The 57671-nt window shown below is 55.8% G+C and carries 55 protein-coding genes (1 of these 55 only partly in view); 13 read left to right on the top strand and 42 right to left on the bottom strand.

The genetic code is table 11. The features are described 5' to 3' along the window. Nucleotides 1-141: 141 nt before the first annotated feature. Both AUP42_RS09360 and AUP42_RS09350 read right to left on the bottom strand, forming a co-directional pair. Nucleotides 142-2526 carry a transketolase gene (locus AUP42_RS09360; RefSeq protein WP_062951207.1) on the bottom strand — a complete coding sequence of 795 codons (2385 nt, stop codon included), beginning with the start codon at nt 2524-2526 and terminating at the stop codon, nt 142-144. Between the two features lie 652 nt (nt 2527-3178). Continuing rightward, nucleotides 3179-4396 carry a methionine gamma-lyase gene (locus AUP42_RS09350; protein WP_062951202.1) on the bottom strand — a complete coding sequence of 406 codons (1218 nt, stop codon included), beginning with the start codon at nt 4394-4396 and terminating at the stop codon, nt 3179-3181. 224 nt (nt 4397-4620) lie between these two features. Here AUP42_RS09350 and AUP42_RS09345 point away from each other — a divergent pair, with 224 nt between their 5' ends. The 4 genes from AUP42_RS09345 to AUP42_RS09330 all read left to right on the top strand — a co-directional run bounded on the left by AUP42_RS09345 (nt 4621) and on the right by AUP42_RS09330 (nt 8792). Further along, nucleotides 4621-6231 (top strand): sigma-54-dependent transcriptional regulator, encoded by a 1611-nt coding sequence (locus tag AUP42_RS09345; protein WP_062951200.1) that lies wholly within the window; start codon nt 4621-4623, stop codon nt 6229-6231. Nucleotides 6232-6312: 81 nt separating this feature from the next. Beyond that, entirely contained in the window at nt 6313-7098 is a 786-nt protein-coding gene (locus tag AUP42_RS09340; RefSeq protein WP_062951199.1) for a 3-hydroxybutyrate dehydrogenase, read from the top strand. A gap of 96 nt (nt 7099-7194) precedes the next feature. Continuing rightward, on the top strand, nt 7195-7482 hold the full coding sequence (locus tag AUP42_RS09335; protein ID WP_062951198.1) for a helix-turn-helix domain-containing protein: 288 nt from the start codon (nt 7195-7197) through the stop codon (nt 7480-7482). Then, complete coding sequence (locus AUP42_RS09330; RefSeq protein WP_062951193.1) at nt 7482-8792, top strand: type II toxin-antitoxin system HipA family toxin; 1311 nt, start codon at nt 7482-7484, stop codon at nt 8790-8792. Before AUP42_RS09335 ends, AUP42_RS09330 begins: the two co-directional genes overlap by 1 nt. Before the next feature lie 62 nt (nt 8793-8854). Here AUP42_RS09330 and AUP42_RS09325 read toward each other — a convergent pair whose 3' ends face one another. Continuing rightward, nucleotides 8855-9730 carry a LysR substrate-binding domain-containing protein gene (locus AUP42_RS09325; RefSeq protein ID WP_062951191.1) on the bottom strand — a complete coding sequence of 292 codons (876 nt, stop codon included), beginning with the start codon at nt 9728-9730 and terminating at the stop codon, nt 8855-8857. A gap of 101 nt (nt 9731-9831) precedes the next feature. Here AUP42_RS09325 and AUP42_RS09320 point away from each other — a divergent pair, with 101 nt between their 5' ends. Continuing rightward, on the top strand, nt 9832-10956 hold the full coding sequence (locus tag AUP42_RS09320) for an S-(hydroxymethyl)glutathione dehydrogenase/class III alcohol dehydrogenase (protein WP_062951189.1): 1125 nt from the start codon (nt 9832-9834) through the stop codon (nt 10954-10956). 73 nt (nt 10957-11029) lie between these two features. Further along, a complete protein-coding gene (fghA, locus tag AUP42_RS09315) occupies nt 11030-11887 on the top strand; it encodes an S-formylglutathione hydrolase (protein WP_062951188.1) in 858 nt (285 codons plus the stop codon). A gap of 105 nt (nt 11888-11992) precedes the next feature. Here the strand turns inward: fghA and AUP42_RS09310 are convergent, their stop codons facing one another. The 18 genes from AUP42_RS09310 to AUP42_RS09225 form a co-directional block, all read right to left on the bottom strand. Then, nucleotides 11993-12595, bottom strand: a complete 603-nt coding sequence (locus tag AUP42_RS09310; RefSeq protein ID WP_062951184.1) for an energy-coupling factor transporter transmembrane component T family protein — start codon at nt 12593-12595, stop codon at nt 11993-11995. After that, nucleotides 12592-13266: an energy-coupling factor ABC transporter ATP-binding protein gene (locus AUP42_RS09305; RefSeq protein WP_062951182.1), complete on the bottom strand. Its 675-nt coding sequence runs from the start codon at nt 13264-13266 to the stop codon at nt 12592-12594. The genes AUP42_RS09310 and AUP42_RS09305 overlap by 4 nt, the downstream gene beginning before the upstream one ends. A gap of 74 nt (nt 13267-13340) precedes the next feature. Continuing rightward, complete coding sequence (locus AUP42_RS09300) at nt 13341-13889, bottom strand: biotin transporter BioY (RefSeq protein WP_062951180.1); 549 nt, start codon at nt 13887-13889, stop codon at nt 13341-13343. A gap of 143 nt (nt 13890-14032) precedes the next feature. Next, a complete protein-coding gene (locus AUP42_RS09295) occupies nt 14033-14392 on the bottom strand; it encodes an ArsR/SmtB family transcription factor (protein ID WP_062951179.1) in 360 nt (119 codons plus the stop codon). Continuing rightward, entirely contained in the window at nt 14379-14825 is a 447-nt protein-coding gene (locus AUP42_RS09290; protein WP_062951178.1) for an SRPBCC family protein, read from the bottom strand. Before AUP42_RS09290 ends, AUP42_RS09295 begins: the two co-directional genes overlap by 14 nt. A 1028-nt stretch (nt 14826-15853) precedes the next feature. Further along, the gene (gene ureG, locus AUP42_RS09285) at nt 15854-16474 is read right to left on the bottom strand and encodes an urease accessory protein UreG (RefSeq protein WP_007088868.1); all 621 of its coding nucleotides are present in this window, start codon (nt 16472-16474) and stop codon (nt 15854-15856) included. Then, nucleotides 16471-17196, bottom strand: a complete 726-nt coding sequence (locus AUP42_RS09280; protein WP_062951176.1) for an urease accessory protein UreF — start codon at nt 17194-17196, stop codon at nt 16471-16473. Before AUP42_RS09280 ends, ureG begins: the two co-directional genes overlap by 4 nt. Further along, nucleotides 17186-17806 (bottom strand): urease accessory protein UreE, encoded by a 621-nt coding sequence (locus AUP42_RS09275; protein ID WP_062951174.1) that lies wholly within the window; start codon nt 17804-17806, stop codon nt 17186-17188. Before AUP42_RS09275 ends, AUP42_RS09280 begins: the two co-directional genes overlap by 11 nt. A gap of 11 nt (nt 17807-17817) precedes the next feature. Then, a complete protein-coding gene (gene ureC / locus AUP42_RS09270) occupies nt 17818-19527 on the bottom strand; it encodes an urease subunit alpha (protein WP_062951171.1) in 1710 nt (569 codons plus the stop codon). A gap of 2 nt (nt 19528-19529) precedes the next feature. Further along, on the bottom strand, nt 19530-19841 hold the full coding sequence (locus AUP42_RS09265) for an urease subunit beta (protein WP_007088864.1): 312 nt from the start codon (nt 19839-19841) through the stop codon (nt 19530-19532). Between the two features lie 16 nt (nt 19842-19857). Beyond that, nucleotides 19858-20160, bottom strand: coding sequence for an urease subunit gamma (locus AUP42_RS09260; RefSeq protein WP_007088863.1), 303 nt, complete (start codon nt 20158-20160; stop codon nt 19858-19860). A 9-nt stretch (nt 20161-20169) separates the two neighbouring features. Beyond that, the gene (locus AUP42_RS09255) at nt 20170-21045 is read right to left on the bottom strand and encodes an urease accessory protein UreD (protein ID WP_231858212.1); all 876 of its coding nucleotides are present in this window, start codon (nt 21043-21045) and stop codon (nt 20170-20172) included. Nucleotides 21046-21267: 222 nt separating this feature from the next. Next, on the bottom strand, nt 21268-21963 hold the full coding sequence (gene urtE / locus AUP42_RS09250; RefSeq protein ID WP_062951169.1) for an urea ABC transporter ATP-binding subunit UrtE: 696 nt from the start codon (nt 21961-21963) through the stop codon (nt 21268-21270). Between the two features lie 2 nt (nt 21964-21965). Further along, nucleotides 21966-22757 carry an urea ABC transporter ATP-binding protein UrtD gene (gene urtD, locus AUP42_RS09245; RefSeq protein ID WP_114122990.1) on the bottom strand — a complete coding sequence of 264 codons (792 nt, stop codon included), beginning with the start codon at nt 22755-22757 and terminating at the stop codon, nt 21966-21968. Next, a complete protein-coding gene (gene urtC / locus AUP42_RS09240; RefSeq protein WP_062951167.1) occupies nt 22754-23941 on the bottom strand; it encodes an urea ABC transporter permease subunit UrtC in 1188 nt (395 codons plus the stop codon). The genes urtD and urtC overlap by 4 nt, the downstream gene beginning before the upstream one ends. Nucleotides 23942-23944: 3 nt before the next feature. After that, nucleotides 23945-25639 (bottom strand): urea ABC transporter permease subunit UrtB, encoded by a 1695-nt coding sequence (gene urtB / locus AUP42_RS09235; RefSeq protein ID WP_156484585.1) that lies wholly within the window; start codon nt 25637-25639, stop codon nt 23945-23947. A 116-nt stretch (nt 25640-25755) separates the two neighbouring features. Further along, nucleotides 25756-27030 (bottom strand): urea ABC transporter substrate-binding protein, encoded by a 1275-nt coding sequence (urtA, locus tag AUP42_RS09230; protein WP_062951166.1) that lies wholly within the window; start codon nt 27028-27030, stop codon nt 25756-25758. Nucleotides 27031-27385: 355 nt separating this feature from the next. Beyond that, a complete protein-coding gene (locus tag AUP42_RS09225) occupies nt 27386-28282 on the bottom strand; it encodes a LysR family transcriptional regulator (protein WP_231858223.1) in 897 nt (298 codons plus the stop codon). A gap of 152 nt (nt 28283-28434) precedes the next feature. On the opposite strand from AUP42_RS09225, the gene AUP42_RS09220 reads away from it, so the two are divergent. Continuing rightward, nucleotides 28435-29418, top strand: coding sequence for an MBL fold metallo-hydrolase (locus AUP42_RS09220; protein WP_062951165.1), 984 nt, complete (start codon nt 28435-28437; stop codon nt 29416-29418). A 95-nt stretch (nt 29419-29513) separates the two neighbouring features. Here the strand turns inward: AUP42_RS09220 and AUP42_RS09215 are convergent, their stop codons facing one another. Next, nucleotides 29514-30710, bottom strand: a complete 1197-nt coding sequence (locus AUP42_RS09215) for a urate hydroxylase PuuD (protein ID WP_062951164.1) — start codon at nt 30708-30710, stop codon at nt 29514-29516. Nucleotides 30711-30972: 262 nt separating this feature from the next. On the opposite strand from AUP42_RS09215, the gene AUP42_RS09210 reads away from it, so the two are divergent. Continuing rightward, nucleotides 30973-31887: a LysR family transcriptional regulator gene (locus AUP42_RS09210; RefSeq protein ID WP_062951163.1), complete on the top strand. Its 915-nt coding sequence runs from the start codon at nt 30973-30975 to the stop codon at nt 31885-31887. Between the two features lie 64 nt (nt 31888-31951). Here AUP42_RS09210 and AUP42_RS09205 read toward each other — a convergent pair whose 3' ends face one another. From AUP42_RS09205 to AUP42_RS09195, 3 genes are all read right to left on the bottom strand, one after another. After that, complete coding sequence (locus tag AUP42_RS09205) at nt 31952-32989, bottom strand: histone deacetylase family protein (protein WP_062951162.1); 1038 nt, start codon at nt 32987-32989, stop codon at nt 31952-31954. A 75-nt stretch (nt 32990-33064) separates the two neighbouring features. Beyond that, nucleotides 33065-34240 (bottom strand): methyl-accepting chemotaxis protein, encoded by a 1176-nt coding sequence (locus AUP42_RS09200; RefSeq protein ID WP_062951161.1) that lies wholly within the window; start codon nt 34238-34240, stop codon nt 33065-33067. Between the two features lie 26 nt (nt 34241-34266). Further along, nucleotides 34267-34800 carry a PAS domain-containing protein gene (locus AUP42_RS09195; RefSeq protein ID WP_062951160.1) on the bottom strand — a complete coding sequence of 178 codons (534 nt, stop codon included), beginning with the start codon at nt 34798-34800 and terminating at the stop codon, nt 34267-34269. Between the two features lie 268 nt (nt 34801-35068). Between AUP42_RS09195 and AUP42_RS09190 the strand changes: the two genes are divergently transcribed. After that, nucleotides 35069-35452: a hypothetical protein gene (locus tag AUP42_RS09190; RefSeq protein WP_062951159.1), complete on the top strand. Its 384-nt coding sequence runs from the start codon at nt 35069-35071 to the stop codon at nt 35450-35452. A gap of 71 nt (nt 35453-35523) precedes the next feature. Here the strand turns inward: AUP42_RS09190 and AUP42_RS09185 are convergent, their stop codons facing one another. The 9 genes from AUP42_RS09185 to uraH form a co-directional block, all read right to left on the bottom strand. Next, nucleotides 35524-36606 carry a BMP family ABC transporter substrate-binding protein gene (locus AUP42_RS09185; protein WP_258547379.1) on the bottom strand — a complete coding sequence of 361 codons (1083 nt, stop codon included), beginning with the start codon at nt 36604-36606 and terminating at the stop codon, nt 35524-35526. A gap of 202 nt (nt 36607-36808) precedes the next feature. Next, nucleotides 36809-37729 carry an ABC transporter permease gene (locus AUP42_RS09180; protein ID WP_062951158.1) on the bottom strand — a complete coding sequence of 307 codons (921 nt, stop codon included), beginning with the start codon at nt 37727-37729 and terminating at the stop codon, nt 36809-36811. Beyond that, nucleotides 37729-38808 (bottom strand): ABC transporter permease, encoded by a 1080-nt coding sequence (locus AUP42_RS09175; protein ID WP_114109455.1) that lies wholly within the window; start codon nt 38806-38808, stop codon nt 37729-37731. The genes AUP42_RS09180 and AUP42_RS09175 overlap by 1 nt, the downstream gene beginning before the upstream one ends. Continuing rightward, a complete protein-coding gene (locus AUP42_RS09170) occupies nt 38795-40378 on the bottom strand; it encodes an ABC transporter ATP-binding protein (protein WP_062951156.1) in 1584 nt (527 codons plus the stop codon). Before AUP42_RS09170 ends, AUP42_RS09175 begins: the two co-directional genes overlap by 14 nt. A 122-nt stretch (nt 40379-40500) precedes the next feature. Continuing rightward, nucleotides 40501-40953, bottom strand: a complete 453-nt coding sequence (locus tag AUP42_RS09165; protein WP_062951155.1) for a nucleoside deaminase — start codon at nt 40951-40953, stop codon at nt 40501-40503. Nucleotides 40954-41084: 131 nt separating this feature from the next. Then, entirely contained in the window at nt 41085-42119 is a 1035-nt protein-coding gene (gene xdhC / locus AUP42_RS09160; protein WP_062951153.1) for a xanthine dehydrogenase accessory protein XdhC, read from the bottom strand. A gap of 4 nt (nt 42120-42123) precedes the next feature. After that, nucleotides 42124-44532, bottom strand: coding sequence for a xanthine dehydrogenase molybdopterin binding subunit (gene xdhB, locus AUP42_RS09155; RefSeq protein WP_062951152.1), 2409 nt, complete (start codon nt 44530-44532; stop codon nt 42124-42126). Then, a complete protein-coding gene (gene xdhA, locus AUP42_RS09150) occupies nt 44525-46018 on the bottom strand; it encodes a xanthine dehydrogenase small subunit (protein ID WP_062951151.1) in 1494 nt (497 codons plus the stop codon). The genes xdhB and xdhA overlap by 8 nt, the downstream gene beginning before the upstream one ends. 7 nt (nt 46019-46025) lie before the next feature. Further along, nucleotides 46026-46379, bottom strand: coding sequence for a hydroxyisourate hydrolase (gene uraH, locus AUP42_RS09145; protein ID WP_062951150.1), 354 nt, complete (start codon nt 46377-46379; stop codon nt 46026-46028). Between the two features lie 421 nt (nt 46380-46800). Here uraH and puuE point away from each other — a divergent pair, with 421 nt between their 5' ends. From puuE to AUP42_RS09125, 4 genes are read left to right on the top strand one after another with little or no spacing between them, the layout of a single operon-like run. Continuing rightward, entirely contained in the window at nt 46801-47721 is a 921-nt protein-coding gene (gene puuE, locus AUP42_RS09140; RefSeq protein WP_062951149.1) for an allantoinase PuuE, read from the top strand. A 33-nt stretch (nt 47722-47754) separates the two neighbouring features. Then, nucleotides 47755-48282 (top strand): 2-oxo-4-hydroxy-4-carboxy-5-ureidoimidazoline decarboxylase, encoded by a 528-nt coding sequence (gene uraD, locus AUP42_RS09135; RefSeq protein ID WP_062951370.1) that lies wholly within the window; start codon nt 47755-47757, stop codon nt 48280-48282. A gap of 51 nt (nt 48283-48333) precedes the next feature. Then, on the top strand, nt 48334-49365 hold the full coding sequence (gene alc, locus AUP42_RS09130; protein ID WP_062951148.1) for an allantoicase: 1032 nt from the start codon (nt 48334-48336) through the stop codon (nt 49363-49365). 5 nt (nt 49366-49370) lie between these two features. Further along, a complete protein-coding gene (locus tag AUP42_RS09125; RefSeq protein ID WP_062951147.1) occupies nt 49371-49883 on the top strand; it encodes an ureidoglycolate lyase in 513 nt (170 codons plus the stop codon). A 39-nt stretch (nt 49884-49922) separates the two neighbouring features. Here AUP42_RS09125 and AUP42_RS09120 read toward each other — a convergent pair whose 3' ends face one another. The 8 genes from AUP42_RS09120 to AUP42_RS09085 all read right to left on the bottom strand — a co-directional run. Further along, nucleotides 49923-50600, bottom strand: coding sequence for an HAD family hydrolase (locus AUP42_RS09120; protein ID WP_062951146.1), 678 nt, complete (start codon nt 50598-50600; stop codon nt 49923-49925). Next, nucleotides 50597-51373, bottom strand: coding sequence for a tetratricopeptide repeat protein (locus AUP42_RS09115; RefSeq protein ID WP_231858211.1), 777 nt, complete (start codon nt 51371-51373; stop codon nt 50597-50599). The genes AUP42_RS09120 and AUP42_RS09115 overlap by 4 nt, the downstream gene beginning before the upstream one ends. 56 nt (nt 51374-51429) lie before the next feature. Next, complete coding sequence (locus AUP42_RS09110; RefSeq protein ID WP_062951145.1) at nt 51430-53136, bottom strand: DUF4153 domain-containing protein; 1707 nt, start codon at nt 53134-53136, stop codon at nt 51430-51432. Nucleotides 53137-53280: 144 nt separating this feature from the next. After that, nucleotides 53281-54063 carry a succinate dehydrogenase iron-sulfur subunit gene (locus AUP42_RS09105; protein ID WP_007088832.1) on the bottom strand — a complete coding sequence of 261 codons (783 nt, stop codon included), beginning with the start codon at nt 54061-54063 and terminating at the stop codon, nt 53281-53283. A gap of 25 nt (nt 54064-54088) precedes the next feature. After that, nucleotides 54089-55885 carry a succinate dehydrogenase flavoprotein subunit gene (gene sdhA, locus AUP42_RS09100; protein ID WP_062951142.1) on the bottom strand — a complete coding sequence of 599 codons (1797 nt, stop codon included), beginning with the start codon at nt 55883-55885 and terminating at the stop codon, nt 54089-54091. A 4-nt stretch (nt 55886-55889) separates the two neighbouring features. Then, complete coding sequence (sdhD, locus tag AUP42_RS09095) at nt 55890-56273, bottom strand: succinate dehydrogenase, hydrophobic membrane anchor protein (protein ID WP_062951140.1); 384 nt, start codon at nt 56271-56273, stop codon at nt 55890-55892. A gap of 27 nt (nt 56274-56300) precedes the next feature. Then, the gene (sdhC, locus tag AUP42_RS09090) at nt 56301-56681 is read right to left on the bottom strand and encodes a succinate dehydrogenase, cytochrome b556 subunit (protein ID WP_062951138.1); all 381 of its coding nucleotides are present in this window, start codon (nt 56679-56681) and stop codon (nt 56301-56303) included. Nucleotides 56682-56954: 273 nt separating this feature from the next. After that, nucleotides 56955-57671: the 3' portion of a MaoC family dehydratase gene (locus AUP42_RS09085; RefSeq protein WP_062951136.1), read on the bottom strand. Its footprint extends 336 nt past the window's final position; 717 of the gene's 1053 nt are visible here — the last part of the coding sequence; its start codon lies off the right edge, out of view; its stop codon occupies nt 56955-56957.

The raw sequence follows: 57671 nt of genomic DNA, 5'->3' as shown, positions 1-57671 counted from the left end.
ATGATCAATATTGTCACAGCATACAGCGCGCAGATGTGTGTGCGCCCCGGGGCCAGCGCAAGTGACCCCGATTACATTTCCGCCCGCAAAGCAAAACGGCCGGGAATTTCCCGGCCGTTAACGCAGATTTCCAGATGGATATCAATCCCAGCGTTTGGTCGCGCGGATGATCGCATCGGTATCGATCTGATAATATTTATAAAGATCAATGCTGTCGCCGCACTGGCCAAACGCATTGACGCCAAGCGGGGCGACGGCGTGACCGCGGACCGAACCAAGCCACGCCAATGCCGCCGGATGACCATCGATCACGGTAACAAGCCGCGCATCCGATGCCAGCGGTTTCAGAAGGTTTTCGATATGGGCCATGCGCCCGTCCGATTTGCCTTCAAGGCGCGCCCGTTCCAGATCCTGCCATTCGTTATAAAGCCGGTCGGTCGATGTCACCGCCAGAAGGCCAATCCCCGGATGATCGGCTTCAAGTTTTTCCCACGCGGCAATCGCTTCGGGGGCCATGGCCCCGCAATAGGCAATCGCCATTTTGCAATTTTCGCCCGGTTCACGCAGCCAGTAACCACCCGATACGATTTCCGATTTGGTCACATCGGAAAGATCACGTTCCGGCTGTGCCAGCGGCTTGGTCGACAGGCGCAGATAAACCGATCCGCCATCGGGATTTTGCAGATGATCAAATGACCATCCCATGATGGTCGCAAGTTCATCGCCAAAGCTTGGCTCGAAACTGGTCAGGCCCGGCTGCCCCATGCCGATCATCGGGGTTGAGATCGACTGATGCGCGCCCCCTTCGGGCGCCAGCGTAATGCCGCTTGGCGTGGCAACGACCATAAACCGCGCATCCTGATAACAGGCATAATTCAGCGCATCGAGGCCGCGCGCAATGAACGGATCATAAAGCGTTCCAATCGGGAACAGGCGTTGGCCAAACAGGCTGTGCGACAGGCCAAGGGCGGCCAGGTTCAAAAACAGGTTGTTTTCGGCAATGCCCAGTTCGACATGCTGGCCTTCGGGCGATCTGATCCATTTCTGGGCCGAGGGCACCTTGCGTTCGCGGAATTCGTCGGCAAGATTTTCGCGTGCAAACAGCCCGCGCTGGTTCACAAACCCGCCAAGGTTGGTCGATACCGTCACATCGGGCGATGTGGTGACGATCCGGTCCGCCAGATCGCTATCCTTCATTTTCGCAAGCTCGTTCAGGATTTTGCCAAAAACTTCCTGCGTGCTCGATGTATCAACCCGGGCATAGGGCATTTCGGGAATGTCGATGACGGTTGCCAGCTTCTTGCGCGATTTGCCGTCATTAAACGGTGCTGCATCGATATAGGCACGCACCTTGTCCTCGGCGACGTCAAGACCGGCGGCATAATCCCATTCCTGCCCGTCCTGAACATTGTTCTGTTTTTTGAACGCATCCATCTGGGCCACATTCATAAGGCCGGCATGGTTGTCCTTATGCCCCTGAAGCGGGGTGGCATAGCCCTTGACCGTATAGGCGATAAAGATTGTCGGCTTGTCATTGGGAACGGAATCAAACGCATTCAGGACCGCTTCCATGCAATGCCCGCCCAGATTGGTCATCAGGTCATGCAGGGCATCGTCATCATAATCGCCAAGCAAACTTGCCAGCGCATTGTCGCCCGGCATATCGCCAAGGATCTGTTTGCGCCATGCCGCACCCCCCTGGAAGGTCAGGGCGGAATAGACATCGTTTGGTGCCTCATTCAGCCATTTTTTAAGCGACTTGCCACCCGGCTTGGCAAAGGCATCATGCAGTTTGCGGCCATATTTGATGGTGATCACGTTCCAGCCAACGGCGCGGAAAAACCGGCCGATCACCCGGAACAGATGTGCATCGATCATGCCATCAAGGCTTTGACGGTTATAATCGATCACCCACCAGACATTGCGAATATCATGCTTCCAGGTATCAAGAAGCGCCTCATAGATATTGCCTTCATCCAGTTCCGCATCGCCAACAAGGGCGACCATACGACCGGGCTTCTCCCCACGCGGCAGCATATCCTTGTAACGCAGGTAATCCTGCGTAAGCGCCGCAAAGTTGGTGACCGCCGCCCCAAGCCCGACCGACCCGGTCGAAAAATCAACAACATCGCCATCCTTGGTCCGCGACGGATAGGATTGCGCCCCGCCAAATGCGCGGAAGTTTTCAAGCTTTTCCCTGGACTGACGACCAAACAGATAATTGATCGCATGGAAAACCGGCGAGGCGTGCGGCTTGACCGCGACCCGGTCCTGCGGGCGCAAGACGTTGAAATAAAGTGCTGTCATCAATGTGGTCATCGATGCACAGCTTGCCTGATGGCCACCGACCTTGATGCCATCACGCTTCGGGCGGATATGGTTGGCGTTATGGATGGTCCAGCTTGATAGCCAGCGCACCTTTTTTTCAATCTGGCCCAGCATCTCAAGATCCTTGGCCGCCACGCGCCCGGTCGAGGTTGCTTCGATCATTTCGCCAATTTCAGGTGTGCTGTTTTGTGCTGACATCTTTATCTCGCCTCTCGCTGGCGTTTCGGCCCGGTTGCACCGGTATTGCCGCACGCCTTATTTCGGTATGGGATTGCGTATTTTTGCTGCTGCGCGACGCCAATCAAGCGAAAGCAACAAAAATCGCAGGATTGACGAAACTTTCAAAAAACCCTCGTTCAGCCCACGCAAGTTTTTTGAAATTCGTCGAATGTGGCACACAGGCCCGGAATTGATTTTTGGCTGTCTTCAATCCCGATTCGGGATGCCTTAGAGCCTTTTCCGTTTAGATTGAACCGTTTTGCCGGAGGCATTCTTCTGTCCTGCAAGGAAAGGATCGCAGAGCGTAGCGGGGCTACGGTCAAGATCCTTGACGCTGCGGGGCAGAAGAATGTCCCGGCCCGAAGGGTTCGGGTTTGGCGACGTTTCGCTACGTTACACCGCTTGAACGATGCCCCGCATCGCCCTTGCGCGCTGTGCCTTGCAAAACCGTTCGCCAAACGCGAGCAAAATCGCTTCAATCTAAACGGAAAAGGCTCTAACCCTGCCAGGGCGGTTGCCGCATGGCGTGGAACGGCATCCACGCCATGCGCAACCTTATACGGACCGCAAATCGTTCGGGGGGGTGCGGTCCGCCTCCCTTGTTCGGGAAATGCCTGAAAATGCCGGGCTATTATTCGGCGGCAATCGCCATCTGATCGCCGTCCAGCGCCTGTTCAAGATCAGCCAGAATATCGTCGATGCTTTCAAGACCGGCGGACAGACGGATCAGACCATCGGTGATCTGATACTCCGCGCGTTCTTCGGGCGTATAGGTCGAATGGGTCATGGATGCCGGATGCTGGATCAGGGTTTCGGCATCGCCAAGGCTGACCGCACGCGTGATCATGTTAAGACCATTCATAAGCTTGCGGCCCTCTTCGATCCCGCCTTTAAGCTCGAACGCGATCATGCCGCCAAAGCGGGCCATCTGCTTTTTCGCCAGCTCATATTGCGCAAAGCTTTCAAGACCGGGATAGAAAACCTTTTCGACCTTCGGGTGGTTTTCAAGGAAGGCCGCGATTTTTTCCGCATTGTCGCAATGGCGTTCCATGCGAAGTTCAAGCGTCTTGAGCCCCCGCATCACCAGATTGGCATCCTGCGGCGACAGGACCGCACCGGTCATGTCTTTCAGACCGACAAGGCGGACCTGTTCAAGGTCTTCCGCACGGCCAATCACCGCACCCGCCATCAGATCACCATGACCGCCCAGATATTTGGTCGCCGAATGCACAACGATATCGGCTCCCAGTTCGATCGGGCGCTGCAGATACGGCGTGCAATAGGTGTTATCGACCACGACCTTGGCACCATGTTTATGGGCGATGTCGGAAATGGCTTCGATATCGACCAGGCGCATGTTCGGGTTGGCCGGGGTTTCGAAATAAACGATTTTGGTTTTGTCCGAAATCGCCTTTTCAAGCTCCTTCGGATCGGTCAGATCGACATGGGTATGCTTGATCCCGAATTTCTCAAGCCCGTGACGGAAATAGGCAAATGTGCAGCCATAAAGCGTGCGGTCCACAATGATCTCGTCACCCGGCGCAATGAATGTCCAGAAGACCGACGTAATCGCCCCCATGCCCGATGCGGTTGCAAGGGCGGCTTCGCCGCCCTCAAGCACCGCCAGACGACTTTCAAGAAGGGCCAGCGTCGGGTTGGCAATACGCGAATAGATAAAGCCCTGTTCTTCCCCGGCAAACATCCGCCCGCCCTGTTCGGCGGTTTCAAATGCGAAGGTGGAGCTCATGTAAACCGGCGGGTTCAGCGCGCCATTATGGCTTTGCGGATCATACCCATGATGGATGGCGCGGGTGGCAAAACCGGATTTGGTGTGACGCGGATCAGACATGGAAGGCTCCCGTTATCTAAAGTGTTCTGCCCTCATCTCCGCAAGGCCCGTGCCAGAATTGAAAACCCCTGTATTTCAATTACTTAGCGCCACAGCCCTTAGATCAACTGTAAACTTAAGTTTACAAACACCTTCACCAACCGCGACATTCCACCAAAATCACTGGAAAACAGCCCCTTACGACTGTATAGTTTTCGATACAGTGTAAACATTTCGGTACAGCCATGCGTTTTGAAATCACCGGGGAAAACAGGGTCGGCATCACGCGGGACGTCGTCAATGTGCTGGCGGATTTCAAACTCGATATCCGCGCCTTTGAGGTCACAACCCACCATATCTTTGCCGATATCCCGGCGATCCGGCCGGAACGTTTTCCGCTTCTGGCCCATCGTTTGATGCAGCTCCCCGGTATTGAAGACGTCAAACCGATTGACCGCCTGCCGACCGAACGACGGCGTGCGCAGCTTCACGCAACCCTTGCCGCCCTTGGCGATCCGGTGATCGCGGTGGATGCCAATGGCCTGATCGCGCAGGCCAATCCGGCCGCGCAAAATATCGCAGGCTCCCCCGATGCGCCGTTGCGCGACCGGCCCTTGGCCGATTTCCTGACCGATCCGGATATTGATGACCTGCGCCAAAGCCATTTCCGCCTGCCAGAACGCGAGGTCACGCTGGGCGGGCAGACCTATCTGTTGCAGGTCGAACCCATCGGCCATGTCGATGATGGCACCGATGCCGCCGATGATGAACCCTGGGGCGGGGTCATGGTGTTTCACCGTGCCGCACGCCTTGGCCGGGTGATGACCGCGCTTCAGGACCGCAGCCACACCGGATTTGACGACATCATCGGCCAAAGCAAGGTTCTGGCACGGGTCAAGGCACAGGCAAAACGCCTGGCATCAGTCGATGCCCCGCTTCTGATCCTCGGTGAAACCGGCACGGGGAAGGAACTATTTGCCCGCGCCTGCCACCGCGCAAGCAACCGCGCCGATCAGCCGTTTCTGGCCCTTAACTGTGCCGCCATGCCCGAAGGTCTGGCCGAAAGCGAACTGTTTGGCTATGCCGCCGGGGCCTTCACCAGTGCTAGGCGTGGCGGCAAGCCGGGGCTTCTGGAACTGGCCGATGGTGGCACATTGTTTCTGGATGAAATCGGCGAACTGACACCGTATTTACAGGCCAAGCTTCTGCGCGTGTTGCAGGATGGCCGGTTCCGGCGCGTCGGTGGCACGGATGAAATCACGGTTGATGTCCGCATCATCAGTGCGACCAACCGCGACCTTGAAGCCATGTCCCATGACGGCACATTCCGCGAAGACCTTTATTTCCGCCTTAACGTCCTTGGCATCACCCTGCCGCCCTTGCGCGACCGGCGCGAAGACATTGCCGAACTGGCGCTTTATTTCGTCACCCGCACCGCCCAGCAAACCGAACGCGCAACACCCCATATCGCAAGCGATGCCCTGTCCTGGCTTGCCAGCCACGACTGGCCGGGCAATGTGCGCGAACTGGAAAACACCCTATTTCGCGCCGTCGCCCTGCTGGATGGCGACATCCTGACCGCACGCGACCTGACCACCACCGCAAGCAACCCGCCCGCCACGGCCACGGATGAAACCGCAACACCCCGCGATCTGGCAACCACCACCACCGCAACCGACCCGATCAATGCGGCCATTGCGCAGGGCACACTTGCCGATGGGATGGACATGCTCGAACGTGAAATGCTGATGCGCCTTTACCCGGATTATCCAAGCTCGCGGAAGCTTGCCGAACGGCTTGGAATCTCGCACACTGCGATTGCCCGCAAGCTTCGCAAATATGGCATTTCCGGTTGATCTTGCCTCCCATGTTGCATTGCGGCATGATCCACCTAACTTAACAAGAGGAACAACTCCTCACCCACAGGGAGAAACATCATGCTGACAGGCAAATGCGCACTTGTTACCGGATCGACCAGCGGCATCGGTCTTGCCATGGCCAAGGCCCTTGCAGGGGCCGGGGCGGATGTCATGCTGAACGGCTTTGGCGACAAGGACGAAATCGAGGCCACCCGCAAATCGCTTGAAACCGAATTTGGCGTCACCGCGCATTACAATGGCGCGGACCTCTCCAAACCCGACCAGATCGAAGCGATGATGATGGACGCCGCCGACAAATTCGGCGGTGGTGCCGATATCCTGATCAACAATGCCGGCATTCAATACACTGCCCTGATCGAGGATTTCCCGCCGGAAAAATGGGACGCGATCATTGCGATCAACCTGACCTCGGCCTTTCACACAACGCGCTTTGCCCTGCCGAACATGAAAAAGAAAAACTGGGGCCGGATCATCAATACCGCCTCCGCGCACGGGCTTGTCGCATCGGTCCAGAAGGCCGCCTATGTCGCGGCCAAGCACGGCATCATGGGCCTGACCAAGGTAACGGCCCTTGAAACCGCCGAAAGCGGCATCACCGCCAATTCAATCTGCCCGGGCTGGGTGCGCACCGAACTGGTCGAACGCCAGATCGAAGCCAAGGCCAAGGAAGGCGGCATTTCCATCGAACAGGCCGCAACCAATCTGGTCTCGGACAAACACCCGTCCAAACAGTTCGTCACCCCCGAACAGATCGGCCAGACCGCGCTGTTCCTGTGCTCGGACGCCGCATCCCAAATGACCGGCACGCATATGTCGGTTGATGGTGGCTGGACCGCGCAGTAAAGTTTTCATGCAGCTATTTTGACACCGAACGGTAGCAAAGCAGCGCATTTTGCTTGAATGATACCGAATAGTTACATAATCTTGTCTCAGGTAAGAATGAAACTGTTCGGTGACATCATGATCATTCGAAACATCGACGATATTCGGGAGGCCGCGCGCAGATTACGCAAGCAGCGCGGCCTTACCCAAAGCCAGACCGCAGCCCTTATCGGCTACAGCCGAAAATGGCTATCGTCATTCGAGCGCGGCAGCAGCACCCCGCCAATTGACATGATCATTCGCCTGTTTGTTTTACTGGGCAGCCCTTTATCTCTGACCGATCTTCAGACCAGCGCAACACCAAACGATCTATCCGGCGTTATCGACATTGACGAGGGGCTTTAATGACGCAGGAAGCCTCTGTTCGGTTGCACGGCATCGAAATCGGCACACTTGGCACCGACGATAATGGTGACCTGCGCTTCCGCTATAGTCCCGATCACATTCACCGATCTGCCACCGATCAAACCGTAAATCACCAACTATCCCTTCGCCTGCCGGTGCCGACCCAAGCGGGTGAAAATCACTGGTTTGATGATGCTGAATGCGGGCCTTTCTTTGCCGGGCTGCTGCCAGACAACAAATTGACCCGTCGAAAACTCGCTCTTGTTTTAAGCAAAGATCACGACATCGCCGCAGATGACGAATTTGCAATGTTATTTGCCCTTGGCAAGGATTGTGCGGGGGCGGTATCCATCGCCCCAACTGGTACTGTTGAAACCCCCGAAGATACAACCCATCCGGAATATCGAATTCTAGACGAAGCAGAACTTGCCAGGCACATCCGCGATTTGCCTGCACGCCCCCTATTCGTTGATGCGCAGGGCGAAGTCCGCATTTCGCTGGCAGGCGTGCATGACAAGGCCGTTGTTATTCGAACCGGCGAAAAGATTGCCCTGCCGCATGGCAATACACCAAGTTCCCACATCCTCAAGACCGATATTCAGGGCCTTCCGGAATCGATCCGCGTCGAACATTATTGCCTTAAAATCGCCCGTGAAATCGGGCTTCCCTGCCCACGGTCACACATTTTGCAAGCAGAAGATCAGATTTTCATGCTTGTCGCACGATACGACCGGACATTGCGCGAAAGATCCGGCCAACGATATTTGACCCGCCTGCATCAGGAAGATTTCTGTCAGGCGCTTGGATATTTTCCGCATCAGAAATACGAGCGCGATGGTGGCCCAGACTGGAAAAAAATGTTTGCCGCGCTGGATTTCAGCCGCGATCCTGCCCGCGATAAACTGCTGCTGCTACGATATGCCATTTTCCAATATCTTGTCGGCAATCCTGATGCACATGCCAAAAATTACAGCCTGATCTGGCAGGCTGGCGGTGTGCGCCTCGCCCCGCTTTATGACCTCAATAACGCCGCAGCATTTCGTAATTTTTACAAAGAGCAACGCATTCTCCTCGCCATGTCCATCGGTGGCGAACGCAACCCGAAACTGCTTGGCCGTGAACATTGGGAATCTTTTGCATCCGATATCAATATCAGCTCAAAGCTGGTGATCGACGAACTTGCAACACTCTCCAAGCTAACCGAAAAAGCAGCAACCAAACTGCGCCAAGCCACGCGTGGAACAATTGCGGACACAAGCCTGCTTGATCTCGCCCTGGAAGACATTAAATCGCGCTGCCAGAACCATTGAGTGATACCGAACGGTATCATTCCCTCGATTTCAGGATAAATGATACCGTTCGGTAACAAAAATTACCCCAAATACCGCCCCAAATGCTCCACCAGCATCCTGATCTTGGGGCTAAGGTGCCGGTTGGTCGGGTAAAGCGCCCAGATACCTTCATCGGTCGGCTGGAATTTGGACAGGACCGGGATCAGATCACCGCTGGCGATCCACGGATCGACGTAATAATCCGGCAACTGGACAATGCCGATGCCCTTTAGCGCGGCATCAAGTAACGCCTGCCCGCTATTGGCATGGATGGAGCCATGAATGCGGATGGTGCGTTCCCGGCCGTCTTCCTCAAACCGCCAGTAATCCAGCGTCCCGACAAGGCAGTTATGCCGCGCAAGCTCCGAAAGCGAATGCGGCTCTCCACGTTTGGAAAGATAGGCTGGCGATGCACAGGCATATAGGCGTCGGGTTGAAAGCTGCTGGCTCATCAAACTGCCGGTCGTGCCATCCAGCCGCCCAAGCCGGATCGCCATGTCATAGCCTTCCAGCACCAGATCAAGTTTCTGGTTGGTAAAGCGGCACTGGACTTCAAGTTCCGGATATCGCGCGACGAAATCATTCACCAGCGGCGCAATCACGGTTTCGCCGTAGGTGGTGGGCGCGGTCAGTTTAAGCTTGCCACGCGGCACCTGTGTCAGGGTACCGATTGCCCGTTCCGCATCCTGCAAACCATCCAGCAATTGTCGGCAATGCTGGTAATAAACCTGCCCGGCTTCGGTAGCACTAACCTTGCGCGTGGTGCGGTAAAACAACTGCACGCCAAGCTTTTCTTCTAACGCGGTGATCTGGCGGCTGACCTGGGCCACGGAAATGCCAAGCTGCTTGGCGGCTGCCGTAAAGCTTTTGCGCTCCGTCACGGCAACGAATTCGCTGATCCCGTCCCACGCATTCATTATTGCATCACCGTAAAAGTCATTTACCGAAATACCGGATTATCAGATCAGGGGAAATAAATAAACTGTTGGCAGTAAATCATTCAAGCCGGAGGAGCGACATGAGCGCCCAAACCATCACCTGCAAAGCCGCCATTGCCTGGGAAGCGGGCAAGCCGCTATCGATTGAAGACGTTCAGGTCGCCCCGCCCAAGGCTGGCGAAGTCCGTGTGCGCATTGTTGCCACCGGCGTTTGCCACACCGATGCCTTTACCCTGTCGGGCGACGACCCCGAAGGCATTTTCCCCGCCATCCTTGGCCATGAAGGCGGCGGGATTGTTGAATCAATCGGCGAAGGTGTGACCAGCGTTGCGGTCGGCGATCACGTGATCCCGCTTTACACCCCGGAATGCGGCGAATGCAAATTCTGCAAATCGGGCAAAACCAACCTGTGCCAGAAAATCCGCGCCACCCAAGGCAAGGGCCTTATGCCCGACGGCACCACGCGCTTCTCGCAGAATGGCAAGCCGATCTATCACTATATGGGCTGCTCGACCTTCTCGGAATATACGGTTCTGCCGGAAATCTCGATTGCCAAGGTCAACAAAACCGCCCCGCTTGAAGAAGTCTGCCTGCTGGGTTGCGGTGTCACCACCGGCATGGGGGCCGCCACCAACGCCGCCAAGGTCAAACCGGGTGACAGCGTTGCGATTTTCGGTCTTGGCGGGATTGGCCTTTCGGCCATCATCGGCTGCAAAATGGCGGGTGCCAGCCGCATCATCGCCATTGATATCAACGAAAAGAAATTCGAACTCGCCAAACAGCTTGGCGCGACCGACACCATCAACCCGCAAAAATTCGACAAGCCAATCCAGGACGTCATCGTTGAGATGACCGATGGCGGCGTTGAATACAGCTTTGAATGCATCGGCAATGTCAATGTGATGCGTTCCGCCCTTGAATGCTGCCACAAGGGTTGGGGGGAGTCGGTGATTATCGGCGTCGCCGGTGCCGGTCAGGAAATCTCGACCCGTCCGTTCCAGCTTGTCACCGGTCGCGTCTGGCGCGGCACCGCCTTTGGCGGGGTCAAGGGCCGTTCGCAACTGCCCGATTATGTCGAACGCTACCTTAAGGGCGAATTCAAACTGTCCGATTTCATCACCCACACCATGAAGCTTGAAGACATCAACGAAGCTTTCGACCTGATGCATGAAGGCGAAAGCATCCGTTCGGTCATCCACTATTAAGACCATCTGGCTTCATACGAAAAACCCGCCCTGCCGGTAAAATTCCGGCAAGACGGGCGAACGGGAGAATAAAATGGGCATTGAAAATTCGTCCAGCAACAAGGTATTCGGCGGCTGGCACAAACAATATACCCATCGGTCCGATGTGCTGGGCTGCGATATGCGGTTTGCCATCTTCCTGCCGCGTCAGGCGGGCAAGGGCAACCGTGTGCCGGTGATGTACTGGCTCTCGGGACTGACCTGCACGGATGAAAACTTCATGCAGAAGGCCGGCGCGTTTCGCATCGCAAGCGAACTGGGCATTGCCATCGTCGCCCCCGACACCAGCCCGCGTGGCGACCATGTCCCCGATGACGAAGAAGAAGCCTATGACTTCGGCAAGGGCGCCGGTTTTTACGTCAACGCGACACAGGAACCCTGGGCGCGCAATTACCGCATGTATGATTACGTGACCAGGGAACTTCCGGCCCTTGTCCGCGATCATTTCCCGATTTCCGATGACGCGGTGATTTCCGGCCATTCGATGGGCGGGCATGGTGCGCTGATGATCGCGCTTAAAAACCCGGGCATGTTCAAATCGGTGACGGCCTTTTCCCCGATTTCAAACCCGATCAATTGCCCGTGGGGCCAGAAGGCGCTTGGCAATTATCTGGGTGATGACAAATCCGTCTGGAAGCAATGGGACAGCTCGGAACTGATGAAGGCCGCAACCGCCAAGGATATGCAAACACCGGCCCTTGTGGATCAGGGCGATGCCGATGGCTTCCTGACTGAGCAACTTAAACCCGATACGCTTTTTGCCGCCGCAAGCCATGCCGGTTATCCGCTGAACCTGCGCATGCAGGAAGGCTACGACCATAGCTATTACTTCATCGCGAGCTTTATCGAAGACCATCTGCGTTTCCACGCGTGGCATCTTGGTATCGCCTGAGATCAGGTAACCGCATCAGAACCCGCACCCAAGCGGTTTTCACCCGGCACGCGCCTCGTCCCTGTAGGCGTGCCGGGTCTTTTTTTCTGAAATGCGAAAACAGGCTTAATCCGGGTCAAAGCTGCGCGCATCAATGGCATCGGCGACATCGTCCGCCGTTTTAAGCGTGCGGATGATCAGCGGCACGACAAGCGCCAGCACCGATTTATCAAGCCCGCGTGCGCGTTGCGCATCGCGGATTTCATGACCGATTTGCGCAATCACCGGAATAAATCGCAACACCATCGAAAAGGCCAGACTGACCTTTTCCGGGTTCACCCCAAACCGCGCCAGCGGCCTCATCGCCCGTTCCAGCGCGGCCAGCATGTCGGATGTTCTGGTCGTCAGGGTGACAAGCCCGGCGAAGGTAACAATTGCGGCTAGCCGGAAAATCACCACAAGCCCCGCCTGCCAGTCATTGAGCCAAAGCTGCACGGCAAAGAACAGCGCCAGCAACCACAATATCGGCCTGATCTGCGCCCACAGGATGCCGGGGCCAAAACCCGACGCCGGATACAGAACAAAAACCGTCACCAGCACCACCGCCAGAACCGGCCAGTCAGGGATCAGAAAAACACCGGTCCCCAGCAGGATAAGGGCAAGCACCTTTAACCCCGCTGCCGCCCGGTGCAGGGCGGAATTGCCATCGATGTAAAGTCCGGCAATCACGCCATCATCTCCCGATAACGGGGGATGGCGATGGCCGGGACATCGTCACAGGCGATCCGGCCATTTTCAAACACCAGCACCCGGTCATAACCGGCAATCAGATCAAGGTCATGGGAAACGGTGATGACGGTCTGATCCAGTTCGGCAATCGCGCGTTCGACCCGGTTGCGATTGCGCAGGTCAAGCAGCGTGGTCGGCTCGTCAAAGATGATGTAACGCGGCGCCATCACCAGCACACCGGAAATCGCCAGAAGCTGCTTCTGCCCCCCGCTTAACAAATGGCTGGGATGGGTTTTGAAATCCGACAGGCCATATCGCGCCAGAACCTCGTCGATACGACGATCAATCTCGTCCTTGGGCAGTTTAAGCGCCTTCAGGCCAAAGGCGATGTCTTCTTCGACCACCGGATAGACGATCTGGTTATCCGGGTTCTGAAAGACAAAGCCGACATGGCGGCGCAATTTGCGCCCGTCCTTGGCGGCATCGAAATCATCGACCCGCACAGTCCCCGACGATGCCACCTGAAGACCGTTCAAAAGCCGGACAAACGTGCTTTTACCCGATCCATTGGCCCCGACAATCCCGATCCGCTTTTCGGAAAGTGACAGTGAAATATCGTCAAGCACCCGGCACTGATCAAATTCCACGGTGACATTTTCAAGCGTGATCATCGGCACCCGACGCAAAATTTCAGACAGGGAATAACAGCAAAAGGCGCGATCTTCGGATCGCGCCCCATCAAAACCTAGCGTGCCCTGGAAATCAAGGGATAGGCGCGCCGGACCGCCATGCAGGCCGCCGTCGCAATCGCAACCTTGATCACATCGCCAATCAGGAACGGTGCGGCACCAACGGTCGCCTGCCAGTAACTGATTTCAACAACGATGCTGACCCAAAGATTGCCAATCGCATACAGAACAACAATCCCGCCAATCGCGATCGACAATGCCGCGTTAACGACATTCAGCCTGTCCCAGAATTTTTCAATCAGCAGGCCGATCACAAAGGCTGAAATCACCCAGCCAACGATAAAGCCCCCCGTCGCCCCCAGAAGAACGCCAAAACCACCGCGACCACCCGACAGAAGCGGCAGGCCAAGCGCAACCAGCACAACAAACAGCAGGATCGAAAGCCCGCCACGACGCGCCCCCAAAATTGCCCCGGCCAGCATCGGCCCCAGCGATTGCGCGGTCACCGGCACCCCGGTAATCGGCAGGGTGATGGGTGGAAACAACCCAAGCACGGCAGTCACAGCGGCAAACAGCGCGATATAGACGATATCTTTTGTGTTCATGATTTTACGATCCTTACTTCCGTTCTCCCCGGCGAAGGGATAGCGCCAAAACCGCAGACCGCCAAGGAAAATGACGCGTCATTCCTACCGGAATGAGATAAGGATCGCCAAATAGGTTTTCGGTTTCAAAAACTTGTCGCGGATTAATCGCTGCTTTGTTCGGCAAATGATTTAAGCCGCATCAGGGCAGAATCCCAGCGCCCCGCAACATGGTCAAGCCACGCACGTGCAAGGGCCAACCGATCCGGGCAAAAAGCATATCGGCTTTCACGCCCGATCCGATGACTTTCGACCAGCCCCGCCATTTCAAGCACGCGCAAATGTTTCGTCACGGCCTGCCGGGTCATGTCCGCGTCATTGGAAAGCGATGCGATTGACCGTGCCTGCCCATCCGACAGCCGATCAAAGATCGCCAGCCGGGTCGGGTCGCCCAAAGCAGCAAAGATTTCGGCGAAACCCGGATCGCCAGCAGATCCCGGCATGTGATTTTCAGTTTTCGACATATTTCCTGATATTTTCCAACTGGAACGCCCAGCCATTTGTGTTGGCCTGCAAGGCAGCCGAAAGACGGTGTGCTGGCAGTTTGTCAAAGCCGGTTTCACGCACGGTCACCCGTGTCACCCCCGCTTTTTCTTCAAGCCAGAATTCGACGAGCGTTTCCGGCTCCCTGCTGTAATCCACCTCCGGCTCAATCGCATAGGGATGCCACGTATAGGCAAAATAGGCCGGTTCCTCCATCGCCTTGATGGTCGATTGCCATTTCACATGCGTGAAGCCCTCAATCGTGATCTGGCCATTTGAAACCTGCCCGACGACAAAGGCATCTTTGATATTCACACCAAACCATGTTCCGAATTGCCTGTGATCCGTCAAGGCCCTCCAGACACGCTGGCGCGGAGCGTTGATCTCGATTTTCTTTTCAATGCTATTGGTCATTAAGCAACCTCCCGGTTGCATTTAATCTGACATGCAACATCCCAATACGCAACCCATAAGTTGCGCATTTAATTTACCATCCTCATCGACAAACGGCCTTCGGACCCCCTGCCGACTTCGGTCACTTTCGGCAATGGCGGCCTTCTCGCAACCGATGAAGCCCGGACAAACTTCCGGCGTCTGCCAGCTTCACCAGCAGACGGCCTTCGGGCTCACGGCCCGCTCCGATCACTTCGGCCATGTCGACATTTCCGGCAACCGACGAAGCCCGGACACACCTCAGGCGTCTGCCATCCTCGCCAACAGACGGTCTCCGGGCTTACCCCTCGCTCCGGTCACTTTCGACAATGGCGGTCTTCCCGCAACCGATGGAGCCCAGACACATTTCGGGCGTTCGCCATCCTCGCCAACAGACGGCCTTCTGGCCCACTACCCGCTCCGGTCAATCCCGGCCATGCCGACATTTCCGGCAACCGATGAAGCCCGGACACACTTCGGGCGCACGGGCCCCACCGGTCCACCATCGTCGGGTCACAGATCACCGCTGCCCGCTGCTGCCATCGCTGCCGCTCCCGGCAAATTCAACGCTCCTTTTCCAAAAGCACGCACCTCTCCCGTCATGACAAATGACCGGGTTAGCCCCCTTAGTCCTCGGCCTTAGTCATCAGGCAGAATACCGCCGTAATGGCTCCGCCATCCGCCGACCCATATCCTGCGGAGCATCCCGCCGCCCTGCCTGTATCTTTCCCGCTGCATCCTGATCACCTCTTTCATCCGGCCCCAAACGCAAAAACCCGCGAGGCTCAAGGCCTCGCGGGTTTCGGTCCGGGTGCTTTTCTCCCGTTGACTTTTCTTTTATGCCACAAATAAAAGAACAAATCAAGAACTTTTTGAAAAAAGTTTTATATGCAGCCTGCCCGCAGGCTATCGTCCGTGCTCCACCATCCGACCAAATAGTTCAGGCCCGGCCATTTTCAGGCCGGGCCTGTGTGCTCCCGTCATCCGGTATTATTGCGCCCAGATCCCCATCAGGACGCAGCGGATTGACGGAGCCCCCCTGTCTCGATGATGAAATTCTTGACGTCTTCAAGGCCATCCATCGCCTTCAGATTCGTAAACAGGAACGGACGGGTGCCGCGCATTTTTCTGGCATCGCGGTCCATCACCCCCAGATCGGCCCCGACAAGCGGTGCGAGATCGGTTTTGTTGATCACCAGCAGATCGGACCGCGTAATGCCCGGCCCCCCTTTACGCGGGATTTTGTCGCCGGCCGAAACATCGATGACATAGATGGTGATATCGGCCAGTTCCGGCGAAAATGTCGCCGAGAGGTTATCGCCACCCGATTCAATAAAGATCGCCTCAAGCCCCGGATGCTTGGCGCTCATATCCTCGACCGCGGCAAGGTTGATCGATGCATCTTCGCGAATGGCGGTGTGCGGGCAGCCACCCGTTTCAACACCGGCGATGCGATCCGCGGCCAATGCCCCCGACCGGGTCATGAATTCGGCATCCTCGCGGGTGTAAATATCGTTGGTGATCGCGGCGATATTGAACTCGTCGCGCATGGCCTTGCACAGCCGTTCCAGAAGGGCGGTTTTGCCCGAACCAACCGGGCCACCGATACCAATGCGAAGGGGTGAGCTCATGATCTGAAAAGCCTCGTATATTGGGTTTCGTGTTTCATCGACGTCCAGTCAACCATCGGGGCAGCCGCCCCCAGATTGACCGGATCGGTATTCATCGCAGTTTCGGTCGCCATCGCCACCGCCTTGTCAAGGGACGCCAGGGTCCGCACGCCATCGGTCTGCCCCAACGGCACCAGACGCACCGCACTCGACACCAGATTGGCCGCCATCGCGTGCAAAAACGCGCTCAGCGCATCGCGCAGCGGCACATCCGCCTCGGCCGCGGCAATACCAACCGCAACCGGATAGGATGGCAGACGATCATCTTCGCGCATTCGCTTGGCCCAGAGGGTCAAAATGCCATCGCCCCAGACCTTTTGGGCGGTCGAGACAAAGGCACGCCCCTGTGCCGTTGCCTCCAGCGCCATTTCAGCCGTCCCGCGCCAGCAATCGGCATCAACCCCGATATCAAATAGCGCGTCCAGATCCCTCGCACGCGCCGCGCGCCATGCGGCACAAAACAGCACCGCATCAATCCGCCCGGCACCGAATTCCAGAACCCCCTCGATCCAGGTTGTCAGGCTTTCGGCACTGATGACCCGGCGATCCTCGACCGCGTATTCGACACCGTGGGAATAGGTATAGGCCCCGACCGGGAATGACGGGCTAAGCCATGTCATCAACCGCATCAGACCACCCGGCGTCAGGCTGGCGGGGGAACGGGGATCAAGATCAGTGGTCATGCGGCTCCCCGATGGCATGGGCGTGCGCATGAGAATGGGAATGCCCGTGAGAATGCGCATCGCTATGGTCATGGCCGTGATCATGCCGGTGGTCATGATTATGATCGCCATGATCATGCGGTTCTTCGAAATGATCATTGCCGTGGCTATGCCCGTGGCCGCCATCGCCGCCCAGCCCGTGATAGGCCCCATTCAGCGGATCAAACGGGGCGACTTCGGCGAAAACAACACCGCCCAGCCCCTGCACCATATCGCGCATGACATGATCATCAATGATGCGAAGCCGCCCGTCTTTCAAGACCTGAAGCGGGGTATGACGGTTGCCGATATGCCATGCCATTTTGGCCGCCGCAATCGGGCCGGAACAGGTGATGGTCAGAACATCCTCGGCAGCCGCACGCACCACGATCACCCCGCCATCAACCAGACGCAACCGGTCGCCATCCCCCAAACGCACCGCATGGGGCAGATCAAGCAGGAACGCATCCCCGGCATCATCCATCAGCCGGATGCGCCGCCGGTGACGGTCGGCAAAGGCAAGTGTTACCGTACCGCGCACTTCGGATGTGTCGGACTGGCTAACCGGGATATGTTCAATCGCGCGACGCATGATCCGGGCTCCTAGAACAGGAAGTAACGCTGTGCCATCGGCACGCGATCAACCGGCTGACAGGTCAGAAGTTCACCATCTGCACGAACCTGATAGGTTTCCGGATCGACTTCCATTTTCGGCAGGGCATCGTTCAGCTTCATGTCCTTTTTGCCGATATTGCGCGTGTTCGAAACCGCCAGAAGCTGCTTTGCCAGACCAAATTCGGCGGCAATCCCGGCATCGATCCCGGCCTGGGATACGAACGAGAAGCTCGATTTCGACAATGCCGAACCATAGGCACCAAACATAGGACGATAATGAACCGGCTGCGGTGTCGGGATCGAGGCATTCGGATCCCCCATCGCCGCCCCGATAATCATGCCCGCCTTGATGATCATGTCGGGTTTGACGCCAAAGAACATCGGTTTCCAGACCACGATATCGGCGATCTTGCCGACCTCGATTGATCCGACATGCGATGCAATGCCCTGTGCAATTGCCGGGTTGATCGTGTATTTCGCGACATAACGCTTGGCACGGAAATTATCATTCCCCGGCCCGTCTTCCGACAGGTTGCCGCGCTGCTTTTTCATCTTGTCCGCCGTCTGCCAGGTACGCGAAATGACCTCGCCCACGCGGCCCATGGCCTGACTGTCCGATGAAATGATCGAAAACGCGCCAAGGTCATGCAGGATATCCTCGGCCGCAATGGTTTCACGGCGAATGCGGCTTTCGGCAAAGGCGACATCTTCGGGGATTTTCGGATCAAGGTGATGGCACACCATCAGCATATCAAGATGCTCGTCGATGGTGTTCACCGTAAAGGGACGTGTCGGGTTGGTCGAACTTGGCAGAACGTTGGCCTCGCCGCACAGCTTGATGATATCGGGTGCATGGCCGCCACCCGCCCCTTCGGTGTGGAAGGTATGGATGGTGCGGCCCTTGAACGATGCACGGGTATGTTCGACAAAGCCGCTTTCATTCAGCGTATCGGTATGGATCATCACCTGCACGTCAAGGTCATCGGCCACCGACAGGCAGGTATCAATCGACGCCGGGGTCGTGCCCCAGTCTTCATGCAGTTTAAGCCCGCAAACACCGGCTTTGACCTGTTCGATCAATGACCCCGGCAGGGTCGCGTTACCCTTGCCAAAGAAACCGATATTCATCGGCAATCCGTCAGCTGCCTGCAACATGCGGGCAATGTGCCACGGGCCGGGCGTACAGGTGGTGGCGTTCGTGCCCGCCGCCGGGCCGGTCCCGCCGCCCAGCATCGTGGTTACGCCGGAATACAGCGCATCTTCGACCTGTTGCGGACAAATCCAGTGGATATGGGCGTCAATCCCGCCTGCGGTGATGATATTGCCTTCGCCGGCAATCACCTCGGTTCCCGGACCGATGATGATATCGACACCGGGCTGCACATCGGGGTTCCCGGCCTTGCCGACCCCGGCGATACGGCCATCGCGAATGCCGATATCGGCCTTGATGATGCCGGTATAATCGAGGATCAGCGCGTTGGTGATCACGGTATCGACTGATCCCTCGGCGCGCGATGCCTGCGACTGGCCCATGCCGTCGCGGATGACCTTGCCGCCACCGAATTTGACTTCCTCGCCAAGGATCGTGAAATCCTGTTCGACCTCGATCAAAAGATCGGTATCAGCCAGACGAACCTTGTCGCCCACGGTCGGGCCAAACATGGCGGCATAGGATGCGCGATCAATTTCATAAGCCATTTTTACGCTCCCAGCTTGCCGTTGATTTTGGCGTTAAAGCCATAGACCACACCCGACCCGGCATATTTCACCAGATTGACCTCGCGCGTCTGGCCCGGCTCGAACCGGACGGCCGTGCCCGCCGGGATATCAAGACGGAAACCGCGCGCCGCCTCGCGATCAAAATCAAGACCCGGATTGGTTTCATAAAAATGATAGTGCGATCCGACCTGCACCGGGCGATCCCCGGTATTGGCGACGGTCAGTGTTTTGGTTTCGCGATCCTGATTAAGGATCAGGCTGCCTTCTTTGGTAATGATTTCACCTGGAATCATGGCCTGTTTCCTTTACCTAGCGGATCGGTTCGTGAACGGTCACAAGCTTCGTCCCGTCGGGAAATGTCGCTTCGACCTGAATTTCATGGATCATTTCGGCAATGCCATCCATCACCTGATCGCGCGTGATCACGGTCGCCCCGTCGCGCATCAGATCGGCAACCGATTTGCCATCGCGCGCGCCTTCGACCACAAAATCCGTGATCAGGGCGATGGCTTCGGGATGGTTCAGTTTCACACCGCGCTCAAGGCGGCGTCGCGCCACCATGGCGGCCATTGAAACCAGCAATTTGTCCTTTTCGCGTGGCGTCAGATTCATGCCGTTCTCCTAAATTTCCCAAAGACGCGGCAGCCGCGCCGGAAGTCCGCGTGTTTCATGGCGGAACTGTTTCCACCACGCGCCGTAAACCCGGCGCAATTTCATCGGATCACGCGCCATGAAACGCGTGATCACAATTCCCTTCGTCGCGGTTGCCGCGCACAACACATCCGTTTCCATCAAACCGTCGGATGCGCGCGCCAGACAATCGCGGGCAATATCAAGTTTTTCTTCGGCACCCTGCCCGACCAGAATGGCGGTCGCCGCCGCCCGCGCCCCATCAAAGGCTGCGGGATGATCAAGCATGCGCAAAACATCACCTTCCAGATGCAGCGCATCGCGCCAGACAGGCCGCCCGTCAATCGAGACATCCCATGCATCACGTGCCAGACCGGTTGCGAAAACCTCGCCGCGCGCAAGGCGGCCAAACACCATGATTTCACCGGCCATCACCTGCCCCGAACCGGTAACGGAAACCTTCGTCTTGCGACGCAGACGCGCCTGCTCAAACAGAATGGTTTCATGCGGCAGCCATTCCAGCCAGCCGTTATCTTCGGCCGCCAGATCAACCGACATGACGCAATCCGGCCCGGCGGAACGGTAAATCTTTTCGGCGGCCTGTGCGGTAAACAGGGCGGATGCACCTGCCCTGACCCGGCCTTCAAATGCCAGATGATCGCCACCCACCATGCCGCCCGATGTCGTCACCAGAACGGCAGTCACCAGATCCCCGGCCATCGGACGCGGGAACAGGATCTTCATCGGATCGCGGTAATAAAGATGATCGAGTGCGGCAAAACCCGGTTGATACCCGGACCCAGAACCCGGCTTGAACGCGACCTCGGCCCGGCCGTCGGTGACGATCGGGTTGGAAGCGTCTGACATTTGCGGTTCCGCCTTCAAATCGCTGCGAACCGGGTTTTCGAGTTTGCGAAGCTGCACAAAGCCACCTGAATGTTTCAGTCGCACAACCGGTTAACCCGTGGTCAGACCGGCTGGCCCATCGGCAAACACAGCAAGATGCGGGCCAAACCGCACAGCCCGCAATCGCGCCATTTACCGCACCGGCCCCAATTCACCCATGCGCAAAATTTTGGCAAATGCTGATCAAACAGTCAGATACGACCGCACCTTTTCGCGATCCAGTGCATCCTTGGACCCCGCCAGCACCACCTCGCCACGTTCGAGCACGACGATCTCGTCGGCCAGTTCATGGGCGAAATCAAAATACTGTTCGACCAGAAGGATCGCCATATCGCCGCGATCCGCGAGCTGTTTGATAACGCGCTGGATATCCTTGATGATCGATGGCTGAATGCCTTCCGTCGGCTCGTCCAGCACAAGAAGCCGCGGACGTGTGACCAGCGCCCGCCCGATGGCAAGCTGCTGCTGCTGCCCGCCCGAAAGATCGCCACCACGACGGCCCAGCATGTCACGCAGGACCGGGAACAGTTCAAAAATCTCGTCAGGGATATGACGAAGGGCGCGCGGAAGGGCGGCAAACCCGGTTTCAAGGTTTTCCTTCACGGTCAGAAGCGGGAAAATCTCGCGCCCCTGGGGCACGATCGCAATCCCGGACGCCGAACGACGCCACGCCGGATCACGCGAAATGTTTTTGCCTTCCCAGGTGATGTTGCCATCGGCAATCGGGTGTTGCCCGACAACGGCGCGCATCAGCGATGTTTTCCCCACACCGTTGCGCCCCAGAACCGCCGTGACCTTGCCGGTCTCCGCACTAAGCGACACCTTGCGAAGCGCATGCGACGCCCCATAAAACAGATCGATATTGGCTACATCCAGCATGATCAGCGCCCCAAATATACTTCGATGACCCGCGGGTCTTTCTGAACATGGTCAAGGCGGCCTTCGGCCAGAACCGATCCTTCGTGCAGAACCGTCACCTTGCAATCAAGGTCGCGGACAAATTCCATGTCATGTTCGACAACCACAACAGACCGGTCCGTTGCAATGGATCGCAGCAATTTGGCGGTTTGCTCGGTTTCGGAATCCGTCATGCCCGCGACCGGTTCATCCACCAGAAGCAATTCGGGCTCCTGCATCAGCAACATGCCGATTTCCAGCCACTGTTTCTGCCCGTGCGACAGGTTGGCTGCCGTCTCGTCACGCTTGTCGGTCAGCATGATGGTTTCAAGCGTCTGCTCAATGCGAAGCTTCTCGGCATTGCCCAAACGATGGAAAAGCGCCTGAAACACGCCGCGCCCGCCCGAACAGGCCAGCAGCAGATTGTCAAACACCGTATGGCTTTCAAATACGGTTGGTTTCTGGAACTTGCGCCCGATTCCAAGGTTCGCGATCTCGGCTTCATCAAGCTTCGTCAGATCGACTTCGCTTCGAAACATCACATCGCCGGTATCGGGCCGGGTTTTACCGGTGATGATGTCCATCATCGTCGTCTTGCCCGCCCCGTTCGGCCCGATAATCGCGCGAAGTTCGCCCGGCTCGACATAAAACGACAGGCTATTGAGCGCCCGGAACCCGTCAAAAGTGACGGAAACCCCATCGACATAAAGGATGGTATTGGCTTTGGCGGCCTTGCGTTCGGCCTTTTCAATCTCGATTGCGGCTGCCTCGCTCATGCCTTGCCTCCTTCGTTTGCACGCCCGTTCAGGAAACGCTTGCGCAGGGTGCTAAACGCCGATTGCCGGTCGGGTGCCCCAAATGCCGGCACCGCACCAATCACGCCCTTTGGCAGGAACAGGGTCACGGCAATGAACAACCCGCCAAGGAAGAACAGCCAGAAATCAGGCATCACACCGGTAAAGAAGGTCTTGGCATAGTTCACGATGAACGCCCCTAGCACCGCACCATACAGCGTGCCACGCCCGCCAACCGCCACCCAGATGACGATTTCAATCGACAGGGCCGGGGCAAATTCACCCGGATTGATGATGCCGACCTGCGGCACATAAAGCGATCCGGCAATCCCGGCCATCACGGCCGATACGGTAAAGACGAACAGCTTGTAATATTCGACCCGGTAACCGGTAAACCGCACACGCGCCTCGGCATCGCGGATCGCAATCAGAACCTTGCCCAAACGCGAATTGGTAATGCAGCGCGCCACGACATAACAGATGCCCAGCATCACACAGGATGCAATGAACAGGGCCGCCCGCGTTCCATCGGCCTGCAACGAGAAACCAAGCAGATCCTTGAAATCGGTCAGGCCGTTATTGCCGCCAAATCCCATATCGTTGCGGAAGAATGCCAGCAACAGCGCATAGGTCATCGCCTGCGTGATGATCGAAAGATACACCCCCGTCACCCGCGACCGGAAGGCAAGGAAACCAAACACAAAGGCCAGAAGCCCCGGCACGAACATCGCCATCACAATGGCAAACCAGAACATGTCAAAGCCGTACCAGTACCACGGCAATTCGGTCCAGTTCAGGAACACCATGAAGTCTGGCAGTTCCGGGTTGCCATAAACCCCGCGGTCCCCGATCTGGCGCATCAGATACATACCCATGGCATAACCGCCAAGCGCAAAGAACGCCCCGTGACCAAGGCTTAGAATCCCGCAGAACCCCCAGATCAGATCAACCGAAAGCGCCAGCAACGCATAGCAAAGATATTTGCCAAGCAGGCTCATCATCCATGTCGGAACATGAAAGGCCGATCCTTCGGGCACGATCAGGTTGCCGACCGGGATCAGGATCGACGCCGCAATCAGGATCGCAAGCAGTATCATCCCGCCGCGATCACGCAACAGCCACCCGATCACCGGCGTCATTTGGTATTTCGTGCGATAGTCGGTCATGTATCAGGCCTCCACCGCGCGACCCTTAAGGGCAAACAGGCCCTTTGGTCGTTTCTGGATGAACAGGATCAGCGCAATCAGAACAAAGATTTTCGCCAGCACCGCACCGGCCACCGGCTCAAGAAACTTGTTCACGATGCCAAGGCTGAATGCACCAAGAACCGTGCCCCAAAGGTTGCCGACCCCGCCAAACACCACGACCATGAAACTGTCGATGATGTAGGCTTGGCCAAGATTTGGGCTTACGTTTGAAATCTGGCTGAGTGCGACACCGGCAATCCCGGCAATCCCGGAACCAAGCCCGAAAGTCAGGGCATCGACATACCCGGTGCGAATGCCGACCGATCCGGCCATGCGGCGGTTCTGGGTGACGGCGCGCATCTGAAGGCCAAAGGCGGTATAGCGCAGCACAATCGCAATCCCACCCACCACAATCAGACTGAACAGGATGATCCACAGCCGGTTGTAGGTCAGCACCAGGCCGCTTGAAAGCTCAAGCGCGCCGCTCATGAAATCAGGGGCGGTAACCTGCTGGTTGGTTGCGCCAAACAGGCTTCGGATCGCCTGCTGCAAGACAAGGCTGACACCCCAAGTCGCCAGTAGCGTTTCAAGAGGACGACCATACAGGAACCGGATCACGCAGCGTTCGATCACGATGCCGACCAGACCGGCAACAACGAATGCCGCAGGCACCGCAATCACCAACGACCACGGCGAACCCGACGGAATGACAGATGAAAAAATCTGCTGCACGACAAAGGTGGTATAGGCACCGATCATGATCATTTCGCCGTGCGCCATATTGATCACGCCCATCACGCCAAAGGTGATGGCAAGGCCAACCGCGGCAAGCAACAGCACGGATCCAAGACTGATGCCGCGATATACATCCCCCAGCGTCTGCCACATCGAAAGCCGACCCTCAACCTCGGCAAGGGCGTCTTTGGCCGCAGCAACGACTTCGGGCTGGTAACCTTCGGCTTCGGCACTGGCAACGAACTGCGACAATACCGCACGGATTTGCGGTGTGGTTTCGCTGGCCAGCACTTCGATGGCGGTCAGACGTTCCTCGGTGGTTTCACCGGCCGCCAGCGCCATGGTCGCCCGTGCAAGTTCCATCCGCGCCAGAAGCGTCGCATCTTCCTCACGCTCGATCGCGCGGATCAGCAACGGCAACATCGACGGATCGCGGGCGTCCATGACCTGCTCGACGGCGGCAGTACGGATGCCGATATCCTGACTAAACAGGTTAAGGGCGGCCAACGCATCGCGCAGCGCGCCACGCAGACGGTTGTTGATCTTGATCTTGTCGAGTTCCTTGGAACCGCTTTCACCCACAACCTCGCCGCTGACGACGTCGATATGGTTCCAAACCTTGCCCTTTTTCTCGCCAATCACGACGTGTTCGTCGCTGGCGCGGACAAACAGGTTGCCTTCAAGCATCGCGTTCAGGATCGGCGCGACGCGGGGGTCGCCATCGGCGGCCATGGCCTCGATTGCTTCAACCTTTTTGGTCGAACTTTTATGGTTGAGCTGTTCCGTTATATTGCGCAGTTCTTCGTCGCTAAATGCATGTGCTGGTCGCGGCGACGCCAACACCATCACCGCAAAAATTGCGGCCAGGGCAAACAGGACAGGCAGGGAATTGTTCGCGCGGACACGGAAACGGCACAGGACAGCGGTCATGACAGTACGCATGGTCACCAAGCCTTTGAAAATCGGATGTCAGAAAATCGCAAAAAGAATGGTTGCCCAATCATCAGGACAACGAAAAACAGGCTGGCTGCATCAACAGCCAGCCTGTCCAATCCCGATCAATACATCGGTTTTTCACAGTTGCCGCAGACCCACGGATAGGTCCAGTCGGCGGTCAGCTTTGCGCTTTCAGGCAGGAAGTCCGACCATGCATCGCCAACGACGGTGCCTTCGGTTTCCCAAACGATGTCAAACTGGCCATCGTCCTGTACTTCGCCGATCAGAACCGGCTTGGACAGGTGATGGTTGGTGTTCATGACAGCGGTACCACCGGTCAGGTTTGCAACTTCCTGGCCATACATGGCTTGACGGACGGCATCAACATCGGTGGTGCCAGCCTGTTCAACAGCCTGTTTCCACATGTTAAAGCCGATATAGGTTGCTTCCATCGGATCGTTGGTTACGCGTTTTTCGTCACCGATAAAGGCATGCCATTTTTCGATGAAGGCCGAGTTCGCATCGGACTCAACCGACTGGAAATAGTTCCAGGCAGCCAGATGACCAACCAGCGGCGCGGTATCGATACCAGCCAGTTCTTCTTCACCGACCGAGAAGGCAACAACCGGAATGTCTTCGGCTTTGATGCCCTGGTTGGCGAGTTCCTTGTAGAACGGCACGTTGGCATCACCATTAATGGTCGAAACCACTGCGGTTTTCTTGCCGGTGGATGCGAATGCCTTCACATCGGCAACAATCGACTGCCAGTCGGAATGACCGAACGGGGTATAATTCTCCATGATGTCTTCATCGGAGATACCCTTGCCATTCAGGTAGGAACGCAGGATTTTGTTGGTCGTGCGCGGATAGACATAGTCCGTCCCCAGAAGAACGATACGCTCGGCACCGCCGCCATCTTCGCTCATCAGGTAGTCGACGGCCGGGATTGCCTGCTGGTTCGGCGCGGCACCGGTATAAAACACGTTGCGCGAGCTTTCCTCGCCCTCGTACTGAACCGGATAGAACAGCATGCTGTTCAGTTCTTCAAAGACCGGCAGTACCGACTTGCGTGAGACCGAGGTCCAGCAGCCGAACACGACATCGACCTTGTCTTTTTCAATCAGTTCACGTGCTTTTTCGGCAAAAAGCGGCCAATCCGAGGCCGGATCGACAACAACTGCCTCAACCTGTTTCCCCAACAGGCCGCCATTTTTATTCAGATCATCCACCAGCATCAGGACCGTATCCTTCAGCGTGGTTTCCGAAATAGCCATCGTCCCAGAGAGAGAGTGCAGAACGCCGACTTTAATCGTATCAGCGGCCTGGGCATTTGACATGGTCATTGCCGACCAAGCCAAGGCCCCAGCGCCCATAAGCGCCTGAAGCTTCTTATTCATTCTATTGCCTCCACTGCGAGTTTATTGCACCGCAGTGGTGCTTGCTAAAATCGTGCCAGATTCCGAATAATATGCTGCAGCGCCAGAAATCGCGGCGACTCAACGCAATATCCAACTATTTAACAGGCAAAAAACGGAAAATATTTGCGTTGGGCGCGATTTCAATGATCACTTTTCGATCATTAATTAAAATTTGATTATTTTTTAATCACGTTGACCTGCGCCCGCTCAGCCCTTATCTGAGGGGCGGAAGTTTCGCCTTTCTGCGGTTATTGCACCACAATGCCCATAGGCCGAAGCATCCCGCCCCGCCGGTTCGCCGGCGGGGTTGCTTATATGCAGTAATGCGGGTCAATCATTGTGCCGCAATGGCAGGCAGATCCGTTGAAATGTCGCCGATCACTGATCTGATCCGATTACGCAACCAGACCAGCCCGACATCCTTATCCGCCCAGATCGGCCAGTTCATGGTCACCGGCGGAAAGTTCAGCGGAATAGGCATTTCACAGAACACCAGCCCAAATAACGGCGCATATTGTACCGCAATCCTGCGCGGCACAGTCGCGACAATCGGCGCATTCCGGGCAGCGGCAAGCAACGGCATGAAATCCGGCGCGGCCAGAACGACATCAAGATCAATGCCAATTGCGCGCAAGGCATCACCAACGCAGCCTTCGACATTTCCCGTCTGGGACAGGACCGCGTGGCGTGCGCCAAGGTATGTTTCGCGAGATAGCGGCAGTGTCAGCTTGCACATATCGGGGTTAAAGCAACAGGCCACACTGGATTCAAACAGCACTTCGCCGATCTGGCGGGATTCCTTACATCCGATTGCCAGATCGATTTCCCCGGCATTTAGCATCAGATCGACCGTCTCGACAGTAATCGAACGACTCACCAGACGCACACCGGGTGCGGTTGATTGCAAATGGTGCACCAATGCCGGCAACAGAACCATTTCCATTTCGCCGGTGATACCGATCCGGAAAATGCGATCTGCCGTGTCCGGATCGAAACTGTCGGTCGCCTGAAGCGCACTTTGTGCCTGTGTCAATGCGGCCCGAACCGGCCCGGCCAACGCACGTGCTTTTGCGGTTGGCTGCATTTTCTGTCCGACACGGACAAAAAGATCATCCTGCAACAGCATCCGGAGCGTTGATAAATTGTGGCTCATGGCGGACTGCCCAATCCGCAACTTTTCCGCAGATTTTGTGACGCTTAGCTCTTGCATCATTGCGTCAAACGCAATCATGAGATTGAGGTCAAATGACCTTAAATTGAAATGATCAATAGTATCCATGATCCGCATCGATTTGATTACTGACTGATTGGAATATAGCCTTTCTCTATCGCGTTACAAGCTGCCGGTTAAATCCCGGCATTTGATTGAGGGAGAATATTCTGATGCTGTCACGCAGAGACATGCTTAAAGGTTCGCTTGCTGCCGCTGCCATCGGGGCGACGGCCAGCACCGTTTTTATTCCATTGCGCGCCGCGGCCAAGGCGCCACTGGTGGGCACACAGGCCCCCGGATATTACCGGCTGATGGTGGGCGACGTCGAAGTTACCGCACTTTCGGATGGGACCGGGCAGTTCCCGCTTGCCGATCTGTATCTGAATACCAGCCCCGAACATGCGCGCACGGCCCTTGCCAATGCATTTCAGGGAACCCCGACATCGACATCCGTGAATGCCTATCTTCTGAATTTCGGCGACCGTCTTGTTTTGCTTGATGCCGGGACCAGCGACCTCTTGGGACCGGAACTTGGTAAATTGCCGGGCAATATTATCGCGTCGGGCTATCACCCCGATCAGATCGATGATGTGGTGATTACCCACATTCACACCGATCATAGCGGTGGATTGATCATGAACGGCAAGAAAGCCTTCCCCAACGCCACGGTGCATGTACCGAAACTTGATGCCGAATACTGGCTGAGCACTGAAAACCGCGACAAGGCGCCGGAAAGTGCCAAGCAATATTTTGATCAGGCCGTCCTATCGACAAAGCTTTATAGCGAAAGCGGTACACTTTCGACTTACGAGGCCAATGCATCACCCGTTCCAGGTCTGATCAATTCAACGCATCGTCCGGGTCATACACCGGGCCACAGTGCACTTTGGTTTGAAAGCAAAGGCGAAAAGTTCGTTTATTGGGGCGACATCACCCACGGCGATGTCATCCAGTTTGACGAACCGGGCGTCTCGATTGCGTTTGATGTCGATCCAGATCAGGCCATAACCACTCGCGAGGCTGCCTTTGCCGAAGCCGTATCAGAAAAATATCTGGTTGCCGGGTGCCATATCGCCTTCCCGGGTATTGGGCATGTCATCGAAGACAGCACGATGTTTGACTGGGTGCCGATGAACTATCGCGCTGACGTCTGATCCGACTTCCCCGACCCGCGCTTAAGACGCCAGACGAAAAAGGGCGACCTGCATCACGCAGGCCGCCCTTTGATTTCCTTTTTCGACAAAACCAGCTATTCCGGCATCCCGGCACGGATCCACTGCCCCAGCTGTACCCGTTCCTCGTCCGTCATTTCGGTCATGTTGCCAAGCGGCATGGCGCGCCCGATAACGGACTGGGCCAGAACACGCTGCGCATTGGCTTTGACCTGCGCGATGTCATCAAACATTACGCCCATCGGCGCCTCGTCAAAGCCTTCATCGGTCGGGTTGGCAGAATGACAGGCCGTGCAGCGGGTCTGAACAATCGCCAGCGCATGATCGCCGGTGATGATTTCCTGATCGGCCAGCTTGGCGGCATCGGGATCATAGGACGCAAACATCGCCAGGATCGCCATGCCCACCGCAGCCGATGGCAGTTGCCATGCAATCGCCTTGCCGCGGCCCCCGGCATTACGCGTGTTAAAGAAATGGCGCACCAACCCGCCAATGATCAGGATCAGACCGACAATCAGCCACGACTGATCATGGGAAAACAGCATCGAATAATGGTTGCTGATCATCATCAGCAAAACTGGAAGAGTCAGATAGTTGTTATGCGTGGATCGCTGCTTGGCCTGCAATCCCAATGCCGGATCGGGTTTTTCGCCCGCCATCAGGCTAGCGACGACCTTTTTCTGGTTGGGAATGATGATGCGAAACACGTTGGCAGCCATGATCGTGCCAATCATCGCACCGACATGAATAAACGCCCCGCGACCGCTGAAGACATGGGTAAACAGATAACTCGCTGCCATGATCAGGATGAATAATGCAACCGCAAGCTTGCCGGTACTTTTACCAATCGCACTTTTGCAGATGATGTCATAGATCACCCAACCGGCAAACAGGCTGGCAATCCCGATCAGGATCGCATCCCATTTGCCAAGCGGCATGATATTCGGATCGATCAGATAGCTTTCGGCACTCCAGTAATACATCGTCACCAGAAGCGAAAAACCGGTCAGCCAGGTAAAATAAGCCTCATATTTGAACCAGTGCAGTTCGGGCGGCATGGATTTCGGCGCGACCATCCATTTATTGACATGGTAAAACCCGCCGCCATGGACCATCCATGCCTCGCCATACACGCCCTCGTCCATGCCGGGACGCTTGCGCAGGCTCAGATCAAGCCAGACGAAGTAAAAGGATGAACCGATCCACGCGATACCGGTGATCAAATGCGCCCAGCGCAGGATCAGATTGATCCAGTCCTGAAACAGAATATCCACCCGTTGAAACCTCCGTCTTGCAGGACGTCTCTCATACTGCCCTGCTGTCCCCTTGCCGGTTATGCGACACATCTGACCACATTGATCCGGAATTATTCCAATCAGAGTCCTAACATAGCGTATCCGGGCGCTCTATTATTAAGGGCAGGTGCATAATCGAAATGACTTTCAAGTTATTTTTTAAAATGGCACAGTGACCGTCAGGATTTGGAAGAATACAAATTCAGAAAATAAAAAAAGCTGTATCAGGAGCCCGCACCCCATGTCCGACTTTGAGGACATTCAGATTTTTGTCCGCGTAGCCGAGCTTGGAAACCTGTCTGCTGCCGGGCGCGAATTGCGCCATTCGGCGGCGGTTGTTTCAAACCGGATTGCACGCCTTGAAGAACGGCTGGGTGTACGGCTTTTGAACCGCACCACACGCCGGGTGAACCTTACCACCGAAGGCGATGTATATTACCGGCACTGCCTGCGCATTCTGGCCGAAATGCAGGAAGCCGAAAACGCCATCGCCAACCAGAAAAACACCACGCGCGGCCCGGTAACGCTGACCTGCCCGATTGCGTTTGGCAATAAATATGTCGCACCGATCATTCCGAAGTTTGTCGAGAAAAACCCCGATGTGCAGGTCAGACTGCACCTTTCCGACCGGTTGCTTGACCTGCTTCAGGACAAGGTCGACCTTGCCATTCGCATTGCCGAGTTAAAGGAAAGCTCGTTGATCGTGCGCAAGCTTGCGGCCAACAAACGCATGCTGGTGGCAAGCCCGGCCTATCTGAAAAGGCATGGTATCCCCAGCGCACCCGGTGATTTACTGCACCATAACTGCCTGTTGCTGCGATTTCCGGGATCACGTCAATATCAATGGACCCTGCTCGGCTCACAGAAAGAAGGCCCGGTGACCCTGTCGGTTTCGGGATCCATGGATTCAGACAATGGTGAAGTCCTGACCCGCTGGTGCCTTGACGGGCATGGCATCGCCCTTAAATCCTACTGGGAAGTCGGCGAATATATCCGCAACGGCCAGCTTCAGGTGGTTCTGCCCGATTATACGCCGCCAGCCCATGCGGTTTACGCGCTTTATCCCGAAAACCGTTACCTGCCGACACGTGTGCGGGCCTTTGTCGATTTTCTGGTAGGCGAGTTTGGCGGGACACCGCCATGGGATAAGAGCTGATAAAAACCCGTATATCCACAAAACGCTCCGATAGATGCAAGGCGTATTGCGGCTTTTGTTTGTATTACTTTTTGATTTCGGACAGATACCCACCCAGAACAGCCGCGACATTGAACCCGATGACGTCATGGGCATAACCACCTTCCATGACAAAGACAGTTTTCAATCCCAATCGCCCGATCATTTGTCCGATCCGTTTGAAATCATCGGTTTGCAGTCTGAAATCGCACAGCGTTTCCGCTTCGTGGGCATCAACGCCAAGGGCGATCACCAGGGCTTCGGGCTGCCATGTGATGATTTTCTGAATGGCCTGTGAAAAACCTTGTGACCACGGCCCAAAATCCGATCCGCCGGGAAGTACGATATTCAGGTTCGCCCCCTGCCCGTCCAGACGACCGGTTTCGTTTTCATAGCCCATGAAGAACGGAAACTGGTGCTTCGGGTCAGCATGAATCGAGACAGTCAGAACATCACCACGGTCATAGAAAATATCCTGCGTTCCGTTGCCATGATGGTAATCGATATCAAGTATCGCAACCTTTCTAGCACCCTTGGCAATCATCTGCTGGGCGGCAATGGCCGAGTTATTGAGGAAGCAATATCCGCCATAACGATTGGCATGCGCATGATGTCCCGGCGGGCGGGTCAGGGCAAAGGATGCCTCACCATCGTTCCAGACAGCATCGGCCGCCGATACTACGGTTTGCGCGCCCCAATAGGCCGCCTTCCACGTTCCCTTGGTAATCGGGGTATCGGATGAAATGGCATATTGCCCAAGACGCGCGCTGATATGGGCGGGTTTGCCGCCTGAAAATCCGGCTGTTGGCCAGACATAGGGAAAAGCGTCGTGGTCGTTGCCCGCCGCATTCCAGTCCGCCCATGCGTTTTCAAGAAAGGCCAGATAATCCGCATCATGAATTGAGGCAATCGGTGCCATGCCGTGATCGGCCGGATCAACAAGCTGCGCCTGCACCGAGTGGGCCACCGCATCACGGATAATTGCCATACGGCGGGAATTTTCAAAGCATGGAATCAAACGCCCATGGTGCATTTCACCATTCCCGTCATGGGCATCGTGGCGGGAATTAAAAAACACACGCATGACTGACTTCCTTTCCGGCAAAGGCGATAAGGGGCATCTATCCCCTTATCGTAGCAGAAAGTTCTTAACAGGTAGCTATTTGCGCGCGGTGCTATATAGCAGCTCGGCGATGGTTTCAAGGAAACCGCCAAGCTGTTTGCGCAGACTTTCAGCTTCCCGCGCCAGTTTGCCCGCCATATCACGCGTGGTATCGGCAGCCTCGCCCGTCTGACCGGCCATTTCAGAAACCACCGTGATATTGTCGGTCACTTCCTGTGCGCCGCTGGATGCCTGTTCGACATTGCGTGTGATGTTCGATGACAGTGCCGTCTGGGTTTCGACATTGTTCGAAATCAGGTCCGAACGGGCAGCCAGATCATCAATGACAGATGCAATTTCGCGGATCGAATTGACCGATGCTTCGATCGCATTCTGGATGTCCTGGACTTTTTCCTCAATCGATTCAGTGGCTTTGCTGGTCTGGTTGGCAAGTCCCTTGACCTCGTTGGCGACAACAGCAAAGCCCTTGCCCGCTTCGCCCGCACGGGCGGCTTCGATGGTGGCATTCAGCGCCAGAAGGTTGGTCTGCGCAGCAATATCGCGGATAAAACTGACGACTTCGACGATTTCGCCTGCGGCGGCTTCGAGCTGACCAATCCGGCCATCGGTTTCCTGCGCCAGACCATTGGCGCGATGGGCAATTTCAACCGATTCACGGGCCTGATCGGCAACGGTGCGGATCGACTGGTTCAGTTCTTCGGATGCCTCGGAGACGCCCGAAACATTGGCGGCTGTCTGGCGGGCCGCAGCGGCAACGTTGGTCGAACGCGAACTGGTTTCGTGTGCAATGCGGTTGGCATCGCCCGATGCGTTTGAAAGTGCACCTGCGGCTTCGGCAATCTGATCGACGGCCTCGAATGATCCGCTTTTGAATTCTTCGATGATGGTGTTAAAGCCGGTAAGCTTCTTTTCAATCGACGAAGTTGCCGCATTGATTTTCTGCGCCGACGTCAGATAGGCACCGACCAATCCGGTTTCGACAATCCGTCGATAATAACGGTTTTCAGAAACCGCGCCCATGGATGCAGCACTTTCCCGCAGGAAGGCGTCATTGCGGTCGATCAGCCTGTTGATCGCGATGAAAAGTTCGCGCATGTCGGGATGACTGTCGACATTGGTAATGCGTGCTTCGTAATCACCCTCAGCCGCGGCAAGAACAACGTCCAGTGCCTTTTTGATCCCCGATTTGCTGGAACCACCAAATAGCGACATTTTGAAACCTCGAATTAGCAATCAGCCTAAAGGCTTTGAATGAATTTGTCGTATGCCAGACCGGCATCTGAAAGCTTTTGCGCCAGCGCCTTACCAGCCGCAATCATACCGTCCTTGCGGTTGGCAGTGCTTTCTTCGATCTGACGGAGTTCCGCGTAAAGCGGGATGATCTTATCCTTGAGGATTTTCGGATCAGCCACCCGACGGTTCGAATGGTAGCCAATAATTTTGCCATTCGCGTCAAGACTGGGCGTGATATGCGCATATACCCAGTAGTGATCGCCGTTCTTTGACATGTTCACGACATAGGCGAAAATCTCGTGACCAGCAGCGATTTCATCCCAAAGCAACTTGAAAACGCAGCGCGGCATGTCGGGATGACGAATGATCGAATGGGGCTGGCCCAGAACTTCCTTTTCACGGTAGTCGGAAAGACGCAGAAAAACCTCGTTGGCATAGGTAATCCGGCCCTTAAGGTCCGTTTTACTGACAATCAGTTCTTCAGGCTTGAAATGGCGTTCCTTGCCGGTTGGCTTGGACCTGACTAGCGTTTCGCTCACGTTTCTGTCCCCGATTTTCTGTCCGATAACCTGCCATTGTAGACCACAGCAGTTTTGCATGTCCGGATATCATGTAACGATATATCCGCGAATGATAAATGTAAAATATCCATGTGATACATAGACTAAGCATGATGATAAAAATTAGATAAATATAATTGGCCATAGCGCTCCCGACATACAATAGCGGCGCCGGTCAGCGATCATGCCTTGTCAGATGTTCATGCTTTTGATTTTCTGATTATGGTGACGTTTGCAGGGAAGCAGCATGGCACAAGATCTTCGGGACTTTCCATTTCGCGTGGTCATCCATGAAAAGCATTCCGCCCAAGGGGTGCTTGACTGGCTGGACAAGAATATACGCAGCGACAGATGGACCATGGGCATTCGCAATATCGAACTGCCGCGTGCGACCCAATCCGCCCCCATCGTCGACATGGTGATCTATTTTGCCCGTCGGGAGGATATGGAGCTTTTCCGTGAACGCTGGGCTGGCAAGACGCGCGAACATAAGGTCAAATTGAAATTCTGGCGTGCCGCGCTCTATGCCCTGCTGCACCCGAAAATGGAAATGATCGCCTACGAAAAAATCGACGACAGCCCGAAACGCATCCGTCCGGGGGATCCGGAAACAAGCATCAAGAAGACCTGAAACGAAACAACCCCGCATACCAGATGCGGGGTTGTTCGTCGTGCTACCCTCAAGAGGCTTGCAGATCGTGATTATTTCGGCAGTTCGGCATCGATGCCTTTGATGTACCAGTCCATGCCCAGAAGCATTTCGTCGGTTGCATCTTCGCCTTCCTTGATGCGCAGTTCGCCAGCCTGATCATAGATCGGGCCTGCGAACGGGTGGATTTCACCCGATGCGATCTTGGCTTCGGTTTCTTCGGCCAGTGCTTTTACGTCATCAGGCATGTTGGTGTAGGGCGCCATGTCGACCATACCGGAATCGATGCCACCCCAGGTATCGGTCGATTCCCATGTGCCTTCGGCAACAGCCTTGGCACGCGCAACATAATATTCATCCCAATGGTCAACAATCGCGGTCAATTGAGCCTTCGGAGCGAACTTGATCATGTCAGATGCCTGACCAAAACCGACGATACCGCGGTTCTCGGCAACCTGAAGCGGTGCCGGGCTGTCGGTGTGCTGAACCATGATGTCTGCGCCCTGATCGATCAGGGCCTTGGCAGCGTCGCCTTCTTTGCCCGGATCATACCAGGTGTTGGCCCAGACGATTTTGACTTTAACGTCCGGGTTAACCGACCATGCGCCCAGCATGAACGAGTTGATGCCACGAACTACTTCCGGGATCGGGAACGAACCAACATAGCCGACAATGTTCGACTTGGTCATTTTACCGGCGATCACACCAGCAACATAACGACCTTCATAGAAACGCGCGGCATAGGTCGAAACGTTTGCATCACGTTTGTAACCGGTTGCATGTTCGAATTTCACATTCGGGAACTGCTTGGCAACCTTGACGGTCGGGTTCATAAAACCGAACGAGGTGGTGAAGATCAGGTTATGACCAGTCTGGGCCAACTGACGGATCACGCGTTCGGCGTCCGCACCTTCCGGAACGCTCTCGACATAGCTGGTGGTCGCATTGTCACCAAGGGCAGCTTCGATTGCCTGACGGCCGATATCGTGGCGATAGGACCAGCCATGGTCACCGATCGGGCCGACATAGACAAAGCCGGCTTTGACTTCTTCGGCCTGGGCAGCACCCATGCCGAGTGCAAGTGCACCGGTTGCCACAACGGCGGCAAGCGTGCGCTTCACGAGATTTGCATTCATTATTTGGTCTCCCTGTTAATCAGCTAATCAGGATTTAAACCCAATTGTTTACGCAATCAATGACGTGTTCTTGTCCAGACCAAGACTCAGCCAAACCGACCGCATGACAAAAGACCGGTTTGATTGAGTGTTGGTCCGATACGCACTTCCTCCCACCGGGTCGGAGCATCTTTTGACGCACCCCGATCCCGTTTCACCAGCCCTATTGTGCGGGCCGGAACGCCTGCCCGATACAGGCAGGTGCATTCAGTCTGATCTTTGCGCGATCACTGGAAATGATCACCAGCACAATCACGGTCGCAAGGTATGGCAGCATCGACATGAATTGCGACGGCACATGCACGCCTGCACTTTGCGCATGAAGCTGCAATACCGAAATAAGCCCGAACATATAGGCACCCGCCAATAGACGGCCCGGACGCCAGGTTGCAAACACGACAAGCGCCAACGCGATCCAACCGCGCCCGGCTGTCATGTTTTCGGCCCACATCGGCGTATAGGACAGCGAAAGATACGCGCCCGCAAGGCCTGCCATAGCCCCGCCAAACATGGTAGCCATATAGCGGATTTTAATCACCGAATAGCCGATGGCATGCGCGGAATGATGGGAATCACCAACCGCCTTGAGGATCAGCCCCCCACGCGTACGCGACAGGAAGAATCCAACCGCAATCACCATCACAATCGAAAGATAAACCAGAAAATCCTGACCAAACAGAATTTCGCCAACCAGCGGAATATCGGTCAAAACCGGGATATTCAGCCCTGGGAGCGGTTCGATCGCAAAGCCGACAAAGCCGGAACCAACAAGGGCTGAAAAACCCACCCCGAAAATGGTCAGCGCCAGACCCGTTGCGACCTGATTGGCCATCAGGGTCAGGGTCAGAAAGGCGAAGATCAGCGACATCAGCATCCCGGCAATGATCGCCGCCAGAATGCCCAGAATGGCAGAGCCGCTTGATGCGGTGACCGCAAACCCGGAAATCGCACCGACCAGCATCATGCCTTCGACACCAAGGTTAAGCACCCCGGATTTTTCGGTAATCAGTTCGCCGGTCGATGCCAGCAGAAGCGGGGTCGATGCCGTAATCACGGTCAGGATCAGTGGAATGAGCCAATCCATTATGCGGCCTCCCCTTTGGCTGCCGGGGTTCCGAAACGAACCCGATACTTGGTCAAAACATCACAGGCCAGCAGGAAGAACAGCAAAATCCCCTGAAACAGGCCGGTCACCGCATTTGGTAGCCCCAACGTAATCTGGGCCAATTCCCCACCCAGATAGGTCAGCGCCATAATCAGCCCGCCAAACAGGATACCCAACGGATGCAACCGTCCAAGGAAGGCAACGATAATTGCCGTAAAGCCGTAACCGGGCGATATGGCAGGCTGCAACTGGCCAATCGGCCCGGCAACCTCGAATAAACCGGCAAGACCGGAAAGTGCGCCGCCCAGCAACAGGGTAAACCAGACCATGCGTTTCTGACGGAACCCGACATGGCGGGCGGCCTGTGGGGCCTTGCCCACCACGCGCAGCTGGAACCCGATTACGGATTTTGACAGTAAAATCCAACCGGCAATCACCACCAGCACTGCAAAGGCGGTTCCAAGGTGAACGCGCGTGCCGTCATAAATCACCGGTAGCAGGCCAGCATCCGGGAATGGACGGGATTCAGGGAAATTGAAACCTTCGGGGTTTCGCCACGGACCGTGCACAAGGAAGCTCAGGAACAGCGTTGCGACATAGGTCAGCATCAGGCTGGTCAGAATTTCGTTGGCATTAAATCGGGTGCGCAGAAGTGCTGGTATGCCGCCCCAGAACGCCCCGCCAATTGCCCCAAGCACAAACATTGCGGGCAACAGGAACATGCTTTCACTGTCATAAAAATAAAGCGCAAGACCACCGCCGAATATGGCGCCCATGGTCAATTGCCCCTCGGCACCGATGTTCCAGACATTGGCGCGGAACCCCATCGACAACCCGATGGCAATGATCACAAGCGGGGTTGCCTTCACAAACAGTTCGGAAATGCCATAGCTGTTGTTGATCGGCAGGATGAAAAATGTGTAAAGCGCATCAAACGGGTTCTTGCCCATAAAGGAAAAGATGATCCCGCCGACTATCAGCGTCATGAGAATTGCCAGAACCGGCGACAGATAAACCATCGCCTGACTATGCTGGCGACGGGGTTCAAGCCTGACCAACGCGATCTCCTTCGATAAGCTCTTTCGTCTTCAGGGTTACGTCGCCATCCAGATCGTGAAGTCCCCCCATCAACAAACCGATTTCCTCGACACTGACATCGGCCATTGGCCGCGGGGCGGACATCTTGCCTTCGGACATCACCACCACCTGATCACAGATGGCGAAAATTTCGTCCAGATCCTGCGAAATCACCAGAACCGCCGTGCCTTTTGCTGCCAGATCAAGCAATGCCTGATGAATGGCACTTGCCGCACCGGCATCAACACCCCAGGTCGGCTGTGAAATCACCAGCACGCCCGGATCCTGAAGGATTTCACGCCCGACGATGAATTTCTGAAGGTTCCCGCCCGAAAGGCTTCCGGCCTCGGCGGAGGCACCGGTGGTACGCACATCAAACGTCTTGATGATCTTATCGGCAAATGTACGGGTCGGCACTTCGCGGATCAAACCACGCGCGGACAGTGCCATGCGCCGGAACGCAGTCAAAAACCCGTTTTCCGAAAGGCTCATATCGGGAACCGCACCATGCCCGTTACGCTCTTCGGGTACAAAAGCCGCGCCAAGCCGACGGCGGCGGCGCGGGCCAAAATGCGCAACCGGATTGCCATCGATCTTGATGCAGTCGGGTGTGCCGATGATTTCGGTTTCACCGGCCAGTGCCTGAAACAGTTCGTTCTGGCCATTTCCGGCGACACCGGCAACGCCCATGATTTCCCCACCCCGCACCTTCAGGCCAATCCCCTTAAGGTCGGTGCCAAACTGTTCGTCACTGATCAGTGACAGATCGGAAATATCAAGACGCACATCACCGAATTTGCGGGTACCGCTACGATCGGGTGCTGTCAGTTTCTGACCAATCATCATTTCGGCCATGGATTTCGCTGTTTCCTCGCGCGGGTCACACCCGCCGACGACCTTGCCTCCGCGCAATACGGTTGCCTTCTGACACAGCGCTTTGACCTCGTGCAGTTTGTGGCTGATATAAAGGATTGCGCAACCTTCGTCGGCAAGACGGCGCAATGTTTCAAACAGCTTTTCGACTTCCTGCGGTGTCAAAACCGATGTCGGCTCGTCCAGGATAAGCAGCTTGGGATTTTGCAGAAGGCAGCGAACGATTTCGATCCTCTGCCGTTCGCCAACCGAAAGCGTGTAAACATGACGATCAGGATCAAGCGGCAGACCATAGGTCTTTTCGACCTCGATCACCTGCTGACGCAGGGCAGCCATATCGCGCACGTCATTCATCGCCAGCGCAATGTTTTCCAGAACCGTCATGGTTTCGAACAGCGAGAAATGCTGGAACACCAGACCAACACCCATTTCGCGCGCGTCATGCGGGCTATGGATCGTGACCGGCTTGCCCTCCCACAGCAATTCGCCCTGATCAGCCTGCAGCACACCATAGATGATTTTTACAAGCGTACTTTTACCCGCACCATTTTCCCCCAGAAGAGCATGGATTTCACCAGGTTCGATACGGAAACTGATATCGTCATTTGCCAGACAGCCCGGAAAGGCCTTGGTCACACCGCGCACTTCAAGCTGCGCTGGTTTTGACCCGCCTGTCATCGCCAAGCCTGTATCTGATCCGGTATTCCCGGTCGTCGACGTCACTGCTGCCACCCCTAAATTGCGATCCGATCACGCGCACCGAAGGTATTACCCGTTCACGGTTTGCTAATCAAACGGTCTCAATACGCGATTTTGTCTTCTTTGGCATCCCAGGCCGCAAAGACATCACGCGCTTCCCCTAAATCCAGATGTTCGCACGGCAGGCTCCGATCCGGGATCGGTTTTGCCACTTCATCATACAGGAATTGATCGTCAAAGCCGATTGCCGCTGCATCATCGCGGGAATTGGCATAATAGATCCGGTCAAGACGCGCCCAATAGATCGCCGAAAGGCACATCGGGCATGGCTCGCAACTGGTGTAAATCTCGCAACCGGCAAGATTGAAGGTACCAAGCTTTTCACAGGCCGCACGGATGGCGCTGACCTCGGCATGGGCGGTCGGATCGTTGCTGGATGTTACCTTGTTCCAGCCTTCGGATATGACTTCACCGTCCTTGACAATGATTGCCCCGAACGGGCCGCCACAGCCTTCTTCCATTTTTGTCCGCGACAAATTCACGGCATGGAGCATGTGTTTATGCTTGGCGTCACACACAGCCAAATCTCCCTATATGAACTCCTGATCCGGTAAACGGATCCTCCTGATCAGGCCGCTATTGGCGCGGCCCTTTATCATTTATATGCCTTGCAATGAAGGCCTTATCATCCGGCAAGGCCGTCTTGTGCGACCCTGTTCACCGGATATTGCGCCAGGCGTGCTTCACGCACGGACAGCAATTGCACCGCAACCGATGCCGCGATGACTGACGGCTGTTTGCCGGTAATGCCCTGAATTCCAATCGGGCATGTCAAACGACCGATTTCCGTGTCACCCAACCCGCGACCCTTTAATCGCCGAACAAAGCGCGCGCGTTTGGTTTGGCTTCCGATCATGCCGACAAAACCAAGATCATTCCGCATCAAGGCCGCCCGACAGATATCAAAGTCCTGCGCGTGGCTGTGCGTCAGGATCAGCGCGAAGGCATCGGGCGGCATGTCGGCCACCTCGTCCTCGGGCCTTTCGCTTTGATGCAGATGAAGTTTCGATGTTTCCGGCAGGGTCAGGTATTCATCACGCGAATCGATCAGGTGAATATCGAACGGCAAGGGTGCCAGTGCCTGAACAATCGCCTGTCCGACATGCCCGGCACCAAACAGCCAAAGCGGCGTTGCTCCGTCATCAAGGCGCAGGCACAGCTTCTGCTGCCCGGCCAGATCACACAACCCGCCACGGCCCCCGGCAAACAAACGATCCAATGCGTCGGCATCCTGAGTGCTGGCCGTTTCAATATTCCGGCTTTCGCCCATCGGCAACATCACCCACGCACCATGATCAAGCCCGGTAGAGTTTTGCGTGGTTCGGATCGCTGTTGCCAGCTGATGCTTTTGCATCGGGTCCAGCCGGTGAAATGCAATATCGACAGCGCCCCCGCAACATTGCCCAAGCCCCGGCCCCAAGGGGAACGCGACCAGTTCTGCGATGATATCGCCCTGCGAGGCGAGAGCTTGACGGGCACGCAATGTGACCTGATGTTCCAGATTGCCCCCGCCAATCGTTCCGGCAATGGAATTTTCGCTGACCAGCATAAACGCCCCTGCCTCTCGCGGGGTGGACCCGCGAATGGCCGCCACACTGATTATCATCACCGGATCAGGGGACTGCAACACAGCAATATGGGCGTCATGGGACAGGCGCATGATGCTATTCCCCCGCCGCCGGAACCGCATCATGACTTTGGGCGATCATGCCCTTTGCCACATTTGCGACCGCACTCAGGACGGCTTCGGGGGTTGCCGGCGCATCGAGCATCGGGATCACCTTGTAATTCCCGACCGATGCAATCGCATCAGCAATTGCGCGATGCACTGAAATCGCCAGCATCAGGGGCGGCTCACCAACCGCCTTGGATCTGTGAATGGTTTTTTCAATATTTCTTCCGGATGACCACAACTCAAGCCGGAAATCATCCGGACGATCCGAACATGCGGGAATTTTATAGGTGGACGGCGCATGCGTGCGCAAACGACCTGCATCATCCCACCACAATTCCTCGGATGTCAGCCATCCCATGCCTTGAATAAAACCGCCTTCGATCTGACCGCGGTCAATCGCCGGGTTCAGCGACCGGCCGACATCGTGGCTGATGTCAACGCGTGTGACCTTATATTCGCCCGTCAGGGTGTCGATCATCACCTCGGAACAAGCCACGCCATAGGCGAAGTAATAGAATGGCCGACCCGACGCGGTTTCACGGTCGTAATGGATTTTCGGCGTCGCGTAATAGCCCGTCGCCGAAAGCGAAACACGCGCCAGATAAGCCTGTTTGACCAGATCGGCAAATTCCAGTTCGGTCACATCACCAACAATCACCCGGCCCGGAACAAACCGGACGGCAGCCTCGGCAACACCGTATTTCTCAGCCGCAAAAGCAATCAGGCGCGATTTGATGATAATCGCGGCATCGCGCGCGGCCATGCCGTTCATATCCGCGCCGCTTGAGGCTGCAGTTGCCGATGTGTTGGGAACCTTGCCAGTGTTGGTTGCCGTGATCTTGATCCGGTCGAGATCGATCTGGAATTCCTCGGCCACAACCTGGGCAACCTTGATAAACAGGCCCTGCCCCATTTCCGTCCCGCCATGGTTCAGGTGCACCGATCCGTCCTGATAAATATGGATCAGCGCACCGGCCTGATTAAGGAAGGTCGTGGTAAAGGAAATGCCAAACTTGACCGGCGTGATTGAAATGCCGCGCTTGATCACCGGGCTTTGCGCATTGAACGCGTCGATTTCCTCGCGGCGCTTGCGATAGTCGCAAGATGCCAGAATATCGTTCGTCAGTTCCGCAAGGACATTATCCTCGACCGTCATGTGATACGGCGTCGTGTTACGGTCCGTCGTGCCGTAATAATTGGCGATCCGCACATCAAGCGGATCACGGCCAACCGTCATGGCGATTTCATCAATAATCCGTTCAATCGCCACCATGCCCTGCGGCCCGCCAAATCCGCGAAACGCGGTATTGGACACCAGATTGGTTTTGCAGCGATAGGACCGGATTTCGACATCGCCAAGGAAATAGGCATTGTCGGTGTGGAACATGGCCCGATCACAAATCGCTGCCGACAGATCGGCCGAGAAACCGCAATTGGCAGCATATTGAATATCCAACCCGCAAATCCGGCCATCATCATCAAAACCGACATCATATTCGACGATAAAGTCATGGCGTTTGCCGGTCATGACCATGTCATCATCGCGGTCCAGACGCATTTTCGCCGGGCGACCGGTTTTAACCGCAACAATCGCCGCCAGTGCCGCCCATTGTGATGCCTGCGTTTCCTTGCCACCGAAACCACCGCCCATACGACGCACTTCAACCGTGACCGCATTGGCCGGACGACCAAGGACATTGGCGATATTGTGCTGAACCTCGGACGGATGCTGGGTCGAACAATGCAAAAGCACGTCACCATCTTCCTGCGGAATGGCAAAGGTGATCTGGCCCTCAAGATAGAAATGGTCCTGCCCGCCGATTTCCATCACCCCGGATCGGCGATGTTTGGCGCGCGCCAGTGCCGATTTGGCATCGCCCTGCGCCATGACATGGGGTGGTGCAACGAATTGCTGTTTTTCAAGTGCTTCCTTGACGCTCAGGATCGCGGGCAGTTCTTCATATTCGATCTCGGCCAGCCTGACAGCATTGCGTGCCTGTTCGCGGGTTTCAGCGGCAACACAGAAAACCGGCTGACCGTAAAACTGAACAATCCCGTCGGGCAGAACCGGATCATCATGGGTATGGGCGGGCGACACGTCATTGACACCCGGCACATCATCAGCGGTCAGAACACAAACCACACCGGGAGCGGATCGCACCTTTGACAGATCCATCTTCGTGATCCTGCCATGTGCGATAGTCGCCGCACCGGGGACCAGATGAAGAGTGCCGAACGGTTCAAGAATATCGTCAACATAAACCGCTTCGCCCGCGACATGCTTCGGACCGCTGTCATGCTTGCTGGCAGACCGAACCCCACCCGAAAGCCCCGGTGTCGGCGCTAGAAGCTCACCCGGGTCTTTGGTATCGATGACTTTGGATGCGTTGTCAGACATGGGCAGCCTCCCTGCCAACCAGACGGGTGGCAATTTCAGGTGCCGTTGTTTCGATAAACAGTTTGGTCAAAAGATTTTGCGCGACCAGCATGCGGTATTCCTTGGATGCCCGCATATCCGAAATCGGTGCAAAATCCCTGGTCAAAGCCTGTTGCGCCGCGTTCAGGTTGGCTTCGTTCCAATCCTTGCCAATCAGGGCTGCCTCGCACTTTTTGGCCCGCATCGGTGTTCCCGCCATGCCACCAAATGCCGCACGGAATTCGATCACCTTGCCGCCATCAACCCGAATGGCAAAGGCCGCAAGAACCGCCGTAATATCCTGATCAAACCGTTTGGAAATCTTGTAGGCCTTGAACTGCACCCCGGCCGCAGGCTTCGGAACGATGATGCTTTCAACGAATTCGCCCTTGGCCCGGTCCTGCTTGTCATAGGTGATAAAGAAATCTTCAAGTGCGACTTCGCGACGGATATCGCCCATGCGCAAAACAATCCGCGCTCCCAGCGCAATCAGGGCAGGCGGTGTATCGCCAATTGGCGATCCATTGGCGATATTGCCACCAACCGTCCCCGCATTGCGGATTTGCCGCGACCCGATCCGGCGGACCAGTTCCCCGACATCACCAGCAATCATGCCAAGTGCCTTATGGGCCTCGCTATAAGTCACACCCGCACCGATGGTCAGAACACCGTCCTTTTCGCGGACCGATTTAAGATCGGCGACATCCCCGATATAAATGATCGGATCAAGCCGTTTGAGCATCTTGGTCACCCAAAGCCCGACATCCGTTCCACCCGCCAGCACTGTTGCATCGGGATGGGCCATCAAAAGTGCGGCCAGTTCATCGCTGCTGCGGGGGGCGAAATAACGCCCCACCGGCATTTCGAGTGCCAGCATGCCTGCACCCTCGATCATAGCGGTCAATCGGGTCGCGATATCGGAACGGCGTTTTTGTTCGACCGGATCGGTTGCGCTTATGCCACCAGCCTTGCGAGCGGCCTCGATGATCGGCCCGTAACCGGTGCAACGGCAAAGGTTCCCGGCAAGGGCGTCATTGATGGCCCCCCGGTCATCCTCGCCCCCATCCAGCCAAAGCTGATAGAGGCTCATGACAAAACCCGGCGTACAGAAACCGCATTGCGAACCGTGGGTTTCTACCATGGCCTGCTGCACCGGATGAAGGCTGCCATCATCGGATTTAAGATGTTCCACAGTCAGAAGCTGCTTGCCATCAAGGGTCGGCATAAACTGGATACAGGCATTGACCGTCCGGTAACGCATGCTGCCCATTCCATCCGGTTCGCCCAGAATAACCGTGCAGGCACCACAATCGCCCTCGGCACAGCCTTCTTTCGTTCCGGTCTTACGCTCGTTTAAGCGTAGCCAATTCAAAACCGTCATTTGCGGATCGATATCACGCAGGCTGCGTTCTTCGTTCCCGAACAGGAACCGGATATCATCGCGCGTATTAAGGGCCGGTTTGGTCATGATGGCCTCAGCTGCCGCGATAGGTGGAATAGCCAAACGGCGAAAGCAGCAGCGGCACATGATAATGCGCCTGCGCATCTGAAATACCGAACCGGATTACAACCTGATCAAGGAATTTAGGTTCCGGCAGATCAAGACCGATGGCATCGAAATACGCACCGGCATGAAAGACAAGCTGATACTCACCCGGCTTGAACGAAGCACCACCAAGCATTGGCGCATCGGTTCGCCCGTCGGCATTGGTTACGGCTTCGGCGACCAGATCATCATGGCCGTCACCAAAACGGTGCAGCTCGATCCGGATGCCGCCCGCCGGGCAACCTTTTGCCGTATCTAGAACATGGGTAGTCAGTCGTCCCATGCCGGGCCTCCTCTTTTCTCTCTCATGCGGTGGTCGGTCGCTTCTTCCCTGATCGGCTTTTCTGGTTGATCGTTTTATGCCGAACGAATTTATAGCGTTTCAAAAAGGTCGCATTAGGACACGGATCGTGGAAAGAGGTGATAAAGTGAAACTATATCAATAATTCTTTGAAAAACGATTGCCACAGCTTCGTGCAGAATACGATCAAAGCCGGATAAAAAGCTTCTAAAAGCCAATAAAAAACCGGCCAAAGCGATTTCCCGTCCAGGAACATTATCAAAGTCATATTGATAGTGCGGCATAATCATCCATCAATCAGCGCGCAGGAGTTCTTCCTTGCTGCGCTGCGACCTATGGTTAATGCTACACCAAACAGCCCGCATGACAAAGCCGGGCGTTGCGATATCAGGAGAGGCCAAAGATGACCGAACAAAATTATGCACGAGACCTGATTGGCTATGGCCCCAATCCGCCAAAGGCCAACTGGCCGGGCAAGGCCCGTGTTGCGGTCCAATTCGTGCTGAATTACGAGGAAGGTGGTGAAAACTGCGTTCTGCACGGGGATCGCGCGTCCGAGGCATTTCTGTCGGAAATCATCGGTGCCGACATGCGCGAAGGCGTTCGCCATATGAGCATGGAGTCGATTTACGAATATGGTTCGCGCGTTGGTGTCTGGCGCATCCTGAACCTGTTCCGCGAACGGCAAATTCCGATCACCATCTTTGCCGTTGCCATGGCGCTGGCCCGTCACCCGAAGGTTGGCGAAGTCGCGATGCGCGATGGTCATGAAATCTGCTCGCACGGCTATCGCTGGATCGATTACCAATATTTCCCCGAAGAACTTGAACGCGAACATCTTCACAAGGCCATCGACATCATCAGGGATGTGACCGGGGAGCGCCCGCTTGGCTGGTATACCGGGCGTACAAGCCCGAACACCCGACGGCTTGTCGCCGAAGAAGGCGGCTTCCTATATGACGCCGATGATTACAGCGACGAACTGCCTTTCTGGTCTACACAGACAGACACACCGCATCTGATCGTGCCCTATACACTTGATGTCAACGACATGCGCTTTGCCACCATGCAGGGCTTCAATTCCGGCGAACAATATTTTCAATATCTGAAAGACAGTTTTGACACGCTTTACGAAGAAGGTGCCGAAACGCCGCGGATGCTATCGGTTGGTTTGCATTGCCGTCTTGTCGGCCGGCCGGGACGGTTTGCAGCCCTGAAACGCTTTGTCGATTATGTGCGCGGTCATGATGATGTCTGGTTTGCACGTCGCGTCGATATTGCGCGTCACTGGCGTGAACATCATCCGTTTACCGAAAACAAATAAGCATCAAGAAAAACAAGAACTGAAATGGCCGCTATGACCAAACCTGAAAAATCATTGTTCGAAACCCGACCGCCCAGCACCTTGGCGCAAAGCGCCTTTGTCTCGCTGTATGGCGGGGTTTACGAACATTCCCCCTGGATCGCAAAGCAGCTTTATGATCGCGGCATCACGTCTGCCCTTGATACCCCCGATGCACTCGCCGATGCCATGGCAGCCGTGGTAAATGGCGCGGTTGATGGTGACAAACTGACACTGCTTCGCGCCCACCCTGATCTTGCAGGCAAGCTTGCCTTGGCGGAACTGACGGATTCCTCGCAGAATGAACAAACCGGTGCCGGGCTTGATCAATGCACGCCAGACGAACTTGCCCGTTTTACGCAATTGAATGACGACTATAAGAAGAAGTTCGGTTTCCCGTTCATTTTTGCTGTCAAAGGGTTCCATCGGACCGACATCCTGAACGCATTCGAACGCCGCGTTAAAAACGATGTTGAAACCGAATTTAACGAGGCCATCAATCAGGTACATCGTATCGCCAAGCTGCGCCTCGAAGCCCTTTGATCGCCAATGACTGGCCCGAACAAAATAACCAATAATCAGGATTTAAAAGCCATGAGCCATCACACAAACCTTGATGCCCCGGAATTTACCCGGCGTTTTGTCAATCTGGCCGATGAACGTCTGGGCGCAGAGGCAATCTTTGCGACTGATGATTTCTTTGCCGACAAGCAGCGCATGCTGCAAACCGCGGATGCGATTTTCTATCCGGACAAATACGATGACAATGGCAAGTGGATGGACGGCTGGGAAAGCCGCCGTAAACGTGTGGAAGGTCATGATTACTGTGTGGTGCGGCTGGCAACATCGGGACGGATTTATGGTGTCGATATTGATACCAGCCACTTCACTGGCAACTTCCCGCCCGCCGCATCGCTTGAGGCATGCTATTGCCCGGATGGCGATCCCGCAGATGATGCGACCTGGACCGAAATCGTCGCCCCGATCGGGCTACGTGCCGGTGTCGGAGCAGAAGCCCACCATTATGCCGAAGTCACGGCAGAGGGCGTTTTCACCCATGTGCGCCTGCATATCTTTCCCGATGGTGGTATTGCCCGCCTGCGCGTTTATGGGCGCCCGGATCGAGACTGGTCAAAAATGGCAAGCAGTGCCGATCAGGTTGATCTGGCAGCCATGATTAATGGTGGTGTGGTCCTGACATGGTCGGATGCCCATTATGGCAACCCGAATGCCATTCTGGCACCGGGCCGGGGCATCAATATGGGTGATGGTTGGGAAACCCGGCGCCGCCGCGAACCCGGTAACGAGTGGCTGGTTGTTGAACTCGGCCATCCCGGCGAGATTGAAAAAATCATCGTCGATACCTGCCATTTCAAGGGCAACTATCCCGACCGGGTTTCCATTCAGGCCGCTTATGTCGATGGTGAAAAGGACAAGTCGCTGCGCGCACGGTCCATGTTCTGGCAAACCATTCTGCCCGAACAGAAAATGCAGGCCGACCATATCCACGAATTTGATGCATCAGTGATCGCAAAGCTTGGACCGGTATCGCATTTGCGCGTCAATTCCATTCCCGATGGCGGGATCAGCCGCCTGCGCATTCTTGGTAAACCGGCAAAGCGATAAGAACGATGAAACTGAAAGTCGAACCGCTGACACCAGCATCGTTTGCCCCGTTTGGTGAGGTGATATCAACCGCCACAGCGCGGGATGAATACAAGATCAATCTGGGCACGACAACGCGATTTCACGATATATCACGCGTTGATGTCGGGGATGAAGGCGGCGCACCAATCATCAGCATTTTTCGCGGCACACCGCGCCCGATGCCGATTGAAATCAAAATGATGGAACGCCATCCGCTCGGCTCCCAGGCGTTCGTGCCTCTAAGCGGTCAGAAGTTCCTGATTGTTGTGGCAGAGGGCTCGGAAGCCCCTACCTCCGAAAAGCTGCGCGCCTTTATCTCGGACGGAACACAAGGTGTGACTTATGCCAAGAATATCTGGCACCACCCGCTTCTGGTGCTTGAACCTGAAAGTGACTTCTTGATCGTGGATCGCAGCGGCCCGGGCAACAACCTGAACGAGATTGATCTGCCGATGGTCGATGGCACGGTTATCACACTTGATTGGCCCCGGCCCTAATATCGGACCACGAAGACATCGCACCCTGATCGATTTCGATCAGGGTCGATTTGCCAATCCCAGATTTGCAAGATACCGGTGCAGTTCGCTGGCATCACCGACGACATCCTCGGCGCCTGCCTGCATCAACATTTTGGCATCTTCCGGATTTCTATGGCCGCCACCAAGAAAGCCGACGGCTCGCATCCCGGCCGCCGCAGCGGCAATAATGCCGGCTGGACTGTCTTCGATCACGAGGCAGCTTTCGGGATTTGCACCGCATTCGCGCGCCGCATGCAGGAAGATATCCGGGGCAGGTTTGCCATTGTCCACTTCCTCGACCGAGAAAATCCGCGCCCCAAAGAAATCAAGTAGCCCCGTAATCCCAAGACACATATCAAGCCGCGCCAAATCGCTGCCTGATGCGACACAAACCGGCACGCTCAACGATTTCAACAAGGTGTCGATACCGCTGATTGCCCGAAGATCGGTTTCAAAAAGATGTGCGAGCAAATCTTCACATTCTTTCTGATAATGCGCCGCTTCGATTGCAGTCGCGTGTTCATCGTTCAGACGGGCGATCATCCCGGCATAGGACACACCGCCAAACCGGCGTGCCAGATCATCCGAAGACAATGCAATGCCGTGACCTGCAAGTATCTGAACATCGACGGCAAAAGACAGAACTTCGCTATCGATCAGCACACCGTCACAATCAAAGATGACGAGATTGATCACTGCGTTGCCGAGCCGCCACCCAGATCAAGGGCGAGCAATCGTTTCTGAATTTCCTGGGACAGCACAGCACTTGGCTGCGCGCCAAGGGCGCGCTGATAGGCCGCACGTGCCATCTCGGCCTTGCCCATTGCAAGGGCGTTGTCGGCAAAATGTGCAAGATGTTCGGCCGTCGGCATTGCCTTGTTAACCGCAATGAATATCTCTTCGGCTTCCTGATATTTGCCCTGCTTGTAAAGCACCAGCCCATAGGTATCGAGTGCACCGGGATCATCAGGGGCAACCTGCAAGGCACGCTTGATCAGGCGTTCTGCTTCACCCAGATTTTCCCCACGAACCGCATAGTGAAACGCCAGCCAGTTTGCAGCACCGGCATTCCCCGCATTCGATGCCTGGGTTGCTTCTGCCAGCATGGTGTTACGATAGGTTTCCATCACCGCCTTGATGGCATCGCTATCAAGACCATCAACCCACGTCAGACCGACACGAACCGCCTTGCATCCCTTCCCACCCTTTTCCTGACAAAGGGCGACGGACTCTTCAACCGCGCCCAGCACGGTGGCACTCGGTCCGGCGGCATATTCAATCCCGGCCTCGTCACGCGACAACGCCTTGAAATCAATCATCGCACGATAACGCTCATCGACCGGTTTTTCTGCCGGGCTGGCAAACATGTCCTGAGGTTCCCATTTCGGGGAGGTATCGCCACAGGCCGCCAAAGTCAGAAGCGCTAAACCCACAATGAGATGATGTGTCCGGATCAACAAAGCAGTCATTCCCTGATGCTGTTTCATATGATGACAAAGCATAACCCGCCCCGATTAGGCAGGCGTTAACGATATTGCCCCCAACGTGCCCCACCGATCAGAAGGTCGGAGTAACGTGGCGAAACGATCTCGAAATTTCCGTTGGCAAGATCACGCAGCATTTCCTCGTGGTCGATTTCACTCTGATCATGGAAGAAACTGGCTGCAACCTGCCAAGCAGCATCGTCTGGCCCGTAACGATAGACATCAACATAGTCGCGTGTCGTGAAAAAGGCCGCCTCTTCCATGCCATCCCCGTCAAGGTCAACCATCAACAATGCGCACTGGTTCGGGGTACCTGTACCTGAACCCGCCTGGCGACAGAAACGACGATCATATTCAAGCGGGCCTTCCAGCAGGGTCTTAACGGCTTCCTGAGGTATCTGGTGTTGCGACGGGTAGACCGGAATATTGTCAATTCCGGCCTTCATTCGATCACCATCAGGATCGAAATAGCTGCGTAGTTCGGCAAGTGGCGGCACCACGTCGGGATTTGCGCTCCCAAGTTCGGCAAGTGCCTCCTCGCCTGGCATTCCAAGATTTCGGGCAATGAAAGCAAGATCAGCCGTGTCCCAGTCTGTCATAGATGACAGACGGCTTTGCTGATTGCGCGCCGAAATGCTGACCGGATCAAGGAAGGGCAGGTGCATGATAAAGGCCGTCAAGGCCCCGCAAATCGCGATATGGCCAAACGCCCTGCGCAGGGAGACCGGGGTTGACTGACGACGGCCAAATGCCGCCACCGAAAGCCAGATCGTTGCCATCAAGACAAATACCGCCGCCCAGATCGCATAAACCCGCGAAGGGGTCAGGCCATATTCACGCACCCGGATATAAATCGTCGCCATCGCAATCAGGGCGAATATCGGCGCCATCCATAATGTAAAGCGAAAGACGCGATCACCAATCCGGCCAAACAGAGTTGTGCCTTCACCTGCCTGAACCGCACCAAAAAGCAAATAGCTAAGCCCTGCTGCTGCGGCCATCACGGTCCACCAGACACCAAAATCCTGATCCAGCAGAACTTCCCAGCCGCCAAGTGCGGCTGCAACCAGAAACAGAAAAAGTCCGGATGCCTGGATCGGATATAGAATGCGGAACATTCCGCCAATCACCTGGCGAACCGGGATCAGAAGCCCCGATTTTTCCCGGGCAATCAGAATACCGGTGGCAAAAGCCGCCCCCGAAAGCGGCAAGGCAACATATGCCTCGCTAATCAGTTCCCAGATCTGGTCGATGCCAACCAGAATCAACAGTGAACATAGCGCATAGAAAACCGGCCAGAAAACGCCAACCCCGACCAAACCGAAAGCCAGTGCCAGCTTGATCGACCAGATTTCCGGCACAAGTGCCGCCCGATCCGGATAGTTTGGCAAAACAGTCGTCTGCAACGGCCCCCAGATGCGCCAGATGCCAACAGCAACCCCGACCCAAAGCGCCTGACAGGCCAGCAGACCGAAAATGACGGTTTCGTCCGTATGCTCGAACCCAACCAGATACTGAAATGCCAATACCTGCAGGGCTGCAAGCAATGGCAGGACGAGCGTCACGGCAAGATCATCACGCAGCCGACGCACCCCGATGGCAAACCAGCTGCAATAAGCCAGTCCGGCAATAAACGTCATCAGGCTCGCCAGAAGATAATTATCCTCCCAGCGATAATCGATCAGATACCAGAATGCTAAGCCATATGCCGCGCCGCTCAGGGGGAACAGCCAATGCGCCTTTTTCATGGGTTTGCCTTTGCTCGCGCCCGATTATCCGGGTCAGGTTGTCTTTATGGATGGTATTAAAACAGAAAAAGCCGCCGGGATCATCCGATCTCCTGCGGCTTTAACTTTTTGTCTTAAAAAGACTTTTTTTATGGTGCGAGCCGATCAGGCGCGGCGTTCTGCGATCATCTTTTTGATTTCGGTGATCGCCAATGCCGGGTTCAGGCCTTTCGGGCAGGTATTGGTGCAGTTCATGATCGTGTGGCAACGATACAGACGGAACGGATCTTCGAGCGCGTCGAGACGTTCCCCGGTATATTCGTCACGCGAGTCAGCCAGCCAGCGATAAGCCTGCAGCAGAACAGCCGGGCCGAGGTAACGGTCGGAGTTCCACCAATAGGACGGGCACGCGGTCGAACAGGAGAAGCACAGGATGCATTCCCACAGACCATCAAGCTTCGCGCGTTCTTCACGCGACTGAAGGCGTTCGCCATCGGGCGGAGTCGGGCTATCGGCCTTGAGCCACGGCTCGATCGAGGCAAGCTGTGCGTAAGGCTGGGACAGATCGGGCACCAGATCCTTGACCACCGGCATATGCGGCAGCGGATAGATTTTGACTTCGCCCTTGATGTCCTCGATCGGTTTCAGACACGCAAGCGTGTTGCGACCGTCGATATTCATCGCGCACGAACCGCAAATGCCTTCGCGGCAGGAACGGCGGAAAGTCAGGGTCGCGTCGATCTCGTTCTTGATCTTGATCAGCGCGTCAAGAACCATCGGACCGCACTTGTCGAGGTCAATATCGTAAGTATCGGTACGCGGGTTATCGCCGCTGTCAGGATCGTAACGATAGATCTTGAAGCTGCGGGTATTTTTCGCGTCAGCCGGTGCAGAGAACGACTTGCCCTCTTTGACGACCGAATTGGCGGGAAGATTGAATTCTACCATCTCTCAAATCCTCTCTTGCCGCGCCTTAATAGACGCGCTCTTTCGGCTCGATATACGACACTTCATCGGTAAGGGTGAAGGTATTGACCGGACGATAGGTCAGATCAACGCCATACCCTTTGTCCCAACCGACGGTGGCGATCGTGTGCTTCATCCAGACTTCGTCATCACGCTTCGGATAATCCTCGTGGGCATGTGCCCCGCGTGATTCGTGACGGGCCTCGGCGGAATTCATGGTTGCTGCAGCGCAAACCATAAGGTTTTCGAGTTCCATCGTTTCGACGAGATCGGAGTTCCAGATCAGCGAACGGTCCGACACGGCAACATCGGGAAGCGTTGCTGCGGTCGCGGAAAGCTTTTCGACACCTTCCTTGAGAATCTCGGACGTACGGAACACACCACAGTTGCCCTGCATGACGCGCTGCATTTCCAGACGAATCTCGGCAGTCGGGCGGGAACCCTTTGCCCAGCGCAGACGGTCGAAACGTGCAATCGCCTCGTCGCCATCGGTGGTTTTGAGTTCCTTGTAGGATGCCTTGGCATCGACGACTTCGGCTGCATGCAGACCGCAGGCACGACCAAACACAACGAGATCAAGCAGCGAGTTGGTGCCCAGACGGTTCGCACCATGCACCGACACGCAGGCCGCTTCGCCAGCCGCCATCAGACCCGGAACGATTGCGTTCGGGTTATCCGGGGTCGGACGCAGGACTTCGCCCTTATAGTTGGTTGGAATACCGCCCATGTTGTAATGGACCGTCGGCAGGACCGGAATCGGTTCCTTGGTCGCATCAACACCGGCAAAGATTTTTGCGGTTTCGGTAATACCCGGCAGACGTTCCCACAGCACTTCCGAACCAAGATGTTCAAGGTGCAGATGGATATATTCGCCGTGTTCGCCAACACCGCGACCATCACGGATTTCCTGCGCCATACCGCGCGAAACGACGTCACGTGATGCAAGGTCCTTAACGGTCGGGGCATAACGTTCCATGAAACGTTCGCCTTCGGAGTTGGTCAGATAACCACCTTCGCCACGTGCGCCTTCGGTGATCAGGCAGCCCGAACCGTAAATGCCGGTCGGGTGGAACTGAACGAATTCCATGTCCTGAAGACCAAGGCCCGCACGTGCAACCATGCCATGACCATCACCGGTGCAGGTATGTGCCGAGGTGCAGCTAAAGAAGGCGCGACCGTAACCACCAGATGCCAGAATGACCATCTTGGCGTTAAAGCGATGCAGTTCGCCGGTATCAAGATCCCAGGCAACCAGACCTTTGCACGAACCGTCTTCACCCATGATCAGATCGAGCGCAATATATTCGACAAAGAATTCGGCTTTGTGTTTCAGGCACTGCTGATACAGCGTATGCAGCATGGCGTGACCTGTACGGTCAGCCGCAGCACAGGCACGTTCGACCGGTGCCTTTCCGTGGTCACGGGTGTGACCGCCGAACGGACGCTGATAGATTTTGCCATCTTCGGTCCGCGAGAACGGCATGCCGTAATGTTCAAGTTCATGAACCGCCGGAACGGCGTTACGGCACATATATTCAATCGCGTCCTGGTCACCAAGCCAGTCGGACCCCTTGACGGTGTCATACATATGCCACTGCCAGTGATCCTCGGACATGTTGCCAAGCGACGCACCAATGCCGCCCTGCGCCGCAACGGTGTGCGAACGGGTCGGGAAGACCTTGGTGATACATGCGGTTTTCAATCCGGCTTCGACCGTACCAAGCGTCGCACGAAGACCGGCGCCGCCTGCGCCCATAACGACGACGTCGTAGTTATGGTCGATGATTTTATATGATTCGCTCATTGGTTCAGGCTCCGGCAAAAACGATACGCAAGACCGACACGATGGCGGCAACCGACAGGAAGGCGGCCACAGCCTTGATCAGGAACAGCGATACGATTTCTGCTTTACGGTTGTGCACATAATCTTCGATCACGACCTGCAGGCCGTGCGTGAAGTGCACCGAAACACTGATGATCATCAGGATCATCATGGTCGAATGGAAATACGAGCTCAGCCATTCACGGACTGCATCATAGTCGGCCGTATTGCCAGACAGGATCGATATGATGAACCAGATGCCGAGCGGAAGGTTTGCGACAGCGGTAACGCGCTGGGTCCACCAGTGCGACGAGCCACTTTTAGCAGAACCGAGGCCGCGTACACGACCCAGATCGGATTGCATTTTCATGACAGGTTTGTCCCCTCTTGCCCGGCCTTAGGCCAGACCGATAATCCAGGTAAGAATGGTCAGCACGACTGCCGCGCCAAGGACGATCGGGTTGCCTTTTGCGGCACCCTCATTCGTCAGGCCGCGACCGGTATCCCAGACAAGGTGCCGGACACCGTTGCAAGCGTGGTAATAAAAAGCCGCCGTCCAACCGAACAGCAGCAGCAGACCAAACCACGAGGTGAAAAATGCGTGATAGCCGTTAAAGGCGTCACGACCAGCGCCGGCACCAATCAGCCAGGACGCCAGAAATACGAAACCAATGGCAAGACCGACACCCATCGCACGGAACGAAATGGACATCTTTGCTGCCATCGGAAGCCGGTACACCTGCAAGTGCGGAGACAGCGGCCGATTGGCTTTGCTCATAGCGGATTTGCCTCTTCTCAAAGTAGCTGGCGGGAAAGCAGGGTTTATTTACCCATGCAACGGGATTGAGTCAATCTAGACACCTTTGAAATCCAAAGAAATCCGCGATCAAATTCCGTTTTCGCCTCGGTTAAACTACGTAGGTTGACCTCTCATATGCCGTTTGCGACCCGCGGGAAGGGCTAAGGGTTTCCCCTTTACGCAGAAAACAGCGTAACGTGCTTTTAGCAATCGCACAATTAGACGTTATTACGCAAGACTGCAGCTGCCAGATTATCTGGGAATTAAAACCGTATAATCAAAGTCCAGAAGAACGCCGGAGTCATATTTTCCTTCGGCGTCACGTAATGGAAAGTCAGATGCCTGACCATCCCGCACCGCAACAAGACGCAAACGGAGGGCCCCCAAGTCACGCCGTCCCGGAATTTCAAACTTGTCGAGCACCTCGGTCCAGGCAAACACCGTATCCCCGGCAAAGGCCGGATTGGCATGCGCACCCGCATTAATCGCGGCAATTCGGAAACCGTTGCCAAGCCCATTAAATGACAATGCCCGTGCCAGTGAAATGATGTGCCCGCCATAAATCAGCCGCTTGCCAAACCGCCCGGCACCTGCTGCGACCTGATCAAAGTGGACCTTAGCCGTGTTCTGGTAAAGCCGGGTGGCGATCTGGTGCTCGGCTTCCTCAATGGTCATGCCATCAATGTGATCGATTTTCTCGCCAATCGCATAGTCATCCCAGCAATGGGGCGATCCGGCCAATTCAAAATCATAGGCCGACAGATCGAGGCTTTTGGGGATTTGCAATGCCTCGGACGCAACAACACCCGGCAATTCAGGAAGTACAGTTTCAGGTGTCGGTGCGCTTTCATCACGTTTGTGCACCATGACCCAGCGATTGTAATCCAGCACCATCTCGCCACGCTGATTACGACCGACGGAGTTGACGTAAACCACCCCGGTCTTGCCGTTCGAGTTTTCCTTGAGCCC

It is taken from the genome of Thalassospira lucentensis (assembly GCF_001613805.1).
Classification (GTDB): domain Bacteria; phylum Pseudomonadota; class Alphaproteobacteria; order Rhodospirillales; family Thalassospiraceae; genus Thalassospira; species Thalassospira lucentensis_A.
Note: the sequence above shows the minus strand (reverse complement) of the source record. Positions and strands in the feature narration are given on the sequence as shown.

Bases quoted from the DNA above. Each gene is read 5' to 3' on its own strand.
- AUP42_RS09360 (WP_062951207.1), bottom strand. From the start codon at position 2,526: ATGTCAGCACAAAACAGCACACCTGAAATTGGCGAAATGATCGAAGCA.
- AUP42_RS09350 (WP_062951202.1), bottom strand. From the start codon at position 4,396: ATGTCTGATCCGCGTCACACCAAATCCGGTTTTGCCACCCGCGCCATC.
- AUP42_RS09345 (WP_062951200.1), top strand. From the start codon at position 4,621: ATGCGTTTTGAAATCACCGGGGAAAACAGGGTCGGCATCACGCGGGAC.
- AUP42_RS09340 (WP_062951199.1), top strand. From the start codon at position 6,313: ATGCTGACAGGCAAATGCGCACTTGTTACCGGATCGACCAGCGGCATC.
- AUP42_RS09335 (WP_062951198.1), top strand. From the start codon at position 7,195: ATGAAACTGTTCGGTGACATCATGATCATTCGAAACATCGACGATATT.
- AUP42_RS09330 (WP_062951193.1), top strand. From the start codon at position 7,482: ATGACGCAGGAAGCCTCTGTTCGGTTGCACGGCATCGAAATCGGCACA.
- AUP42_RS09325 (WP_062951191.1), bottom strand. From the start codon at position 9,730: ATGAATGCGTGGGACGGGATCAGCGAATTCGTTGCCGTGACGGAGCGC.
- AUP42_RS09320 (WP_062951189.1), top strand. From the start codon at position 9,832: ATGAGCGCCCAAACCATCACCTGCAAAGCCGCCATTGCCTGGGAAGCG.
- fghA (WP_062951188.1), top strand. From the start codon at position 11,030: ATGGGCATTGAAAATTCGTCCAGCAACAAGGTATTCGGCGGCTGGCAC.
- AUP42_RS09305 (WP_062951182.1), bottom strand. From the start codon at position 13,266: ATGATCACGCTTGAAAATGTCACCGTGGAATTTGATCAGTGCCGGGTG.
- AUP42_RS09300 (WP_062951180.1), bottom strand. From the start codon at position 13,889: ATGAACACAAAAGATATCGTCTATATCGCGCTGTTTGCCGCTGTGACT.
- AUP42_RS09295 (WP_062951179.1), bottom strand. From the start codon at position 14,392: ATGTCGAAAACTGAAAATCACATGCCGGGATCTGCTGGCGATCCGGGT.
- AUP42_RS09290 (WP_062951178.1), bottom strand. From the start codon at position 14,825: ATGACCAATAGCATTGAAAAGAAAATCGAGATCAACGCTCCGCGCCAG.
- ureG (WP_007088868.1), bottom strand. From the start codon at position 16,474: ATGAGCTCACCCCTTCGCATTGGTATCGGTGGCCCGGTTGGTTCGGGC.
- AUP42_RS09280 (WP_062951176.1), bottom strand. From the start codon at position 17,196: ATGACCACTGATCTTGATCCCCGTTCCCCCGCCAGCCTGACGCCGGGT.
- AUP42_RS09275 (WP_062951174.1), bottom strand. From the start codon at position 17,806: ATGCGTCGCGCGATTGAACATATCCCGGTTAGCCAGTCCGACACATCC.
- ureC (WP_062951171.1), bottom strand. From the start codon at position 19,527: ATGGCTTATGAAATTGATCGCGCATCCTATGCCGCCATGTTTGGCCCG.
- AUP42_RS09265 (WP_007088864.1), bottom strand. From the start codon at position 19,841: ATGATTCCAGGTGAAATCATTACCAAAGAAGGCAGCCTGATCCTTAAT.
- AUP42_RS09260 (WP_007088863.1), bottom strand. From the start codon at position 20,160: ATGAATCTGACGCCACGCGAAAAGGACAAATTGCTGGTTTCAATGGCC.
- AUP42_RS09255 (WP_231858212.1), bottom strand. From the start codon at position 21,045: ATGTCAGACGCTTCCAACCCGATCGTCACCGACGGCCGGGCCGAGGTC.
- urtE (WP_062951169.1), bottom strand. From the start codon at position 21,963: ATGCTGGATGTAGCCAATATCGATCTGTTTTATGGGGCGTCGCATGCG.
- urtD (WP_114122990.1), bottom strand. From the start codon at position 22,757: ATGAGCGAGGCAGCCGCAATCGAGATTGAAAAGGCCGAACGCAAGGCC.
- urtC (WP_062951167.1), bottom strand. From the start codon at position 23,941: ATGACCGACTATCGCACGAAATACCAAATGACGCCGGTGATCGGGTGG.
- urtB (WP_156484585.1), bottom strand. From the start codon at position 25,639: ATGCGTACTGTCATGACCGCTGTCCTGTGCCGTTTCCGTGTCCGCGCG.
- urtA (WP_062951166.1), bottom strand. From the start codon at position 27,030: ATGAATAAGAAGCTTCAGGCGCTTATGGGCGCTGGGGCCTTGGCTTGG.
- AUP42_RS09225 (WP_231858223.1), bottom strand. From the start codon at position 28,282: ATGATTGCGTTTGACGCAATGATGCAAGAGCTAAGCGTCACAAAATCT.
- AUP42_RS09220 (WP_062951165.1), top strand. From the start codon at position 28,435: ATGCTGTCACGCAGAGACATGCTTAAAGGTTCGCTTGCTGCCGCTGCC.
- AUP42_RS09210 (WP_062951163.1), top strand. From the start codon at position 30,973: ATGTCCGACTTTGAGGACATTCAGATTTTTGTCCGCGTAGCCGAGCTT.
- AUP42_RS09205 (WP_062951162.1), bottom strand. From the start codon at position 32,989: ATGCGTGTGTTTTTTAATTCCCGCCACGATGCCCATGACGGGAATGGT.
- AUP42_RS09200 (WP_062951161.1), bottom strand. From the start codon at position 34,240: ATGTCGCTATTTGGTGGTTCCAGCAAATCGGGGATCAAAAAGGCACTG.
- AUP42_RS09190 (WP_062951159.1), top strand. From the start codon at position 35,069: ATGGCACAAGATCTTCGGGACTTTCCATTTCGCGTGGTCATCCATGAA.
- AUP42_RS09185 (WP_258547379.1), bottom strand. From the start codon at position 36,606: ATGAATGCAAATCTCGTGAAGCGCACGCTTGCCGCCGTTGTGGCAACC.
- AUP42_RS09180 (WP_062951158.1), bottom strand. From the start codon at position 37,729: ATGGATTGGCTCATTCCACTGATCCTGACCGTGATTACGGCATCGACC.
- AUP42_RS09170 (WP_062951156.1), bottom strand. From the start codon at position 40,378: ATGACAGGCGGGTCAAAACCAGCGCAGCTTGAAGTGCGCGGTGTGACC.
- AUP42_RS09165 (WP_062951155.1), bottom strand. From the start codon at position 40,953: ATGCTCCATGCCGTGAATTTGTCGCGGACAAAAATGGAAGAAGGCTGT.
- xdhC (WP_062951153.1), bottom strand. From the start codon at position 42,119: ATGCGCCTGTCCCATGACGCCCATATTGCTGTGTTGCAGTCCCCTGAT.
- xdhB (WP_062951152.1), bottom strand. From the start codon at position 44,532: ATGTCTGACAACGCATCCAAAGTCATCGATACCAAAGACCCGGGTGAG.
- xdhA (WP_062951151.1), bottom strand. From the start codon at position 46,018: ATGACCAAACCGGCCCTTAATACGCGCGATGATATCCGGTTCCTGTTC.
- uraH (WP_062951150.1), bottom strand. From the start codon at position 46,379: ATGGGACGACTGACTACCCATGTTCTAGATACGGCAAAAGGTTGCCCG.
- puuE (WP_062951149.1), top strand. From the start codon at position 46,801: ATGACCGAACAAAATTATGCACGAGACCTGATTGGCTATGGCCCCAAT.
- uraD (WP_062951370.1), top strand. From the start codon at position 47,755: ATGACCAAACCTGAAAAATCATTGTTCGAAACCCGACCGCCCAGCACC.
- alc (WP_062951148.1), top strand. From the start codon at position 48,334: ATGAGCCATCACACAAACCTTGATGCCCCGGAATTTACCCGGCGTTTT.
- AUP42_RS09125 (WP_062951147.1), top strand. From the start codon at position 49,371: ATGAAACTGAAAGTCGAACCGCTGACACCAGCATCGTTTGCCCCGTTT.
- AUP42_RS09115 (WP_231858211.1), bottom strand. From the start codon at position 51,373: ATGACTGCTTTGTTGATCCGGACACATCATCTCATTGTGGGTTTAGCG.
- AUP42_RS09110 (WP_062951145.1), bottom strand. From the start codon at position 53,136: ATGAAAAAGGCGCATTGGCTGTTCCCCCTGAGCGGCGCGGCATATGGC.
- AUP42_RS09105 (WP_007088832.1), bottom strand. From the start codon at position 54,063: ATGGTAGAATTCAATCTTCCCGCCAATTCGGTCGTCAAAGAGGGCAAG.
- sdhA (WP_062951142.1), bottom strand. From the start codon at position 55,885: ATGAGCGAATCATATAAAATCATCGACCATAACTACGACGTCGTCGTT.
- sdhD (WP_062951140.1), bottom strand. From the start codon at position 56,273: ATGAAAATGCAATCCGATCTGGGTCGTGTACGCGGCCTCGGTTCTGCT.
- sdhC (WP_062951138.1), bottom strand. From the start codon at position 56,681: ATGAGCAAAGCCAATCGGCCGCTGTCTCCGCACTTGCAGGTGTACCGG.